The sequence below is a fragment of the Singulisphaera sp. GP187 genome, assembly GCF_900129635.1.
Classification (GTDB): domain Bacteria; phylum Planctomycetota; class Planctomycetia; order Isosphaerales; family Isosphaeraceae; genus Singulisphaera.
The window spans coordinates 3,306,958-3,364,628 of sequence record NZ_FSRB01000001.1 but is presented as its reverse complement, the minus strand read 5'-3'; the positions used below and the strand labels follow the sequence as shown (position 1 = coordinate 3,364,628).

Annotated in this window: 44 protein-coding genes and 1 pseudogene (2 of these 45 only partly in view); 26 read left to right on the top strand and 19 right to left on the bottom strand. The window is 63.4% G+C overall.

The window, feature by feature from the left end; all coding sequences use genetic code 11:
* Together BUS42_RS13165 and BUS42_RS13160 are read right to left on the bottom strand one after the other, a co-directional pair.
* A protein-coding gene (locus BUS42_RS13165; protein WP_254053480.1) for a glycosyltransferase family 39 protein crosses the window boundary here: on the bottom strand, window positions 1-1,427 show its 5' portion. Its footprint begins 556 nt before the window's first position; 1,427 of the gene's 1,983 nt are visible here — the first part of the coding sequence; its start codon is at window positions 1,425-1,427; its stop codon lies off the left edge, out of view.
* Between the two features lie 80 nt (window positions 1,428-1,507).
* On the bottom strand, window positions 1,508-2,287 hold the full coding sequence (locus tag BUS42_RS13160; protein WP_074307305.1) for a phosphopantothenoylcysteine decarboxylase domain-containing protein: 780 nt from the start codon (window positions 2,285-2,287) through the stop codon (window positions 1,508-1,510).
* A gap of 110 nt (window positions 2,288-2,397) precedes the next feature.
* Here BUS42_RS13160 and BUS42_RS13155 point away from each other — a divergent pair, with 110 nt between their 5' ends.
* Together BUS42_RS13155 and BUS42_RS13150 are read left to right on the top strand one after the other, a co-directional pair.
* Window positions 2,398-3,711, top strand: coding sequence for a glucuronate isomerase (locus BUS42_RS13155; protein ID WP_074307304.1), 1,314 nt, complete (start codon window positions 2,398-2,400; stop codon window positions 3,709-3,711).
* 143 nt (window positions 3,712-3,854) lie between these two features.
* Entirely contained in the window at window positions 3,855-5,333 is a 1,479-nt protein-coding gene (locus BUS42_RS13150; RefSeq protein WP_074307303.1) for a hypothetical protein, read from the top strand.
* A gap of 114 nt (window positions 5,334-5,447) precedes the next feature.
* Here the strand turns inward: BUS42_RS13150 and BUS42_RS13145 are convergent, their stop codons facing one another.
* Window positions 5,448-6,227 carry an HpcH/HpaI aldolase family protein gene (locus tag BUS42_RS13145; RefSeq protein ID WP_074307302.1) on the bottom strand — a complete coding sequence of 260 codons (780 nt, stop codon included), beginning with the start codon at window positions 6,225-6,227 and terminating at the stop codon, window positions 5,448-5,450.
* Between the two features lie 310 nt (window positions 6,228-6,537).
* On the opposite strand from BUS42_RS13145, the gene BUS42_RS13140 reads away from it, so the two are divergent.
* Together BUS42_RS13140 and BUS42_RS13130 are read left to right on the top strand one after the other, a co-directional pair.
* A complete protein-coding gene (locus BUS42_RS13140; RefSeq protein ID WP_074307301.1) occupies window positions 6,538-7,500 on the top strand; it encodes a C-terminal binding protein in 963 nt (320 codons plus the stop codon).
* 1,241 nt (window positions 7,501-8,741) lie between these two features.
* Window positions 8,742-9,413: an RNA polymerase sigma factor gene (locus tag BUS42_RS13130; protein ID WP_254053479.1), complete on the top strand. Its 672-nt coding sequence runs from the start codon at window positions 8,742-8,744 to the stop codon at window positions 9,411-9,413.
* A gap of 20 nt (window positions 9,414-9,433) precedes the next feature.
* Here BUS42_RS13130 and BUS42_RS13125 read toward each other — a convergent pair whose 3' ends face one another.
* The gene (locus tag BUS42_RS13125) at window positions 9,434-9,799 is read right to left on the bottom strand and encodes a hypothetical protein (RefSeq protein ID WP_074307299.1); all 366 of its coding nucleotides are present in this window, start codon (window positions 9,797-9,799) and stop codon (window positions 9,434-9,436) included.
* Between the two features lie 694 nt (window positions 9,800-10,493).
* On the opposite strand from BUS42_RS13125, the gene BUS42_RS13120 reads away from it, so the two are divergent.
* Window positions 10,494-11,534: a sulfotransferase domain-containing protein gene (locus BUS42_RS13120; RefSeq protein WP_074311013.1), complete on the top strand. Its 1,041-nt coding sequence runs from the start codon at window positions 10,494-10,496 to the stop codon at window positions 11,532-11,534.
* Between the two features lie 95 nt (window positions 11,535-11,629).
* On the opposite strand, the gene mutS is transcribed toward BUS42_RS13120, so the two are convergent.
* Both mutS and BUS42_RS13110 read right to left on the bottom strand, forming a co-directional pair.
* Window positions 11,630-14,227, bottom strand: coding sequence for a DNA mismatch repair protein MutS (mutS, locus tag BUS42_RS13115; protein WP_074307298.1), 2,598 nt, complete (start codon window positions 14,225-14,227; stop codon window positions 11,630-11,632).
* A 218-nt stretch (window positions 14,228-14,445) separates the two neighbouring features.
* Window positions 14,446-14,805 (bottom strand): STAS domain-containing protein, encoded by a 360-nt coding sequence (locus BUS42_RS13110; protein WP_074307297.1) that lies wholly within the window; start codon window positions 14,803-14,805, stop codon window positions 14,446-14,448.
* Between the two features lie 427 nt (window positions 14,806-15,232).
* Between BUS42_RS13110 and queF the strand changes: the two genes are divergently transcribed.
* Genes queF through BUS42_RS13085 form a run of 5 tightly spaced genes read left to right on the top strand, consistent with a single transcriptional unit; the run spans window position 15,233 to window position 19,935 of the window.
* Window positions 15,233-15,589, top strand: a complete 357-nt coding sequence (gene queF, locus BUS42_RS13105; RefSeq protein ID WP_074307296.1) for a preQ(1) synthase — start codon at window positions 15,233-15,235, stop codon at window positions 15,587-15,589.
* A gap of 54 nt (window positions 15,590-15,643) precedes the next feature.
* The gene (locus tag BUS42_RS13100) at window positions 15,644-16,486 is read left to right on the top strand and encodes an SAM hydrolase/SAM-dependent halogenase family protein (RefSeq protein ID WP_074307295.1); all 843 of its coding nucleotides are present in this window, start codon (window positions 15,644-15,646) and stop codon (window positions 16,484-16,486) included.
* On the top strand, window positions 16,483-17,847 hold the full coding sequence (gene bioA, locus BUS42_RS13095; RefSeq protein ID WP_074307294.1) for an adenosylmethionine--8-amino-7-oxononanoate transaminase: 1,365 nt from the start codon (window positions 16,483-16,485) through the stop codon (window positions 17,845-17,847). Before BUS42_RS13100 ends, bioA begins: the two co-directional genes overlap by 4 nt.
* The gene (gene bioD, locus BUS42_RS13090) at window positions 17,844-18,605 is read left to right on the top strand and encodes a dethiobiotin synthase (RefSeq protein ID WP_074307293.1); all 762 of its coding nucleotides are present in this window, start codon (window positions 17,844-17,846) and stop codon (window positions 18,603-18,605) included. Before bioA ends, bioD begins: the two co-directional genes overlap by 4 nt.
* A gap of 22 nt (window positions 18,606-18,627) precedes the next feature.
* Complete coding sequence (locus tag BUS42_RS13085) at window positions 18,628-19,935, top strand: hypothetical protein (RefSeq protein ID WP_074307292.1); 1,308 nt, start codon at window positions 18,628-18,630, stop codon at window positions 19,933-19,935.
* Window positions 19,936-20,294: 359 nt separating this feature from the next.
* Here BUS42_RS13085 and BUS42_RS13080 read toward each other — a convergent pair whose 3' ends face one another.
* Window positions 20,295-21,293, bottom strand: a complete 999-nt coding sequence (locus tag BUS42_RS13080) for an aldo/keto reductase (RefSeq protein WP_074307291.1) — start codon at window positions 21,291-21,293, stop codon at window positions 20,295-20,297.
* A gap of 474 nt (window positions 21,294-21,767) precedes the next feature.
* The gene (locus tag BUS42_RS13075; protein ID WP_216821032.1) at window positions 21,768-22,376 is read right to left on the bottom strand and encodes an NAD(P)-dependent oxidoreductase; all 609 of its coding nucleotides are present in this window, start codon (window positions 22,374-22,376) and stop codon (window positions 21,768-21,770) included.
* Window positions 22,377-22,481: 105 nt separating this feature from the next.
* Here BUS42_RS13075 and BUS42_RS13070 point away from each other — a divergent pair, with 105 nt between their 5' ends.
* The 6 genes and pseudogenes from BUS42_RS13070 to BUS42_RS13050 all read left to right on the top strand — a co-directional run bounded on the left by BUS42_RS13070 (window position 22,482) and on the right by BUS42_RS13050 (window position 27,594).
* Entirely contained in the window at window positions 22,482-23,090 is a 609-nt protein-coding gene (locus BUS42_RS13070; protein ID WP_216821031.1) for a TetR/AcrR family transcriptional regulator, read from the top strand.
* A gap of 906 nt (window positions 23,091-23,996) precedes the next feature.
* Complete coding sequence (locus BUS42_RS42700) at window positions 23,997-25,058, top strand: hypothetical protein (RefSeq protein WP_143206317.1); 1,062 nt, start codon at window positions 23,997-23,999, stop codon at window positions 25,056-25,058.
* Window positions 25,059-25,129: 71 nt separating this feature from the next.
* Window positions 25,130-25,467, top strand: a pseudogene (locus BUS42_RS13065) (recombinase family protein); the annotation flags it as partial.
* Window positions 25,468-25,566: 99 nt separating this feature from the next.
* Complete coding sequence (locus BUS42_RS13060; RefSeq protein WP_074307290.1) at window positions 25,567-26,352, top strand: DUF1559 family PulG-like putative transporter; 786 nt, start codon at window positions 25,567-25,569, stop codon at window positions 26,350-26,352.
* A gap of 142 nt (window positions 26,353-26,494) precedes the next feature.
* Entirely contained in the window at window positions 26,495-26,755 is a 261-nt protein-coding gene (locus BUS42_RS13055) for a hypothetical protein (protein WP_074307289.1), read from the top strand.
* 185 nt (window positions 26,756-26,940) lie between these two features.
* Window positions 26,941-27,594 carry a hypothetical protein gene (locus tag BUS42_RS13050; RefSeq protein WP_074307288.1) on the top strand — a complete coding sequence of 218 codons (654 nt, stop codon included), beginning with the start codon at window positions 26,941-26,943 and terminating at the stop codon, window positions 27,592-27,594.
* A 112-nt stretch (window positions 27,595-27,706) separates the two neighbouring features.
* Here the strand turns inward: BUS42_RS13050 and BUS42_RS13045 are convergent, their stop codons facing one another.
* The 5 genes from BUS42_RS13045 to BUS42_RS13025 form a co-directional block, all read right to left on the bottom strand.
* On the bottom strand, window positions 27,707-28,213 hold the full coding sequence (locus BUS42_RS13045; protein ID WP_074307287.1) for a hypothetical protein: 507 nt from the start codon (window positions 28,211-28,213) through the stop codon (window positions 27,707-27,709).
* On the bottom strand, window positions 28,210-29,142 hold the full coding sequence (locus BUS42_RS13040; protein WP_074307286.1) for a DUF58 domain-containing protein: 933 nt from the start codon (window positions 29,140-29,142) through the stop codon (window positions 28,210-28,212). The genes BUS42_RS13045 and BUS42_RS13040 overlap by 4 nt, the downstream gene beginning before the upstream one ends.
* Window positions 29,143-29,176: 34 nt before the next feature.
* Window positions 29,177-31,375, bottom strand: coding sequence for an alpha-amylase/4-alpha-glucanotransferase domain-containing protein (locus BUS42_RS13035; protein WP_074307285.1), 2,199 nt, complete (start codon window positions 31,373-31,375; stop codon window positions 29,177-29,179).
* A gap of 160 nt (window positions 31,376-31,535) precedes the next feature.
* A complete protein-coding gene (galT, locus tag BUS42_RS13030) occupies window positions 31,536-32,582 on the bottom strand; it encodes a galactose-1-phosphate uridylyltransferase (RefSeq protein ID WP_074307284.1) in 1,047 nt (348 codons plus the stop codon).
* A gap of 238 nt (window positions 32,583-32,820) precedes the next feature.
* Window positions 32,821-35,010 (bottom strand): glycoside hydrolase family 57 protein, encoded by a 2,190-nt coding sequence (locus tag BUS42_RS13025; protein WP_074307283.1) that lies wholly within the window; start codon window positions 35,008-35,010, stop codon window positions 32,821-32,823.
* Between the two features lie 940 nt (window positions 35,011-35,950).
* On the opposite strand from BUS42_RS13025, the gene BUS42_RS13020 reads away from it, so the two are divergent.
* Window positions 35,951-37,129: an acyltransferase family protein gene (locus tag BUS42_RS13020; RefSeq protein ID WP_254053478.1), complete on the top strand. Its 1,179-nt coding sequence runs from the start codon at window positions 35,951-35,953 to the stop codon at window positions 37,127-37,129.
* 130 nt (window positions 37,130-37,259) lie between these two features.
* On the opposite strand, the gene BUS42_RS13015 is transcribed toward BUS42_RS13020, so the two are convergent.
* From BUS42_RS13015 to BUS42_RS12990, 6 genes are all read right to left on the bottom strand, one after another.
* The gene (locus BUS42_RS13015; RefSeq protein ID WP_254053477.1) at window positions 37,260-37,982 is read right to left on the bottom strand and encodes a Rad52/Rad22 family DNA repair protein; all 723 of its coding nucleotides are present in this window, start codon (window positions 37,980-37,982) and stop codon (window positions 37,260-37,262) included.
* A gap of 187 nt (window positions 37,983-38,169) precedes the next feature.
* The gene (locus BUS42_RS13010) at window positions 38,170-38,448 is read right to left on the bottom strand and encodes a hypothetical protein (RefSeq protein WP_074307281.1); all 279 of its coding nucleotides are present in this window, start codon (window positions 38,446-38,448) and stop codon (window positions 38,170-38,172) included.
* On the bottom strand, window positions 38,411-39,274 hold the full coding sequence (locus tag BUS42_RS13005; RefSeq protein WP_074307280.1) for a hypothetical protein: 864 nt from the start codon (window positions 39,272-39,274) through the stop codon (window positions 38,411-38,413). The genes BUS42_RS13010 and BUS42_RS13005 overlap by 38 nt, the downstream gene beginning before the upstream one ends.
* 304 nt (window positions 39,275-39,578) lie before the next feature.
* On the bottom strand, window positions 39,579-41,291 hold the full coding sequence (gene lnt / locus BUS42_RS13000; RefSeq protein ID WP_074307279.1) for an apolipoprotein N-acyltransferase: 1,713 nt from the start codon (window positions 41,289-41,291) through the stop codon (window positions 39,579-39,581).
* 247 nt (window positions 41,292-41,538) lie between these two features.
* Window positions 41,539-42,783: a molybdopterin molybdotransferase MoeA gene (glp, locus tag BUS42_RS12995; protein ID WP_074307278.1), complete on the bottom strand. Its 1,245-nt coding sequence runs from the start codon at window positions 42,781-42,783 to the stop codon at window positions 41,539-41,541.
* 54 nt (window positions 42,784-42,837) lie between these two features.
* On the bottom strand, window positions 42,838-43,407 hold the full coding sequence (locus tag BUS42_RS12990; protein ID WP_074307277.1) for an anthranilate synthase component II: 570 nt from the start codon (window positions 43,405-43,407) through the stop codon (window positions 42,838-42,840).
* 267 nt (window positions 43,408-43,674) lie between these two features.
* Here BUS42_RS12990 and BUS42_RS12985 point away from each other — a divergent pair, with 267 nt between their 5' ends.
* From BUS42_RS12985 to BUS42_RS12940, 9 genes are all read left to right on the top strand, one after another.
* A complete protein-coding gene (locus BUS42_RS12985; protein WP_074307276.1) occupies window positions 43,675-44,136 on the top strand; it encodes a hypothetical protein in 462 nt (153 codons plus the stop codon).
* 514 nt (window positions 44,137-44,650) lie between these two features.
* Window positions 44,651-45,592 carry an ABC transporter ATP-binding protein gene (locus BUS42_RS12975; RefSeq protein WP_074307274.1) on the top strand — a complete coding sequence of 314 codons (942 nt, stop codon included), beginning with the start codon at window positions 44,651-44,653 and terminating at the stop codon, window positions 45,590-45,592.
* Window positions 45,593-45,863: 271 nt separating this feature from the next.
* Window positions 45,864-48,308, top strand: coding sequence for a hypothetical protein (locus BUS42_RS12970; protein ID WP_074307273.1), 2,445 nt, complete (start codon window positions 45,864-45,866; stop codon window positions 48,306-48,308).
* Window positions 48,305-49,765, top strand: coding sequence for a hypothetical protein (locus tag BUS42_RS12965; RefSeq protein WP_074307272.1), 1,461 nt, complete (start codon window positions 48,305-48,307; stop codon window positions 49,763-49,765). The genes BUS42_RS12970 and BUS42_RS12965 overlap by 4 nt, the downstream gene beginning before the upstream one ends.
* A 294-nt stretch (window positions 49,766-50,059) precedes the next feature.
* Window positions 50,060-50,908, top strand: coding sequence for a menaquinone biosynthesis family protein (locus tag BUS42_RS12960; RefSeq protein WP_074307271.1), 849 nt, complete (start codon window positions 50,060-50,062; stop codon window positions 50,906-50,908).
* Between the two features lie 161 nt (window positions 50,909-51,069).
* Entirely contained in the window at window positions 51,070-53,907 is a 2,838-nt protein-coding gene (gene acnA, locus BUS42_RS12955; RefSeq protein WP_074307270.1) for an aconitate hydratase AcnA, read from the top strand.
* 485 nt (window positions 53,908-54,392) lie between these two features.
* The gene (gene pdhA / locus BUS42_RS12950) at window positions 54,393-55,403 is read left to right on the top strand and encodes a pyruvate dehydrogenase (acetyl-transferring) E1 component subunit alpha (RefSeq protein ID WP_074311007.1); all 1,011 of its coding nucleotides are present in this window, start codon (window positions 54,393-54,395) and stop codon (window positions 55,401-55,403) included.
* 2 nt (window positions 55,404-55,405) lie between these two features.
* Complete coding sequence (locus BUS42_RS12945) at window positions 55,406-56,386, top strand: pyruvate dehydrogenase complex E1 component subunit beta (protein WP_074307269.1); 981 nt, start codon at window positions 55,406-55,408, stop codon at window positions 56,384-56,386.
* Between the two features lie 197 nt (window positions 56,387-56,583).
* A protein-coding gene (locus tag BUS42_RS12940) for a dihydrolipoamide acetyltransferase family protein (protein ID WP_074307268.1) crosses the window boundary here: on the top strand, window positions 56,584-57,671 show its 5' portion. 184 nt of this gene lie beyond the right edge of the window; the window shows 1,088 of its 1,272 coding nt (coding positions 1-1,088); it begins with the start codon at window positions 56,584-56,586; its stop codon lies beyond the right edge, outside the window.

The following is a 57,671-nucleotide window of genomic DNA, read 5'->3' as shown; positions in this document are numbered from 1 at the left end:
ATTTCCGCGTGCCCCCAACGATCAGGGGTCGGATCGACCATGGGCCGCCACGCAAGGGCGGCGGCCGGGAGGACCAGCAGGCAGACTCGCCAACCCAGTCCCCGCCACTGTCGTCGAGCGAGTCGGCGGCCCATGTCGACCGCCCCCGCTGCGCCCAGGAGCGCCAGACCTGGAAACCAAGGGATGCGGTAACGACCCACAACAAAGAAGAGAGCGGTTGTCCCCAGGCCCGCCCCCGTAGAGAGGATCAGGAAGCTCCAGAACGGTGTCCGCTCTTCCCGCCCCAGGCCCAAGCTGAGGGCGGCCAATGGGAGCAACGTGCCGAAGCTGATCACTCCCCAGGACAGGTGGGGGACCGCGACCAGACGGACGAATTCGAAGTCCTGGTTGTCGGGAATCTCGAAGTTGTGCGCCAGCAGGCCGATCTTGGCCGCGAGTAAGCGGAGCGATGCGGCTGGGGCGTCCCACCAACGTTTCAGCCCTTGGTCGAGCCAGAACCGGGAGACGCCCGTGTGGCTCAATCGCCGACCGGAGCGGCGGGTGGCCTCCTCGGCGAAGTCGTCCGCCTCGTGCGCCGGGTTCGCCTCGACGAAAGGGGGGGCCACATAGGTCCCGGTGGCCTCGGGGCCGTTGCCGATGTAGAAGTTGGCCCCCCCTTGCCAGGTGGTCAGGATCAGCTCGGTCGGCCGGGAGACGACGGCATTGACGATGGTGGCAGGCGCGATGGCGAGCGCGAACCCGAGCAGAAAGAGCAGGGCCTTGGCGCGGCGGCGGCCCACGGTCAGGTGGCGAGAGTCCGCCAGCAGCCACCAGATCGCACCCAGAGGGGCGAGGACGAGGGCATTGGCGCGGAGGAGGCTCACGATTCCCCAGGCCAGACCCGAACCGGTCGCTCTCCAAGCCCGGCCAGCCGGATTCGCGGCCCATGCCGTCAAACCAAGCGCGATCGCCGCGCCGAGCGCGGCCAGGCTCTCCTTCTCCAACAGTCCGTCGGTGAAGATCAACGGGCCGCACGCCGCGCAAAGGAGGCCGGCCACCCTCCCTTCAACGGGTCCGAAACCGAGGCGGCCCGCCCCGTATACCGCCAACGGCGTGAGCGCACCGAGACAGGCCAGCGCGACTCGAAGACTTGAGACCTCCGTCCCAACCACCCGCATCAATCCCGCGAGCAAATAAGGGTAGAGAGGGTCCTGGTAGAACGGCCGATCGGGGAGCCATGCCCCGTTGAGAATCGCCTGCGCCCGGGTCCAATAGGCCCCTTCATCCACCCAGGGGAGCCGGCCGAGCGGGTGTGCCACGAAGTCTCGGACAACCGTGCCCCGCAATACCAAACTCAGAAGGACAATCGCCAACGGCCAGCCGATCGCGGCGACGCGGGCCGACTGAGATCGTACGTGTCCCGTCGGCAAGGTCGGGGATTGGCTCATCTGGGGTCGACCTGGAGATGATGGAAATCCGTCTTGGGTTCGGAATCGGAGCTGCGCCTTGGACTGGGAACGAAAGGGATTCAGCCATCGACGGCGTTGCGAACCGATGGGTGTGGTGTCGTGGTTCGCCGTTGCTCGGCCAGCGCGAAGACTCGATCGACCAGCCTGTCCGCGAGCGTGCCGCCGGATTGGAGGGTTTCCGGCGGATGCTCGGGGCGGACGAGGTGGACGGTGTGCTGGCCGTCGCGGAGCGTTTGCAGGTCGTTGGCGACGGTCAGGTCCGCGCGATTGGCCAGGCAGGCGGCCTCGGCTTCTGCGAGCAAGTCGGGCAGGGGGACGCGGGACAGGAGCTTGAAGCCGACGAGGAAGAGGCGAGGGGACCAGTCGCGGACCGATCGGATCACTTTCGGGGTGCGCAAGGCGTGGATGATGATCGACTCGGCCTGAGAGTTGAGCTTGCCCGGAATCGGTCTGGGCTCGAAGTCGGAGACGGCCATCGCCAGGAAGGCGACGTCAATCGATTGGTTGCGGAGGACGCGTTCCAGACTTGCGGCATATTCGGCCACGGTTCCCTCGGCCAAGGGGACCAGGTGGAGCTGATCGGCGACCGAGCGCCACTCGCGCTGGAGCGCGGCGAGCCGCGCCTGCTCCGCCTCGGGGTCGGTCGTGTTGAGATCGAACTGCGCCTGGCGTTTGTAGGGAAGCTGCGCCGCGGGGGTGTGGATGTGCCAGACCGACGCCCCGTGTTTCAGACAGGCCTCGGCGATCATTGCCGAAAACCGGCCCGACGAGACATTGGCAAGGTGGCGGACGTCATCGATCGGTGCGATCGTTCCTCCGCCGGTCACAACCACGTTCATCGGCCCTGACTCTCCTCTCTTGCTGGAAACTCGGACGCTGGCTAGCTTGTTTTGTGGTCAATCGCGATTCGAGTGCGACGATTCTCACCCCGCGCCGAGCTGTTAAAACGATGCCGACAACCTCACCGCACGACCCCAAGGCCCGTGAGCTCTTTGACGAGATGACACGCTGGCCGATCTTCGATCCCCATTCGCATATCGACCCGGCTCGGCCCGCCGCGCGGAACTTCGACGAAGTCTTGGGGTATCACTACTATACCGAACTCGCCCACTCGGCGGGGATGCCCTCTGAGTTCGTCGCGCCGAGTCTCGACCCCGAGACACGGGTCCGGAACCTGGCCGGCTACCTCGATCGGATTGACAACACCGTCCAGTATTCGTGGTTGCTGGAAATTGCCAAGACGTTTCACGACTTCCCCCACGATCGGATCACGCCCCAGAACATCGGCGAACTCTACGACCGCGCCGAGCGCTCGACCAGCAGCAGCGGCGCGGCGTGGGACCATGAGGTCTGGAAGAAATCGCAGCTCGAAGCGGTCTTTCTGACCAACGAATTCGACGATCCGCTCGAAGGCTGGGATCCTCAGAAATACGTCCCTTGCCTACGGACCGACGACCTGGTTCTGAAGCTCCACGAGCCGACGACCGTCGATCGGCTCCGCCGTGCCACGAATGTCGACGTTCAGGATTATGCCACGCTCCGCCAGGCGATCGGCGTTCTCTTCGAACGGTTCGTCAAGCGGGGGGCGCGGGCGTGCGCGATCAGTCTTCCCCCGGACTTTGCCCCCTATCGCGCCACCGCCAAGCGTGCCGTGACCCCTGTCAGACGCGCGCTCCATCAGATGGACCAGCGGCCCGATGAGCACGATGAGGTGAGGCAGGTCGTCTTCTGGACTCTGGCGGAGTTCTGCGCCGAGTTCCGGCTGCCGTTCGACCTGATGATCGGCCCGATCCGCAATGTTTATCCGGCGGGAGTCGCCGGGGGCCGCGACTTGTTCGACCGCCGGGTCAGCCTGCACGGCTACCGCGAGTTGTTCAACCACTTCTCCGGGGTCACGTTCCCGGTCTCGACCCTTTCGCCCGACGCGGGGGGTGAGCTGGTGGCCTACTCCTGGATCTTTCCGAACGTGGTTCCGATGGGGCACTGGTGGTACTCGAACATCCCGGCCTACATCGCCGCCGACCTGCGGGCCCGGCTCCAGGCGGTCCCCAAGGTCAAGCAGGTGGGGTACTACTCCGACGCCTACAAGCTCGAGTTCGTGTTGCCTAAATTCAACATGTTCCGACGCGTTCTGGCCGAGACGCTGGCCGACGACGCTGTTCGGGGCCAGGGATGGTCGATCGATCGGGCCCTCGAGCTCGCCCGATTGATTTTGCTCGAAAACCCGAAGCGAATTTTCGGACGGGCGGGGGCGTTGTCCTGAACGGTTGATTTGACCCGGAGCGGAACGCGGGGAATGATTCCATTAACAAGAAAGGGTGGGCTCGAATGTCGATCGACTCGACGGTATCACCCTTTCTCCAGGGGCCTCCGGCATTAGCGGCAGGCCCTCAAGGAATGGCACCCATGATGCGACCACGCTTCGAATATCGGCTTTCGGCGGCAGTGACTCTGGGCCTCGCCCTGGGCTTGCCGATCTCCGCGACGGCTCAGGTCCCCAGCGGCCCCGGCCTCTCCTCAGGGTCGGGAGCAGGGACGGGGACGGGAACCTCCTCCGCAATCGAGCGGAATCCCACGGGTTCGATCTCAGGGGTGGGTCCCAACCGCCCGGTCGGAGTCGAAGCGGGAGGCCTTGTCCCGTCCACCGGGTACGTGCCTCTGTTGCCTCCCGGCGCCAGCGTTCCGCTCGGCCCGGGGGCGAACGTGACTTTTCCGGACAACGAAGACCTCTTCTCGTTCTCGAGCTTCTCCCAGGAGTCGGGCCGAACCAATCCTCCCAACCTCAGCCAAGTCCAGCCGCGGGAGCTCGAATTTGCACGGTCGATCAGCGATCCGGCCGAGCGCAGCCTGACCCTGAACAAGGTCGCGAGCGTGGCCGTCTTCGGCAACCAACTGCACCTGGCGCATCGGGCCTTGGGCGAAGCGGCGGCCGCCGCGCTGACGATTCCCGACCGTACGGTCCATGACCTTCGGCTCATCGCCGTCATCACGGGGTTGAATAACCTGAGCGAGGCACTGCTTCGCGACGGAAAAATGGATCTGAGCATCCCCGAGTTCAACGACACCGCGTCGCCGCTCCCGAAATCGGCCGACGTCGATCGTGAGACTCTGATCAGTCGAGCCGAGCTCGAGTGGAGTCGTGCCGCTTTCCTGGCGAATCGAATCTACAACCCGACCTACCATACCGAGATGCTCTATCGGGTGGTCGAAACTCAGTCGTTCGGGAGTCAGACGATCGTCAACGAATTCCCTCATTCGGAGGCCAAAGACGACAAGGACGCGGGCAATCCCACCAAGGTTCACCCGCTTGACGCCCATGCCGACCAGATTATGGTCAAGGCGTCCGAGGTCGCCCGGCTGATCAATCGTCCGGTCTGGCGGGATCGGGCCCTGGTGGCGGTGGCGACCGCGGCGGCCCACTCGAAGCAGTATTCCCGCGGTCTCCAGGTCGCCCAGCTCATCCCACAGCCTGAAGTGCGGACCGACGCCTTGGTCAAAATCGCCGAGTCCCAGGCGCGGGGGAATGACCCGGACGGTGCCACCGCGACTTACCACGAGGCTGCGAATGCGGTCTCGTCAATCCCGCTCGACGATCCCCGGGCGATCCTGGCCGGCGTCCTGATCGACAACCTGATCTCGGTCGGTCGGTTCGAGGATGCACGACGACTGGTCGTGTTGTATCCCGACGAGCCGCGACGACTCATCGCCCTCGGTGCCATCGCCGAGTCGCAGGGTTTCCGAGGCGCATCCGAGTCGGCCATCGAATGGATCGGCAAGGAGATTCCCAAGGAGCACCAGCCGGTCCTCTATCGCAAGCTCAGGTTCGGTATCCTCGCGGCGATCGAGCAGAACCGGAGCCGCGACATGTCGAGCCGCGATCGTTGAATTGAACGGCCGTAGTGACTGAAGGGCGAATGGGGCTTGAGCCGGCGGCGATCCGGCTCAAGCCTTTTTCTTTTTTTGCGTTTTTGGGGTCAGGGTGAGCGAAAAAAAATCGTTTCATCGCGTCGGAAAGAACGGTCCATAGCGTTCCTTCGCGGCGCGAATTCCCGCGTGAACCGCGTGGATATCAAAGCCGAGGACGAACATCCGGCAGCCCCAGCCGCGCATTCGCTCGGCGTACTCTCCCCCCCGCGGCACGATTCCCCACGGTTTGCCCGCGTCAGCGCAGGCGCGGGCGATTTTTTCGATGGTCTCGAGACAGCGGGGATGCTCGAATTCGCCGGGCACGCCCAGGACCTGGCTAATATCGGCCGGCCCGACAAAGAGCAGGTCGACGTCCGGGATGGCGGCGATCTCGGCGACCGACGCGATCGCGCTGGCGGTCTCGATCTGAATTCCAACGAACGTCTCGGCGTTGGCGTGGGCGGCATACTCACCGATCGGGGTGAGGCCGAACCGGCCGTCGCGGTTCCCACCGTTCATGCCACGCTCGCCGCGGGGCCAGAATTTGGCCCAGCGAACCGCCTGTTCGGCCTCCTCCGGCGAGCGAACCATGCTGACCATGACTCCCCCCGCGCCGGCTTCCAGCGGCCTCATGATCGAGGCGTAGTCGGTGGCCGGAAGCCGGACGAAGTGGTCCATGCCATAGGCCTTGGCCGCGAGGGTCGCCAGCTCGATCTCCTTCATGCCGATGCCGGCATGCTCGACATCGAGCCAGAGGGCGTCGAAGTCGCCGTGCTCACCGATGATTTCGATCAGCTTGGGGCTGAGCAACTGCCCGACGCCGAACATGCGGACCACTTGCCCCTGGGCAAGGAGTTCTTTGATCCGTCGCATCCGTCACTTCCTTCGCGAGGGTCGATTCTTCACAATCAGGCGGGCCGGGGCCGCGGGCTCTGGGCGATCCTGAGGGGTCGGCTCGCCCCGAATAACCGGGCCCTGACCTTGGGCCGACGGTTGAACCTACCCGGCCGATCGGCCATAACCAAGGGGTTGCTCCCTGGAAAGCGGACGTGCACGCGGGTCAATCTTGGTCTCGAGGGACCTTGAACTCCGCCTCTGGATCCGCAGCGGTTCGCCGCCGTCCCCGATTTTTTTTTGATCTCTCCCTTCGGATCGTTCCGTCACTTGCGAGAGGAAACGGTTGATGTCGTCTGCCTTCAAGGTGGTGATCACTGACTTTCTGGACGAGACTTCGATTGAGGCTCCGATTTTGGGCGACCTCGCCCAGGTCGAGCTGGCCCGCGCCACTGATGAAGCGAGCCTGGCCCGCTTTCTTCCCGGGGCGGACGCGCTGATCACCTATCACGAGATCGCGTTGCTGGGCGAGTCCACGTTTGCGAACGCTCCGCAGTGTAAGTGCATCGTTCGCGCTGGGGTTGGCTACAACAACGTCGACCGGACCGCGGCCGCCCGTCACGGCGTGATCGTGTGCAACGTCCCCGACTACGGCACTGAGGAAGTGGCCGATCACGCGATCATGTTCCTGCTCGCCTTGGCTCGGCAACTCGTTCCATCGCATGAGGCGATCCGCGCGGGGGGCTGGGACTATCGGACCGTGTTGGGGACGCCTCGCCTGCGTGGCAAGACGCTCGGCCTGGTTGGCTGCGGCCGGATCGGCACCGCGACCGCCCTGCGCGCCAAGGCGTTTGGCCTGGACGTTCTGTTCTATGACCCGCTCGTGCCCCAAGGCGTCGACAAGGCGCTCGGGATCCGCCGGGCCCACCGGCTGGAGGAGCTGCTGGAACAGAGCGATTACGTGAGCCTCCACTGCTATCTGGACGCGACGACCCATCACTTGATCGACGCCCGGGCGTTGGCCTCGTTGCGGCCCGGAGCGCTCCTGATCAACACCGCGAGGGGGCCGGTCGTCGACCAGGTCGCGCTCCTGGAGGCACTCGAATCCGGCCAGCTCGGGGGGGCCGGCATCGACGTCGTCGAACGCGAGCCGCTCGACGACGAGCGGCTGCGACACCACCCCCGCGTGCTCCTCACACCGCACTCGGCGTTCTACAGCGTCGAGGGTTTTGTCGAATTACGGACCAAAGCGGCCGAGGAAGTCCGCCGCGTGCTGCTCGGTGAACCTGTCCGCAACTCAGTCTCTCTATGAGGGTTAGAGCACTCGGACGACGTGTTCATGCCTGTTCGGGAAAAATTTCGACACTGATTTTGATTTTGCGCGAACATCCCTGGCCGCTATGATGTCTAAGACCGCATGCTGGGGGAGCGACTCTCATCAGGTCGCTCCCTTAGGATCCATCGACCGCCGGGCGTGTTGCCCGGCGGATATGAGAAATCGGGAGCTCTGACGGACCTTCAGGACTCGTCAAAAGACAGGGACGGATCGAACGTCCCGCACTCGCGATGGCCGCCCTCTCCCGGGACGGCCCGCACGGCGACCAGACTGGTCGCCTCACTTCAACAGCCCGCCGTTTGAAGGCGGATGTGAGGGTCTCGCCATGTTGAACCGCACGAACCGGACGCAGTCGGCCAATCTGAATGGGCTGAACCTCGGCACGCGGTCGCTCGCCGTCACGGCGAACATCAACACCGGCGATCTCCAGACCCTGCGCACCCGCCACGTCCATCGTGTCGTTATGCGCGACGGAATGCACGGATCTCTACCTTCCTCGATTTCCCTTTCGAGAGGCGAGATTCCGGTAATTCCAGGCTCACGCCCCGTACCGTCGTGGCTCGTACAGAGTCGCTCGGTCAGGCCGTGGGGCGAGTTCGCCGCCGAGATGTTTACCCGGGCCGACAGGACGTGTCGGCAGGGTGATTCCGTGGCCTTCTCCCTCGAACGGGTTCTGGATCAACCAGGACCGGACCGTTCGAAACGCGATTGCAAGCCGGTGACAACCTCAACCGGTAAGCGATCGAAGGTGGAGAAGCGTTCCGGATTGACCTCGGCTCGAGCTGCCCTTGCGACCGGCGCCGCGATACTCGCGGCATCGGGAGGGTGAGCGCCAACCTCCGGCTCATTATCGTTGGAACGCCTTCGAACGCTTGCGACAGTGTCGGTCGCCGGTTTCGAGGAGTCACTCCAGCCCACTGAGTTGGCGGTCGGCTTCGTGCGGACGACCCATGTTGCCCCCTCGCAACGGGTACCGCGCCCCAGCCGTCTCCGTCGGCCGCCGTGTGTAGGCGAGCGACACCCTAGCCGTCCCGCCCTTGGTGCGCGTATCGCGCCCCCAGGTTCCGGGGAATCACGGCCGAGTGTTCGCCCCTCCGCCCGTCGACGCCTGATTCGTGGACTGCGGTGGTCGATCGTAGCGTAAAAAAAGGCCCTTGACCGTACGCGGCTTAGCTACGATCGCCCCTGGACCCCAGAGGAATGGGGAGCGATCAAACGTGCTGGCGACTTTGCAGAATCTCACGGTCCGGGATGAACCTTGGACCGATCTGGCGATACTGGTTCGGCGCGCCCAAGAGGGCGACCGCGCCGCATTTGGCGAACTGGTCGAACAGTTCCAGCGCACCGTCCACGCAATCTGCCTGCGGCGGCTGGGCAATCCGAGCGAGGCGCTCGAGTTGACTCAGGAAGTCTTCCTCCACGTCCTGCGGCGGCTCGACCAGCTCCGTGAGCCCGAGCGGTTCGCCGGCTGGCTGCGGCAGGTCGCGGTCCGGATGGCGATCAACCGCGCCACCCGGCGCAGCGTGCCGCCGAGCGTGGAAACCAGCGTGCTCGAAGGCGCCGGCGAACAGCGCGAGGCTCCCCTCGACGAACTGATCAGCCGTGAACGGGCTCATCGGCTCTGGGAGGCCCTCGACCGGCTCAAGGCCATCGATCGCGAGGCGTTGGTGGCGTTCTACATCCACGGCCAATCGTTGATCGAGATCGCGGAGCAACTCGCGGTGCCGATCGGGACCATCAAGCGGCGGTTGCACACCGCCCGGAAGCGACTGAAGGCCGAGCTCCAAGCGAGCGTCGCCGACGCCGAGGAGTGGGGCGATCAATCCGGCGACGATGAGGAAGCGGCCGCCCTGGTCGGCTCACGGACCGAGGAATCAACTCTCTGGTGATTCGACACTCGGGGCGAACATCAAGTTCGCCCCGAGGGGGTCGATCGCCGGTGATACGTCTCGAGCTCACGCGAGTATCGCGCCACCCGGAGCTTGAGGAGTCCGAAATCAAACCAGGCCAGGGTCACGACCGGCAGCAGCAACACTCCCGCCAAGACCACCCCGACGTCGGGGCGCCGGAAAGCCGTGAATAAGGCGATGAAGATGAGTGCCAATCCCGCCGGCACCGCGGTGAGCATCCAGGTGACGCGCCGGTACTTCGCCACCTGTTGCTCGATCGGCTCGACCCCCAGCCGAATTCTCCCGAGCTTGCGCCGCCAGTAACGCTCGCGTGCCTGCCACTCCGCCTCGGTGGTTGATCGATGTTCGGGGATATTCGCTTCCATCGCAAAATCTCTTTTGTGGATGGACAGGAGCCCACCATTGAAAATAAAAACAACAACACGAAACATGATCTCTTGAATGATGGTTTGTGGCCACCTTACCAAGAGAATTCGGATCCATTCTTTCCGTCTCGCGGGGGAGGCACGGCCCCCCTTGCTTTCTCCTGGCGGCAGAGCACAAGGGAGCGAGGCGCCCCCGGCAAGGGAGGGGGGACAAAGTTCGTGGGTAGGTTGCTCCCGACCCTTGCCTTTGAATTGTAAGCGAAGCCGCGCGATGTGCCTACGAACCCCTGTTTTTGTCGCCCGGGCGGGGGGGCCGAGAGATCCCAAGATGGCGATTGTTGGGAATCTTTGGTTGAGGGGGCTTGGGTGATTTGACGATAGAAAGTATAACCCTTAAGGTTCTAGGAGATTCGGTGAGCGGGCCCGGACATTCGTCTCTATCTCCCGAGACGAGTTTCGAGGTCGGTCTTTACCGGTTTCTCACCTCAATCTGCGCCGACCAAGATCGGGCTCCGGCTTCGGCCGTGAGACGCCGCCCCCGGTTTTGTTCACGCGATCCTGAGCGACGTTGCTGATCGGGACGAGCTTCCCGGGGTTCGGTTTGCGCGCCCCAACTCGGTCCGAGCAGAATGGCTCAGGAAGGGACTGGCTCGAGATCAGTCACGACCCCCTGGATCAACTCGGGAGAGGCGGCATGTCCGAGGACGATAAGACGTGTGAGCACGTCACCGATCCGGCTCAGCAGAGCGAAGGCACGGCGATGCTTCGTCTGGCCCTGGTGAGTACCCCCCGTTCGGGCAATACCTGGACCCGTGAGCTGCTGGGATCGCTCTACGAGCTCGAGCAGATCCCGGTTCATCATCCGGAAGAGATCGATTGGGAGAATCTTCCCAGGCGCTGTGTGATCCAGATCCACTGGTATCCGAAAGACGAGTTTCTCGACTCGCTCCAACGCTACGGAGTGCGGGTTGCGGTGCTGGCCCGGCATCCGCTCGACGTTTTGATGTCATGGTTGAACTATGTTTATTATGTTCACCAAGAGGGGTATTGCCCCGGTGGGGGAGAATGCCTCGACTGCGCGATCGTGGGGGTCCATCCCCGGAGCGCTGCGTTTTTGGAATGGACCCGATCCGAATACGCCCGCTGTTTCTTGTTCCATAGCCCGGCATGGTGGAATCGGCCGGATGTCCTGCGGATTCGCTACGAGGATCTCGTTGCCGACGCCCAGGGTGCTCTGGAGCGGCTCGTCCCTGAGATTGGCGACCCGCCGCGAAAATCGATCGCTGAGGTGGTCGACGCCAACGCGATCGGCCGCAAGAAGCCGGGGCAAGAGGTCTGGCACTTCCACTACTGGCAGGGTCAGCCCGGTCTCTGGCGGAGTCTGATCCCGGCGGCCGAAGCCCGCGCGATCGCGCAATCGATTCCCGAGCCGTTTGAGACGCTGGGCTATCCATGCGACCCGGACGAGCAGCTCGAACCGATTGCGGCCGATCGCAACTGGAACCGCCTCCAGCTTGACTCGACCCGCGAGCACCTGCGATTGGAGCGGTCGAAGCACCGCAAGACCATCAAGGACCTGCTGGAAGCGAGCCAGAACCTGGAGCGGATCCAGGTTGAGCTCGAGGCGAAGAGCCAAGAGGTCGTCCCGGTCGAGACGGTCCCGCTCGTGCTCGCCCGACGCTTGAAACGGGTGGCCCAGCGCGTCTGTGGGATCAGCTCGGAGAGCGGGGCCTGAGACGAGGCATCCGCCCAGGGGCCATCGCTGCTGGATATGCTTTTGCGAGCGTCTCGACCAGTGCATGAAACGCCCTGGTCGAGACGAGATTACGCTCAGGCCAGTTCGCGGAGTCGTTTGACGAACTCCACGGCCGCTTCCGGCGACAGGCTGGCCGGGTCGACTTTGCGAAGCTCTTCGAGCAACGGGTCGGGCAGGGCGGCGAAGAGGCTGCCGGTCAGGGCTCGGCCTGACTTCACCTTGCGGATCGGGCCGGCCGGCGGGCCGGGGTCGGGGCCGTGCTGCTTCTCGAGGAAAGCGAGGATCTCGCGGGAACGCTCGAGCACCGGGGTGGGCACGCCGGCCAGGCGGGCGACGTGGATTCCGTAGCTCTGGTCGGCGCCTCCGGGGACGATCCGGTGGAGGAAGACGATCTCCCCTTCGCTCTCGCGGACCGCGACGTTCGCGTTGCGGAGCCTTGGTTTGGTCTTTTCAAGCTCGACGAGCTCGTGATAGTGGGTGGCGAACAGGGTGCGGCATCCCACCACGTCGTGCAGGTGCTCGGTGATCGCCCAGGCCAGGGAGATGCCGTCGAAGGTGCTGGTGCCGCGGCCGATCTCGTCGAGGATCACCAGGCTGTTTGCCGTGGCATTGTTGAGGATGTTGGCGGTCTCGGTCATCTCGACCATGAACGTGCTCTGCCCCCGGCTGAGCTCGTCTGTGGCGCCGACGCGGGCGAAGAGGCGGTCGACGACCCCGATCCGGGCGCGTCGGGCCGGGACGAAACTGCCGATCTGCGCCAGGATCGTGAGCAGGGCCACCTGGCGGATGAAGGTGCTCTTACCCGCCATGTTCGGCCCGGTGATCAAGACGATCGTGCCGTCTTTGGGGCTGAGCCGGGTGTCGTTCGGGACGAAGTCGCCCGGCGGCATTAGAACGTCGAGCACCGGGTGGCGACCCACCTCGATTTCGAGGGCCGGCTCGGCCACCATTTCGGGGCGACAGTAACCGTGCCGCGCGGCCAGCTCGGCGAGTGCGGAGAGCACGTCGACCTGGGCCAGGACGGCCCCCGCCTGGATTAGCCTGGGCGCCTCGGCCGCAACCCGGTCACGAAGGGTCGTAAAGAGTTCATATTCGAGTTCGTTTGCCCGATCCTCGGCGCGGAGGACCTTGTCTTCGTACTCCTTGAGCTCGGGAGTGATGTAGCGCTCGGCGTTCTTGACCGTCTGCTTGCGGATGAAGTCGGGGGGGACCTTCGAACCTTGCGCGTGGCTAATCTCGATATAATAGCCAAAGACTTTGTTGAACCCAACCTTGAGGTTCGCGATCCCGGTCCGGCGGACCTGCTCGGACTGGAACCGGGCGATCCATGACTTCCCGCCCCGGGCGATCTCGCGGAGTTCGTCGAGGTCGGGGTGGTAGCCCTCGCGGATCAGGCCCCCTTCCTTGATCGTGAGCGGTGGGTCGTCGACCAGGGCGGCCTCGATCGCGGCCCGGACTTCCGGGCAGAGCTCGAGCGCGGCCTCGAGCTGGTTGAGCCGCTTCGAGATGCGGGCGGTCAGCCGCGCCCGGATCTTGGGGAGGAGGGCGAGGGTCCGGGCCAGGGCGCCCAGGTCGCGTGGGGTGGCGCGGCCGGTTCCGACCCGCGCTGAGAGTCGCTCGAGGTCGTAGGCCTGGCCGAGGGAGGCGCGCAGGTCGCTCCGCAGCAGCGAGTCGCCGAGCAGTTCGCCGACCGCCTCGTGACGCTCGGCGATCGGTTCGAGGTGGGTCAAGGGGGAGGTGAGCCAGTCGGCCAGCAGCCGGGCCCCCATGGGCGTGCTGCTCCGGTCGATGACCTGGAGGAGCGAGCCGTCGCGCTTGCCGTCCCGCAAGGTCCGGGTTAGCTCGAGGCTCCGGCGGGTCATTTCGTCGAGTGCCAGGACATCGGCCCGGCGATAGGGCGTCAACCGCGTCAGGTGTCCGAGCGAAGACTTCTGGGTATCGCGGAGATAGGCGACCAAGGCTCCGGCGGCGGCGGCCTCGGGGGCCTGGTCGTCGATGCCGAACCCGGCCAGGGTCGTGATGCCGAAGTGCTCGTTGAGGGTGTTCCGCGCTTGCTCCAGCACGAAATCCCACGAGGGCCGCGCGGTGATCGTCGGTCCCAGGTGGGTTCGCAAGGTGCGGACCCAAGGCGCGTCGAGGCTGGTCTCCGAGATCAAGGTCTCGGCCGGGTTGAGCCGGGCCATCTCGTCGGTCAGTTCGGTCCGCGAGACGCCGGTGAGCGAGAACCGGCCGGTCGAGAGCTCCACCCAGGCCAGGCCGAGCTTGCCCGCGGACTCGACGACGGCCGCCAGGTAGTTGGCGCTCTTCGGATCAAGTAACGCCTCGTCGGTCAGGGTGCCCGGTGTTACCACCCGGACCACCTCGCGCTTGACGAGGCCCTTGGCCTGTTTCGGGTCTTCAACCTGCTCGCAAACCGCCGCGCGCTGACCGGCCTGGACGAGCTTGGCCAGGTACGACTCCAGGGCGGGGTGAGGGAAGCCCGCCATCGGGACGGCGTTCGGCCCCTTGTCGCGTGCGGTCAGGGCGAGGCCGAGCAGGGGGGCGGCCCGCTCGGCATCCTCACCGAACATCTCGTAGAAGTCGCCCATGCGGAACAGCAAGATTGCATCGGGATCGCGAGCCTTGAGCTCGCGATACTGCTGCATCATCGGCGTGAGAGTCGGATCACTCATGACGTGAGGCTGTCGACACCAGTGAGGAGGGAAGGAGTACGGGTTGGCTCTTTTTTTTTCGATCCCGCACGCGAGGAACACGAACGGCCGGGTCGGCCGCCGTTTGGCCAACGGGCCCACGACGGCGGCCGACCCGGCCGCTCATTCATTTTTTTGGTTCAGTCACGCGACGACGCGACGAATCCAGAAAGGGTCTGGCCGGCCGCGTCGTCGAGATTTTAATATTTGTCGAGTGCCGACTGTTCTTCGGGGTAAATCTCAAAAACCTGGTCGAGACGGGTGATTCGGAAGACCTCGAGAAGGTCGGGGTGGATGCAGCAGAGCTTGAGCTTGCCCTTGACCGCGCCCACCTTCTTCTTGAGATTGATCAGCTTGCCCAGCGCGGCGCTCGAGAGATACTGAACGTTGCCGAAGTTGAGCAAGAGCTGCTTGTGTCCCTCGTCTTCGACCAAGCTGTAGAGCTGGTCACCCACTTCCTGAATGTTCTCTTCGGTGACGATCTTGGTGTCGACGAAACTGACCACCGTGACCCCGTCGATGTTTTCCAGGCGAAGGTGACGACGAGAGGCTTGCGACATCGGGCAGACTCCTGATCCAGGATCGGAACCGCACTCCACCAGGCCGAGGTGGGTCTACTCTTCAAAAGGCCGGTCCCGCAGGCGGGCCGCTCGGGGGTAAGACCGGATCACAACCGGCCGGACGACCGAGGCAGGATCCGAGGCATCTCATAACACTTACCACAATATGGCGCGGAATCAAGAGAGCACCTATTCGGGACGCCCCCCGTTCTGTCGCTTTTTTCCCACCATCCCCGATTGTTGGCGCCATTGGACGTCGCAACGCTACGGTCCGCACGGGGGGGACGCCGACCTCTTTTTGGAAATGATCCTCGCTCCAACCCGCGCCGGCTTGCACGGTTTCCGTTACAATCGTGGCTGGCGAGCCGGGAAGTCGCGGGGTTCTGTTTCTCCGCCGACTTTGACCGGCTCAGCGAGGAGTCGACTGATGGCGACCTTGGAGTCGTTCCCGAATCAATTTCCCGATCGCGAATACGAGATCGAGATCACTTGCCCCGAGTTCACGGCGGTCTGCCCGATTACGGGCCAACCCGACTTTGGCACGATCATTGTTACCTATGTCCCCGCCGCGACGTGCATTGAACTCAAAAGCTTGAAACTGTACCTTTTCAGCTTCCGCAACCGGGGAATCTTCTACGAGCATTCCATCAACACGATGCTCGATGACCTGGTCGCTGCGTGTCAACCGCGCCGGATGCGCGTGGTCGGCAACTTCACGCCCCGTGGGGGGATCTCGTCGCGGATCACCGCCCAATACGAGGCACAATCGCCCTCCAAGGCGTAGTGTCTTTTGCGGAGCGAAGGCGAGGGTGGGTGAACCCGGAGAGGCAACCTTGCGATGCAACCAGCAATCCTGACGCTGACGACCGATTTCGGAAGCGAGGGAGTGTACGTGGCGGCGGTCAAGGGAGTGATCCTGGGATTGGCCTACCACACGCAATTCGTCGACGTGACCCACACCATCTCGCCGCAGAACATCCTTGAGGGGGCGTTCGTCCTCTCGGGGCTGATCGACGTCTTTCCGAAGGGGACGGTGCATCTGGCCGTGGTCGACCCCGGGGTCGGAACCGACCGCCGCCTGATCGTTGCCTTGGTGGCCGACCACTGGTTCGTGCTTCCCGACAACGGCCTGCTGAGCGCGGTGACGCGCGATCGTCAGCCGAGCGGGGTCTGGGAAATCGCCAACCCGGCGTTTCGCCGGGTCCCCGTCTCGTCGACCTTTCACGGGCGCGACATCCTGGCGCCGGCCGCCGCGCACCTCCTGGTCGGTGGCGACCCCGCCGAGCTCGGCCCCGTGCGCACGAAATTCATCACGCTCCGCAACTTCGAGGCGGTCGAGCACGAGACCGGTTTCGTCGGTGAAGTGATCCTCCGCGATTCGTTCGGCAACCTGATCACGAACATCGAGGCGAAGCGGCTCGGCGACTTGTCCCGGAAGGACTGGACGATCGAAGTGGCCGGAGCCCGGATCGAAGGACTGGGGCGCACCTATGCCGACGAGAGCCCCGGCACTCTGGTGGCCCTCCCCGGGAGTTCGGGCTGGATCGAGATCTCGATTGTCAATGGCGACGCCGGACGGCATCTGACGGCGGGGCCTGGCACCACCGTCTGGATGAAGCATCAATCCAAAGTTACCACGCCCGGCGAGGCGCTCCGCCGCGGCCAACCAATCAGCGAATGATGACCCCTGAAACACTCCGACATTGGGATCGTGACCACCTCTGGCATCCGTTCACCGCGCTGACCGATTGGGAGGCGGCGGAACCGCTGGTCATCGACCGCGCCGAAGGGGTCTACCTGTTCGACGTCCAGGGCCGGCGCTATCTCGACGGCGTCAGCTCGCTCTGGTGCAACGTCCACGGGCACCGCCACCCGACCCTCGACGCCGCGCTTCGCGACCAGATCGACAAGGTCGCCCATACGACGCTCCTGGGTCTCAGCCACCCCACGGCCATCGAGCTGGCGCGTCGGCTGGCCGAGATTACGCCCGAGGGCCTGACCCGGGTCTTCTTCTCCGACGACGGCGCGACGGCCGTGGAAGTCGCCCTCAAGATGGCGTTCCAATACTGGCGCCAAAAGCCCGAGCCCGAGCCGAAGCGAACGCGATTCGTGGCGCTTGGCGGCGCTTACCACGGGGACACGCTCGGCGACGTGAGCGTGGGCGGGGTCGATCGGTTCCACGCGATGTTCGGCCCCTTGCTCTTCCCCAGCCTGCGGGTCCCCAGTCCGCATTGCTATCGCTGCCCGCTCGAACTGCAACAACCGAGCTGCGCACTCGCCTGCCTGAACGCGGTCGACCGGGTTCTGGCCGAGCATCCCGGCGAGGTCGCCGCGATCGTGGTCGAGCCGCTGGTGCAGGGCGCCGCGGGGATGATCGTCCACCCCGACGGATACTTGCGCGGACTCCGAGAACTGAGCCGGGCCCATGGCACGCTCCTGATCGCCGACGAAGTGGCGGTCGGCTTCGGCCGGACCGGAACCCTCTTCGCCTGCGAGCAGGAGCAGGTCAGCCCCGACATCCTCTGTCTGGCGAAGGGGTTGACCGGTGGTTACCTCCCGCTGGCGGCGACGCTCACGACCGAGGCGATCTACTCGGCCTTCCGGGGGACCTACGCCGAGGGGAAGACGTTCTACCACGGTCATACCTACGGCGGGAATCCGCTCGGGGCGGCCGTGGCCCTGGCCTGCCTGCGTGTCTTTGAAGAGGAACAGACTCTCGTCAACCTGGTGCCCAAGGTCGACCGGCTGGCGGACCGGCTGGCGGCGTTCCGCGAACTTCCCCACGTGGGCGATGCCCGCCAGCGTGGTTTGATCGCGGGCATTGAGCTGGTCGCCGACAAACCGTCGAAGACCGCTTATCCGTGGACCGAGCAGGTCGGCACTCGCGTCTGCATGAGAGCACGCGACTTCGGTCTGCTCGTTCGTCCACTGGGGGATGTTCTCGTCATCATGCCTCCCCTGACGATTAGCCTGGAGCAAATCGACGAGATGCTCGACATTCTGATCCAGTGCGTGACCGAGATTACGGAGGGTTTGGCGTGAGGGTGCTTCCCGGACTCTTCGTCGTCGGCACCGACACCGGCGTGGGCAAGACGCGGGTGGCCGCCGCGATTGCACGGATCCTGACCGGGCAAGGCCGTCGCGTCGGGGTTCTCAAGCCCGTGGCGACGGGCGCCGTGCGGCGGGGCGATGGCTGGGAGTGCGAGGACGGCGACGCCTTGATCCGCGCGGTCGGCGGCGCGATCCCGCTCGAACGCGTGGTGCCGCTCGTGTTCGAGGAACCGTTGGCCCCGTCCGTGGCGGCCCGGCGCCTGGGAACTCCCCTTGCGTCTGACACGGTGGTTCAAACGGTGCGTGAAGCCCTCGATTGGTGGTCCGAGCGAGCCGACGTCATGGTGGTCGAGGGGGTGGGTGGGTTGCTCGCCCCGTTGGCGGAGCGGATGACCGTGGTCGACCTGGCCGAAGCGCTCGACTATCCGCTCCTGATCGTGGCTCGGAGGGGGCTGGGGACCTTGAACCACACGCTGATGACGGTCGAGTGTGCGCAACGCCGCGGCCTTCGCGTGGCCGGGATCGTGCTCAACCGCGCTGAACCGGGGGGTGCGGTCGACGACCTCGCGGAAGCGACCAATGCCGAGGAACTCGCGCGATACGTCGGCGCGATCGGCATCCTCGGCGAGCTCGCCTTCGAACCTGACGAGGAATCATTTGCAATCGCCCTCGCAAGCATGGAGTGGTATGATCGATTCGAAAGGCCAAGACATCGGGCTCTGATCGCTGAGGGGGCGACTCCCCGTTGAGGCGTTTTGAGGAGAGCGAGCGATGAGCAGTGAGACCCATGATCCCGCGCTCGGCGCGCCCCGGTCTGACGCCTCCCCCCCCGGGCCGCTCGGCTCGGGAGATTCGCTGGCGATCGAGCGAGGGAATGACCCCGCGATCGCGCTACCTCCCTACTCGAGCAGCAGTGGCGATGAGCTCAACGCGCTGCTGGCCGAATCGATCACCCAGCCCGCGCCCGACCCCTTCCTCGGAGCCTTCACGACGGAGCCGGAGAAGCGTCCCGCCGCTGAGGCGGAGTCGCCCGCTGATCCTGCCGCGCCAAGCGCTCCCACCCCCTCCTCGTCCTCGACGCCATCCGAAGCGTCGTTGGCCGTGGAATCGGAGTCCCCCCGCCTCGATCCCGAGCTTCTCGAGTTCCCTCCGGACCTCGATGCGCCGAAGGACGAGGAGACCTCGACGGAACCCGACCCTGCCGGATCGTTCGATGCGCTCTCGGCGCTCGCGTCCCTCACCGATCCGACTCCGGCCGAGCCCGCACTGGAGTTCCCGGCCCCACTGACGACCGAGGCCGTCGAGCCATTCCTCGCGAAGGCGAAGGTCGGCGATTCCGAACCGGACGATGAAGAGGAAGAGGAAGAAGACGGCGAGCTTCCCCACCGTGGGAGGTCGTGGCCGACCCTCTTGCTGTTCAGTTATGCCAGCGCGGTGACGCTCGGCCTGCTCTGGGTCCTCTTTAGCGGCCGCAAGCTGCGCGAAGGGGAGGAGCCGGACCTCTTCCCGGCAAGCGAGAACCGGCTTGATCCCGGCCGACGTGCCGACCAGTCGCGCAAGTGGGTCCCGCCGCAGCCCATCGCCGCGGACCACCTGGCCACGTTGGGCCAACTGATCCGAATCGGGTCACTGGAGGTCACACCCCTGGAGATTGCGTCGGGATCGGTCGAACTGGAACAGGCTTTCAACGAGCGCGCACACCGCCGTGGTGGATCCGGGGTCCTCAAACTCAAGCTCAAACTCAAGAACATCTCCACGGATGCGATCTTTGTACCGCTTGACGAAGCGTTCATCCGCGACCGCGACCGCGGAGGGCCGGATAGTTTCATCGAAACGGCCAAGGGCGGACCGATCGCGATGTATCCTCTGGCGGTCGAGAGCGAGTGGTCGATTCGCGGTCAATCGTTCAAAGAGCTCCAACCTGGCGAGGCCGTCGAAGCCCTGCTCGTCAGTGCGCCGGAAGCCTCCGACCACCTGTCCCCTCCGATGACCTGGCGCGTCCGGCTCCGGACCGGGATCGACCGGACCGATACGCTCGGTGTTCGTTTCCGTCCGGAAGAGATTCGCCCAGGCTCGTGAGTGAAGTCAGTTCACTTCGCCTAAACCGATCGTGCGAACATTTGAATGTTCCCACAGTCGAGACAACGTCGTGCGCGGAGACTGCTGCCAAACCGAAAAGCTTTTTGCAAAAGAGAAGCCTCGTCGGGAATAAAGTTGATCCCCTGGGCGCGGAGAATGCCCCAGGAGTAGGAACGGCCGCCGCAGGTCGGACAAGGGAGTTCGTTTCTCTTTCTCGTCTCTTCTGAGATCATTGATTTGCCTCTGAAGCGGTTCGTTTCCGAATGGCGTACGGCCCATTAGGATCGAGCCAACCGCTCTGAACGGGCCTGGAAGTCGCTCGCATCGAGCCCAGGCCTATGGCGTTCCAGGGACCGACCTTACCGTCCGGCCCAGCGGGCGACCTCCGGTGTATACCGATCACCCGCCGCCGTACCAGGCGCGAACGCGGTGTTCAGTCGGGCCAATTCCTCGGGGCTCAGGTCCAGCTCCACGGCGATGCGATTCTCATTGAGGTGGGTCCGCCGCTTCATGCCCGGAATGGGGATGACGCGCTCGCCTCGGGAAAGGACCCAGGCGAGGGCGACCTGAGCGGTGGTCTTGCCATGGCCTCTGGCGATCTCCTCCAGAGGCTGGAGGAGGGCGACGTTGCGGGCCAGGTTTTCCGCGGTGAACCGAGGGTTGTTCGCCCGCCAGTCGTCGGCTGCGATCCGTTCTCGGCCCGTTACCGCCCCGGTCAAGAAGCCGCGTCCGAGGGGGCTGAAGGGCACGAAGGCGATGCCCAACTGTTCGCAGGCCGGCATCACTGTCGTTTCCGGCTCACGGGTCCAGAGGGAATACTCCGACTGGAGGGCGGTGATCGGGTGGACGGCGTGGGCGCGGCGCAGCGTGGCCTCGGAGACCTCCGAGAGGCCGAGGAACCGAACCTTACCGGCGGCGACCAGTTCGGCCATGCCACCGATCGACTCCTCGACTGGGACGTCGGGGTCAACCCGATGGAGGTAGTAGAGGTCGATGACGTCGATTTGCAGTCGTGCCAGGCTCGCCTCACAGGCCGAGCGGATGCGGTCGGGACGTCCATCGACACCGACGGCTGTCTTACCGTCCGGACCCACTCGCTTGACCCACCCCGTCTTGGTTGCCAGGATGTAATCGTTGCGGCGGCCCGCCAGGGCCCGTCCAACCAGCAATTCATTGTGGCCATCGTCGCCGTAGGAGTCGGCGGTATCGATGAGGTTCACGCCGGTGTCGAGAGCGTGACGCAAGGTCGCCGCGGCCTCGCCTTCGTCCGCCGGGCCGTAAGAGCCGGACATCCCCCAGCAGCCGAGACCGATCGCCGAGACTTCTACGCCGCGCACGCCCAGTTCTCTTCGTTTCATGGCGAGCTCCGATCGTGAACGGTTATCGTTAGACTGAGGTCCGCGTTCCAGGCCCATCGCAATCCCGAGCCGGGAATCCGCTTGAACCCTCGAAGCCGAAGTCCACCGCCCTTGGCGACTCAATGACGGGCCTCAAACAAGTTCGGCCTGCCTGATTATCCGAGCCTCGGTCGTAAATGCAATCAAGAGCTCGAACTCGACGCGAGCATGTTTCCGAACACTTCAGTCACTTCGGAAACGACCCCCCAGGTGCTCCCAGCCCCTCCGCTCCGGCCGGTCAACTCGACTTGAAACGTAAAGCTTTGCCGAACTCATCATGCTGAGAGCTGACGAAGTCGAGCGTGGCCGAGAACGCGTTGGCGCCGGCGGTCACGAGTGTGATAAGGAGACAAGCGGTGGACATCGGACCCTCGAACCGTCGCTCCGTTGCATGGATTGGTAATGTCGAGGGTTGGCTTGGTGACGCAGGTCAAATTAATCCGCAACTCCGACGATCTGGTGAAGATGCGCGGGGGTCTCCGCCTCCTGGATCATGAAATCCGCCACGTCTGCGCGCGAGATCACGTGACCGGGCAGTTCGCCGTCGGCAATTCGGTAGCCGCGAGTGAGCGCGCCATTGGTCAGACGTGGCGGCCGTACGATCGTCCAGGCCAACTCATCTTTCATGATTTCCCGCTCCATGGCCGCCATGTCCGGCGCCATGAACCGGAACAGGGTGGGTTTGAGGAGTGCTCCCAGGATCCCAATCTTTCGAAAGAGAAAGGCCGCCGAGACAATTTGGACGCGCCGGACTCCGCACTCCTCCATGGCCGAGGCCAAGGTGCGGCCGAAGTCGCGACGCAGCGTGGTGGTTCGGATCGTCGTGGGTCCAAACGCAGAGAGCACGGCATCATGTTCGGCCAGGGATCGAGCCATGGCGCCGACGTTGAACAAATCGCCACGCACCAAGTTGAGTTGCTTGTGCGGCGCGATCTTGTGAGGCGACCGGACGTACGCGGTCAACTCGTGACCACGCTCGAGGCCGATCCGCACCAGATGCTGGCCGATTCCACCCGTGGCACCGATAATGAACAGACGCATCATTCTCCCCCGGTTAAACTCGTGATTCACCCGGTTGTTACGCCATCCTGCGGCAATCCCTGGAATCGATACGCTACGGTATCGTAGCTGTCGAAAGTGGTCAGGTCAATGACAAAGAACGAACCCAGTGAAGCGATGGCGGACGATGGGGACAGTCGGGTCCAGCGGTCGAGGAAGACCGTGTTGGCCGCGACCCTTCAATTGCTGGCCGAGGCAGGGTTCAGCGGTGTGAGTGTTGATGAAGTCTCCAGGCGTTCGGGGGTTGCCAAGACGACCATCTATCGGCATTGGCCTTCGCGCGCGGCGTTGCTGCTCGAGGCCTGCTCGAATTTGGGGGCCAAGTCGCAGGTCCCCGACACCGGAACTTTGAAGGGGGACCTGACGGCCGTGGTCACGCAGTTCGCGGGCCGGTTGCGCTCGGACCGCTGGGCGACCATCCTGCCCTCCGTGATTGACGCCGCGGAGCGAGATCCCGAATTGGCGGAGGTCCACACCCGCCTCCATGCCGGCTTCATGGCGCCCTTATACACCATCATCGCGCGTGCCCAGGAGCGAGGCGAGTTGTCAGGCGACTGCGATCCCTCCACACTGGTCGCATCGGTCGTGGGACCGCTCTACTATCGACGCTGGTTCGACCGCCAGCCATTGGACGAGACATTCGTGAAAAGCATTGTCGACAATGTCCTCGACCGACCCACTCGACCAGGTCAAAGCTGAGGTGTTCGAAATCTGGTGGGTGTAACTACCCACTCCGGCGCTCTGGCTATCGCCGAAAATGATTAATCAGCAGTAGTTAGGGATTTTCATGATGGCGGATGGGGCTCGAAATCGCCCTCACGACGCGGTATATTTACGATTGTTAATCATGTCCAAGTGTGTGCCACATCGAAGCGAGTTTGCATCCATGTTCGCTCGCGTCGCCACTGCTGTCAAGCGTTCGCCATTGCCCGCCCCCGAACAGCGAGGGATCGAGGTCAGGACGAAGGCCGGGACAGACCGTCATCGAGGGGGCAGGGGAGTGCGGTCCGTCCTGGAATGGCCTTTATGTTCGGTTGCGACTTTTGTACCATCCGGCGCATCCAGCTCAGCCATTGCGATCCCTATGGATTGGAGAGGTCCGTTGTGAGAACGCTGGACGCCGAGTCTATGGGATTCCAGACGACGAGCCGGTCGCTCTCTCGTCGCTCCCTGGTGGGAGCATCGGCCAACTTTCTACCCCCGCATCGAGCAGTCACGAGCCTCAGCCTTCTCCGCTTTGGTTGCTCGCCGCGACGGGTACCAATCGAAAAAGATTCGGCCCTAGCGGCTTAGCGAGAAGTCGTTTAATTAGCTTGGGCCAGTACGGATCTCGGAATGAGGACCCTGGTCTCTTGACTCCGGGGAGCTTATCTTGAACAGTCATCAATACGATGAATTTCTGGAACGTTATGTTGGCAAATTTCTTGATTCTACACATGATGTCTTGCTTGTGAGAAGGGCGATACATTGTAAATCTCAGGCTTAGTTCATTTAGCGAACGCCGGATGAGCAACAAGTCGTTCAAGATTAATCGTCCGTCCAACAGTATACGGAACTCCAAGCACAATCGCCTTTTATTTAACCGGATCCAAGGTGTTTGCTTATATGCGCTCTCATGAAATTCTGATGCCTTTCGTCGGTTTCGTTGTCGTGCTGTCCGGGGTGATCCAACCCGGTACAGCTTTCGCGGATGACGATCTTAAGTCACAGTTGATAGATGTCTTAACTTCACAATGGTCGTCACGAGAACCAGTTGAATTTACCGAGATCGACGTCATAAAAAGTGAGGCTAGTGGGGTTACAACTGGTTCCGTAACATGCGAATTTCAGATCGCGTTTGACCTCAAAGGCCGGTTTAGCTTTAAATCTTTTAGTGATTTTGGGACTCAAAAACATCAAATGGATTTACACCTTGTCGAAGACGGCAGATATCAATACAAAATCGATTATTTTAAATATGATCAAAAATCGATACTTGTCAACTCTGTTCGTTTCCGCAAACAAGCCAGTACCGTTAATCACTACGACGCCAACAATATGACCGCCTTGCTATGGCTCCTGATTCCCGGAGGGCGGCCACCTTATCTCCATGTCATTGAGTCAACATCGATTCGGCGTGAGGCTGGCCCGGATTATCCTCAACCGCTCGTGGTTGTAGAATCATCGCATCGGGGCGGCCCTATCGAAATCTATCTGGATCCTGGATTGCGTTATGCGATTCGCAAGGTGAAAACAAAAAACGGCGCGTTTTTGTGGGAAGTCTCGGACTTTAAACAGCTCGATGGCTACTGGTTCCCATTCCACGGCAAGTCCGAGGTACGATTAAAGAGTGGTCCTACAGAAACGCTGTCACAAACACACTTCACGGTGACCGACGCCGCAATTAACAAGCCCCTACGGTATTCGTCGTTCTCTCCCCCAGAGCTTACAGAAGGAGCCGTGAGGGTAGATGGAACAAGTGGACAGACTCGACTTCAGGGTGACATTGCGTATCGTAGGTTACTCCAAAAAGAATTCGAGGCAAGACGCTTAAGTCAAGCGAATAGTAAGACATCGACAAAACCAAGAGTTCAAAGCAGCCGACCTCTTGTTAGGATGCAAGGGATATTGGCTATTTTGTCCTGCTCTATTATTGTCATCGCCGTTCGGCTCCGTAAGAGAGCATAGAAGATGCCATGCCTTTTGCATATCCAAACCAACCGGTGATCATCTCATGCTTGGTAGCTGTTCACGACCCGACCGGGCACGGTGCGACGATTGACACGACGATGGCGGGCGGGAAGCTGGTTTCGGGTTCTTCGCGGCATTGGCGGAGTTTGAGCGTGAGCTGATCGTGGAGCGGACGCGCGCGGGGATGGCGGCGGCGCGAGCCCGTGGCAGGAACGGCGGCTGCCCTTACCAGATGACGGCGGCGAAGCTGCGGCTGGCGGTGGCGTCGATGGGAAAGCCGGAGACGAAGGTGGGTGAGCTGTGTGCGGAGTTGGGGATCACCCGGCAGACACTTTATCGCCACGTCAGCCCGGACGGGACGATCCGGCAGGATGGCCGCAAGCTGCTACAGACCAAACGGACATGATCCCGGAATGAAGAGCCGCACGGATCAGACACACAAACAGCCGCGACGCATCCGGTCGATGCGGTGCGATGAGCCGACCCACTCTTCGGGGATCCCACCATGCGACTGCCCCGGTTGACAAGTCGTCAAGTGATGACCTACGGGTCTGTCGCTGTTTGCCTGCTGGGCCTCATGACCTGGCTAATCGGGGCCATCGGCCGTGCGAGGGAGGGAGCCCGTTCCGCCCAATGCGTCGGCAATCTCCAACAACTCGGCCTTGCCCTGCTCAACTACGAATCGGCCTACGGTTCCCTGCCGCCCGCCTACGTCGCCGATGCCCGCGGCAAGCCTTTGTATAGCTGGCGCGTGATCTTGATGGCCTATCTGGAGAGAGAGGATGGGTGGAACGATCGCCAGCTCACGACGAAGTTCCGGTTCGACGAAGCCTGGGATAGCCCGAGCAATCGCAAGCTCCACGCCATGCGGCCGCCGAACTTCTTCTGCCCGAGCCATCTGGAGAGCGCGGAGAGAGGATTCACGAGCTTCGTCGCCGTGGTCGGATCGAGGACCCTCTTTCCCGCTCATGGCGAGGTGAGACATCTGGCCGAGGTCCGCGATGATCCGAAGACGACCTTGATGCTCGTGGAGTCCGAGAACTCCTCGATCCACTGGATGGAGCCGCGGGACCTGGCCTGGGATCGGATGAGCTTTCAGGTCAATGATCGATCCAAGCCGAGTATTTCGAGTGAGCATCGAATCGGATCATACCCCGGGCCGCACGTCCTCACGGCGGATGATGGCATCGCGACTCTGTCGGACGAGATGCCTCCGGCTTACATCAAGGCACTGCTCATGATCGACGACGGCGCGAAGGCCACCCTTCGGCAAGGCCCTTGGCGGAAGTAAGTCTCTACCGCGAAGCGGTTTAGTCCAATGCCACTTATTTCCCGCTAACCCCGCGGTAGTGTACGAGCGGATAACTCAGGGTTGGTGTTGGACAAAATGTCAGGGGCGATCCGAGGATATCGGCCGTCGAGGAGCGAAGACCATGAAACGGGTTCGGCTGAGCACGCTCCTGCTTCTGGTGATCATCGTCGCCCTGATCATGACCTTGGCGATGCAAGGCCGCAGGGCCGGGCAACGCGAGGCAGAACTGGACGCGAAAATCAAGAAATTGGAAGATTATCATGATATGCTCGGATGGCATGAGGCGAACGAAGACAGGATTCGTCAGCATCGACCCATTCAAGGCGTTGAGGGACATCCGGCCATCGAGCCGATGGAAATCATCGAGAGGGGGAAGCGATAGGAAATCCCCCGGTGTCAGTTCAGGTTTCGGACCAGAGAAATCTGAACTGAATCGGGTTTCTTCCCGGCGTAACGAGGAGTCACGGATCTGCCGCTGGCACAAGGCCACCGGGGAGTTTCCCTCGCGGCGGCCGAGGCTGAATTCGAGTTAGGCCCCCGGGTCGGGTTGGGCGGGAGGTATCGACGATGCTCACCGAGCAAGAAGTACGCGAGATGTCAGCACGCTGTAAGTGGACGGTCCTGCTCGCGATGGCTTGCGCGATCGGGGCGGTGTTTCTCTACCTCGTCGGTGTGGGTTACTTCCGCGAGTCTCTGACCTCGTTGGCCGAGAACTTGTTCGGTGATACGGCCCGCGACCTCACTCCGATCTCCTTGATCCTCCCCGCGTTCGCCATCTTCCTCCTCCCGAGTTGCCTCGCGGCCCAATACGCCGGTCGCTTCAAGACGGCGTGTCCATCGTGCAATCAGGATATCTCGTGCCGGTCCGACCGAGTGATCGCTACGCGGTGCTGCCCCGCGTGCGGCGAGCGAATCCTCGAGGGCGGGCGGACTCACTCCGCTGCCGTCTACAATCGCTATCTGACACTTCGGTCGCGTCATTTTCTCAAGTATTGGTTCTGGGCTTGGCCCGCTTTCGGCGGATTGGTCATGATGTGGCAGTTGTTCAACCGGTCGGCGTTCCAGCAATGTCCGCATTGTTTGTGGACCGCTCCATTGATTGGCACGGCCGCGGCCGGATGGGCGTGGCTCCGCACCTTGGAACGTCGTTACATCCCGCAATTGCTGGCATCAGTCGTTCTCCTCGGTCTCGGAGTTGCCTCGTTTTGGCGGGATTTTTAGACGATGACGGCCTCCAAGGTCCCACTGCGGGAACGGTGAAAAACAGTTGCAGTAGAATTAAGATCCCCATCGGCGATTTAAATTGCCGTTATTTTTTGTTGTTTGACAGGTCTTACGAGGCGGGCACATTAGTTGTCGGGGTAAAGTTTGCGATAATGTCGATCAGTTCTCGGAGCTCGGAGTCAGCCAGGGGCGAGGCGGGAAGTTCGAGCGCGTCGGCGAACTTGGTCCGATCGGCGTCGGCCAGGAAGGTGAGAAGTTGCGCTGCGTGCTCGGGACCGATCGCATTGATCAAGCTGGGATCGTTGGCGAGCTCCTCGGTGGTCTTGGCCAGCCAGGAGGCGCCGAAGGTTTCCGCCATCGATTCGCGGATCGAGCGCGACCAGGCGATCATTCGCTCCCGCGGTGAGTCGGCACCCTCCACCGGGACGATGGGGGGTGGGTTCGTGGCCGGTGTCGCACGCTTTCGGCGCCGGCGTCTCCTGACAAGGAATGCCGAGACGAGGAAAGCGAACGCCAACACCACCGCGATTTCGAACCAAGGCGGCGATTCGGCCAGGGGATCGGGTCCGAGGTTGGGGCGAGGGGGGGTGTAGACGGTCTTGGCTTCGGGGTTCACGACTCGCCCCGCCGGTTTGCCCGGCCCGTGAAGAACTGAATCAAGGGGCCGATGGGGTCGTCGGTGGTGGAGATCTCGTAGCCGGTCAGGCCGGCTGCCGAGCACCAACGACGGTGATCGGCCCGGCGCTTTTCGGCGGCCTCGGCGTAGGCGGCGCGAACGCGGGCCGAGCTTGTGTCGATGATCCGCCGGGTGCCGAGCTCGGCGTCTTCGAGAGCGACCAGGCCGGCGCTCGGCAGCGTCTCCTCGCGCGGATCGACCAACCGCAGCGCGACTACTTCGTGCCGTCGCGAGGCCTGCCGCCAGATGCCGACCGGCTCCGGGGTGAGGAAGTCGCTGAGAACGACGATGAACGCCCGCCGCGCTGACCGACGGAGCCGCGAGAGGCCGACCGCGAGGGAGGTCCGCCGCGAGCTGGCCGGGGTCGCGACCAGAGCGCGGACCACGCGGGCGAGGTGTCGGGTGCCGCCACCGGGAGGGAGCTCCGCCTCGATGCGGTCGCTCACCAGGGCCAGGCCCACCCGATCGCCGTTCTGGATGGCCGCGGTTGCCAGCAGGGCGGCGGCCTGCGACGCTCGGTCGGCCTTGGTTTTTCCGTCGGGACCGAACCGGAGGCTGGCCGAAACATCGACGAGGAGCCAGAGAACCAGCGATCGCTCTTCAACGAACCGCCGGACGTAGGGCCGCCCTTGCCGCGCGGTGACGTTCCAGTCGAGATGACGGACATCGTCGCCCGGCTCGTACGCTCGCAACTCGGCGAACGTGAGCCCGATCCCCGGCCGCGCTCCGTGATAGGCCCCGGAGAGCATCGAGACCGCGCCCGGGCGGACCCGAAACCGCAGCCGACGCGATTGCCGAACGATCGCCGCCGCGTCCAGTGACGACGATCGGGACGGTTCCGGTTTCTTGGTGCCAAAGGGCCAGATCATGGCTCGTCGAGTCGCGTCAAGGACAGGGACATGGTCATGGGGTCACGGTCACTCGGGAACGAACGACCTCGGGAACGAGCGACGCCTTGCCGTTCGCTTGGGCTTCGTCGAACGTCCAGCGGATCCGGACCTCCCAGCGTCGCGACTCGTCGCCCCGCACGAACCAGTGAGGGATCACCGCCGAACTCTGGTAGACCCCTTCGAAACCCCCCTCACTCTGGCTGACCGTCTCGATCGGGAAGCACCAGAGGCCTGCCGGGTTCGACCACTGGAGCTGAACCGAGAGGTCGAGCCATTCGTCCACCAACTCCAGCGCGTCGGTTCGGGCCAGGTCGAGCCGCGTGTCGAGCATCCCGAGCCGGCCGCCCGCCCCGTCGCGGAAGTAGCGGTCACCGGCGCGGCCGGCCATCGCCGCGAAGTTCATCTCGACGGCGAAGTGGAGTGTGGTGTCGAGCGGAAGCTCCTCCAGGACGTAGTGAACCTCAAGGCTCGAGGAGTCTGCGCTCAGCTCGATCGTCTTGCGGATCTGGATCCGGTGCCCCTCCGCCCAGCCGGGACGGTCCATGATCAGGGCGACACGATCGGCGGTCCGTTGGACGCGGGAGTGGTAAGCACCCACGAGGAAGTCCCCTTGCTCGACGTCCTGGCATTCCACCAGTTCCTGGAGCGTGACGTCCTTCGCGTAGAAATGATCGACGAGGCCCTTGCGAGGATGCCGGTCGTAGACCAAGAGCCGGTCGAGTCCCTCCTGCTTCATCACGAGCCGGTCACTGATGATCGCCGGCCCGTCGTAATGGCCGGTGCCGGACTGCGCGGCGGCGGCAATCACCCCGTGGTAGGCCTCGGGGCGGCGGTCGAGCGTGGCCAGCAAGTTGGTCAGCACGCGCCGGTCGTCGAGCTCGTAGATGTGTCCCCCCGTCGCGGGGCGGACGTAGGCGACGAGCCGGTCGTTCTCGAGGCGAACCTCCTGCCGAGCGTCGAGGTTGAAGTCGGCCACATCGAGCGAAACGCGCGGGCCTGCCTTGCCCTCGGCGTCATCCAAGGCGTTGTGAGACGCGATCAGGCTACGATAGATCGCGTTCCGGAGGTGGGGGAGGTAGAGCCCGCCGAACGCGCCGTGCCAGTACGGGCAGTTGCACTGGCCTCGGTAGAGCTCTTGCCGCGCCACGTCGAGATAGTCGGGATCGACGGCCGGGTTCGCCTCGGCGAGGGCGAGCCGGCGCGACAGCTCGAGCATCCGGGCGTACATCTCGTCGCTCTCGGAATAACGCGCTTTGAAGTTTCGCCAGTTACCCCCCGCGCGGAGGAACGGCTTGAGCCGTTCGGTGCCCGGATCGTTCGCGGTCTGGCGGATCGACTCCTGGTAGGCGGTCAACCGGGACGCGGGCAGGGCCCACTCGGTCATCTCGCGGTAGGAGCTGTCGGGCAAGTAGATTTTGCCCAAGGGGAGCGTCTCGTCGACGGCCCGCGCCAGGGTTGTCGGCTCGATCCAATCGCGGTTGCCGGCGATCATGTCGCAGAACCGGCGGAGCCAGCCGCGGGTGTAGACGTGGTCATGGGTGTCAGGCCAGGAGCCGAACTTTTCGCCGTCATCGGCGAAGACGACGGTCGAGCCGGGGTGATGGTCGGCCAGATGCCGGAGGAATTCGTAGGTGGCGTGCGGCTCCTGGAACGGGATCGTGTAGCGGAGCCGCTCCGCGCCTGGAAAGACCTTGAGGAGCCGGCCTTCGTCTTCCGTGAGGTAATAGCCGAAGAGTTCTGACTCGCTCAGCCCGGCGCGCTGGAAGTGGAAGTCGTCGAGAATCGTGTACTCGATGCCCGCCTCGGCCAGGGCGAGGACGAGGTGCTGTTCCCAGACGCGCTCCGGCATCCAGATGCCGCGAATGGTGGCGCCGAGGAGGTCGTTCAGGTAGCTCGAATAGGCGCGGATCTGCCCCACCCGGTCGCGGTGGGGGATCATGGTCATGATCGGTTCGTAGAAGCCGCCGCCGAGGATCTCGACCCGACCGGTTTCCACCAACGCGCGAACCCGGGCGATGTACTCGGGCTTGCGCTCGGCCAGCCACTCCAGGAGCGGCCCCGAGGTATGCAACGCGAACGGGATTTCGGGGTAGCCTTCCAGAACGTCCAGGAACGGCAGGTAGCTATCGCGGTAGGCTCCCTCGAAGACGCCGTCGAAATTGCCCACGGGCTGGTGGTTGTGCAAGGCGAGGATCAGGCGGACAGCGGACATGGGAAGCCCTCTTGGCAGTCAGCGGCCGTGTGTGGCGAGCGATTCCATCCTCGCAGAAGCCTCCCCCGATCGCCAATCCCGATTGTCGGGACCGCCGATCGATTCCGGAGGCCGATTGGCGACAATTGAGAAGGGGGCCGGTTTGGCCCCTTTCGACCCCTCAAGCAAGGCCGGTCCCCAGATTCATCAGGGGCGTCGGCGTTTGGGGATACTCGGTCTCGCGCAGGAAGGCGGCTGCGTCTTCGGGGGGAACCGGGTTGATGTAGAAGCCCGATCCCCACTCGAACCCGGCGACCTTGGAGAGCCGGGGGATGATCTCGATGTGCCAGTGGTAATGAGGCAGTTCTTGGTGGTCGAACGGCGAGGTATGGATGATGTAGTTGTAGGCGGGGTTGTCCAACGCCAGCTCGAGCTTGCCGAGGACCTGCCGCAGCACGGTCGCGAGGTCGTCGACCCCTTGCTTCGGGATGTTCTCGAAGTGGCTCGAATGGGTCTTGGGGACGATCCAGGTCTCAAACGGGAAGCGGCTCGCGTACGGGCAAAAGGCGGTGAAGTGCGAGGTGTCGAGCACGATCCGCTTCTCGGTGGAGAGCTCTTGTTGGACCATGTCGCAGTAGATACAACGCCCACGGTAGTTGAAGAACTCGAGGGAGCCGGTCATCTCCTCCCAGACCGAGATCGGCACGATCGGGGTGACGATCAACTGGCTGTGAGTGTGCTCCAGGCTGGCGCCCGCGGCCGATCCCACGTTCTTAAAGAGCATGCCGTGGACCAGCCGCGAATCCTTTTTGAGGTCGACCAGCCGATCGCGGTAGACCCAAAGGATCTCGCGAACGTTCTCTTCGGGGAGCTCGGGGAGACTGATGTGGTGTTGAGGACTCTCGATGATGACCTCGTGGGCGCCGACGCCCGCCATCTTGTCGTAGATCCCCTCACCACGCTTGTTCAGGTTCCCCTCGATCTTCAACGCGGGGAACTTGTTGGGGACGACCCGGATCCGCCAACCGGGCCCATTGGGCCGGGTCCCACGTTCGCGATAGGCGACGATCTCGGGCGGTGTCTTGTCCTCGTTGCCTTCGCAGAACGGGCAGAAGCTCGCCTCGGCCTGCAACTGCGCCTCGCCACTGAAGTCGTGAGGTCGCTTTGCCCGCTCGTGCGCGATGATCACCCAGCGACCGACGATCGGATCCTTACGCAGTTCGGGCATTTTGAGCCTCCTCTCACTAGACGTTGAGCAATCCTGGGGAGCTTCGAGCGTGGGGGCGCTGGTGTCTTGTAGGGTGGGCACGGCCCACCAAGCCTTTTGACTTCTCGAAGGCGAAACCTGGTGGGCCGTGCCCACCCTACAAGAGTCAGCCCGGGTTTTCACGCATGCGATCCGAGGTTCATCCGGCAAGCCTTTGGATCTTGGCCGGGCTGGGCGAGGTTCGCCATCCGGTGGGACCTCAGACTTGCCACAAAATACGTTCGAAGTCGGGAGTCGGGACGGACAACTCGAAGATGCCCTCGCGTGGTGCTCGATCGAGGCTCGACTCGCCTTCGATCAACTCGACGTAGAACCGAATCGGGTCGTCGGCGCGAAGTCCGAGGCGACCGAACGGGACGGCCAACTCGAGGATCTTGCCGGTCGCGGCCTCCACGGTCGTTCCGTTGCTGGAGGGCTGGCCGGCGTGGTTGATCCGGGCCGTCGGCCTGGGGAGCGATGGATTCTCGACCACGATCTCCCACTCGGCCGGATCGACAAACCCGACGCGAAGCTGGCTCACCTCGGCCAGTCGCTCGCTGGCGGGGCCGCCATCGGTATCGACCCGGATCAGGAGCCGATCGGCGCTGAACCCGAACCAGATGGTGTGAAGCGGTCCGCGCGTGACGAGGGCCATCGTCCCCCGCTCATTGCCGCAAAGGTAGCGAGCGGCATTGATCCACTCGAAGTAGGACGAGCGGCCGTCGACCTTCACGTTGAGGAAGCTGGTGGGCTGATCGTGGATCGGCCGGTGGCTCACCGCCTGGGAGATCGGCGTGAACAGGCTGCCGGGAGGGTCTTGGGCCAGCAAGGTATAGACGTTCCGCAGGTGCTTGCGGAACAGGTGATCGAACAGGGCGTCGAGAGCGCTCGAGTGATCGTCGCCGTACCACCAGAACCAGTCGGAGCCTTCGGCGATGTAGATTTCGTCCCAGGCCCGCGCCAGGATCTCGGAGCCGTGTCGGCCGGTCTCGACCTCGCGGACGAGGAACTCCCGGGTGGCATGGAGGGCGTCCCAGGCGCGGTTGTCCTCGGGGTGGCCGATCCAGATCGCGAAGTTGTGGCTGATCCAGCTCCCCGAGAAGAGCCGAGGGAGCGAGTCGGCCGGAGGGTGGGCGCGGAGGAACTCGCCCACGGTCACCGGCTTGACCCGGGAGTCACGGGCCGCGCTCTGATAGAGCGAGCGGAGGAACGAGACGCCGCCGTCGGGGTAGTACTCCCAGCAGTTTTCGCCGTCGAGAATCACGGGGACGAGGGTGGCCGGATTCTGGCGGCAAGCGTCACCGATTGCGTGGAGCTTGCCGAGGAAGTCGCTGGCGGCGGCCGGGCCGGGACTACGTTGATAGTGGAATCCGACCTGGTCGGACATCGAGTGGTCGCGGAAGACGATGCCGAGCTCGCTCCCTTGCTCGGCCACCTTCCAGGCGCGGTAGAGGAGTTCGGGGTGGCGGACGTGGCCGCGGCTATCGCGGCCGACCTTGCCGTGGGTCGAGGCGCCGAGGATTTCTTCGTCGGTGGCGATCCACTCGATGCCGTGGCGTTCCAGCAGCGGAATCATCGCCTGACAGACCGACCCCTCGCTCGGCCACATCCCGCGGGGCCGCTCGCCGAAATGCTTCTGGTGGCTCTCGACGGCCCGTTTCACGTGAACCTCGGCGTCGTCGAGGTAGCCGTCGCGATAGCCGGGCAGGTTCACGTCGGGCATGGCCTCGCGGGCCAGCCGCTTGTCGAAGAGCAGGGGGATGATCGGGTGGTAAAAGGGGGTCGTGGTGAGCTCGACCTGACCGCGGTCGGCGAGCTTGCGGTGGAGTGGAATGATCTGTGCGAGGAGTTCACGCTGTTTGTCCAGCAGCCACTGCTTGTCGTCCTCGGTGTAGCGTCTGCCCTTGGCCTTGAACTCGGCGAGCTCGGGGTCTTTCTCGAACAGGATCGGGTGCATCCAGCTCAGGTTCGACCAGACTTGCAGGTCGCGGAGGTCGCGTTCGCGGAACCGGGGGAGCGCCTGCTCGGCGGAATCGACCCCGAGTCCGCGCTGGTGGTAGAGTTCGTTGTAGCGCGGGTGCGGGCGGATCATGGCGTCGGCATGAGCCATGAAGAAGTTGTCGAGCAGGTAGAGCGCATCGTCATGGTCCATCCCGTCGGCCGGAAGCCGCGAGACGCGAAGGTGCTTGTCGGTCGCGCCCTGCACGTAGGCTTCAACCTGCACGAGTAAGCTCGGGACCAGATTGATCGTGCAGCGAAACTCGGGCACTTCCTCAAGGTGAAGCGCCATGCCCAGATAGTCTTTCGTGCCGTGGAGTCGGACCCAGGGCATCGGGTTTTCACCGGCGACGTCGTCAGGATAGTAAGGCTGGTGTTGGTGCCACATCAGGGCCAGGGAGACGGTAGGCATGACGCGTCCTTAAATTACTTCTGACTGAGGTCGAACGACGAAAACCCGATCAGGCCGGCGCGATCCTCCGACCTCTGCCGGGGTTCATCGCTCGGGATCGAGCTTCCTCCCTGGGCGTCTCAGCATTCTCGTTGGAAATTCTCATTGTCATGCGTCGTTGAAAATGAGCCACGGCATCGCGAACAAATCGGGTGGTTCGGGCGACAATGCGACAGGCGATCGAATGGTCCGGATTCGACCCCAACCTTGAGGGTTTCGGCCGGAGTCCTCGGAGCGGATCGAGAGCCGAACCTTGCCTTGGCTCACCCAAGGGATCGAGGGGAAATGGGCATCAAGGACCGATTCACTTCGTTGAAGCTTGACCCGTCTTAATCAGGCCGTCGATCCAATCCAGGTCGCCGTGACTCCGTTCTCCCCGGGTCGACCGTTCCGGCATCGTCACTCCATTGGTCATCGGCCACTTCGACCGTTAGAACCCAATCTTTTTGACGGACGAGCCTGTCATCATACTCCAGACAAAGAAATTTTGGAGTGTTCGGGGCATGATGTCAAATGGAGGGGGGGGAGGCCTCGGCAGACTTCGCCCCTTGATAAGAATGCCGGTCCGCTCGGTCGATGCCCAAACGGGGGGATCGCCTTGAGTACGAGCCCGAGTCCGACTGGCCCAACCGACGAAATTGAGCCGGTGCCTTTTTCGAATCAGGCGGGCGTTTGCCGCCAATTCCAACCGGCGCGGCGCCACGACCAGAACAAAAATCACGCTCTGACGTAAGTCGCAACCTGTTCGTGGTTTGCGGTGACTTAGTGAACGTGTGAACGGGCGTTGGTGTTGGCAGAATGTGGAAGGAGCGAAAGAAGGGGCGTCCGGCAGATCGAGTTCATTCCATGAATGTGTTCACATTACCCACACACTACGACTGTCATCGTCACATTTTTTTACTTGAATGTCGCCGAAGCTCTTAGTAGGGTTAAGCCACTTCAACTCGGCAGGGACGCACCAAGAGAGTGGTACGGAGGCCCCCCTATGCGCAGAATCACGGAGCTAGACGCGATTCGCGGGCTCGCGGCGATGTCGGTGATGATCTACCATCTGAAACCGCAGGCGTTCGCTCTCCATGGGGTCCGTGTCGACCTCTTCTTCATCCTATCCGGCTATCTCCTAACATCGATCATTCTTAAAAAAGGAGATGGGGTTGGCTTTCTGTTCACCTTCTCGGTGCGGCGTTGGCTACGAATTTGGCCGATTTATTATATTGCGGTCATCCTTTTGATCTTGGTGAATCCTTGGCTTCCCAAGTCGTTCCCGATGGATGGACTCCCTTACTACTTGACTTTTACGCAGAACATCACGCGATATTGGTCGGACGCGATTCCGGCATTCAGTTGGTATTTTGAACATACCTGGAGCCTCGCGCTTGAAGAGCAGTTTTTCTTCTTCTGGCCGATCATGGTGCTCCTCCTGGGCCGGCGTCGGCTCATCCCCGTATCCGTGGCGCTTGTTGTCATGTCCGTGATCATGCGAAGCGTTGGATTTCATTGGTGGCTGCTCCTGGCACGCTGCGATGGATTTGCGTTCGGGTCGATGTTGGCCGTGATCTTTATCGAGCGTGAGCAGGTGGAGCGGCATCGAGACAAGATCCAACTCGGCCTGAGCCTCACCTGTTTATTCGCAGTTGCCTGTGCGGCGACGACAACCGCCACCACGCTTGGAATGAATTTCGGTGAGATGTCGTTATTGCCCTCACTCATGATCCTCTCGTGGAACTTGCTTTACTTCAGTCTCATCGGGCTCGTCATCCTCAATACGGGCCATCCCAGCCTTCGTATTTTACGTGATAGTCGCCTGGGTTATCTCGGGAAGGTCAGTTACGGGATTTACCTGTTCCATTCATTCGTCTTCATTCTGATCTGGGCGCTCGCCCGGCATCTGAATTTGGGCGAACCACTTTGGCTGGATGTCGTTAAAGTGGGAGTGACCATCGCTGTCGCGTCGGTCTCCTGGCATTGGATCGAACAACCGATCGCGAATCTGAAAGAACGGTTCCGCTACGGTGGGCCGACCCCGAGACCGCTTGCTCAGTCCCTCAACGCTTCGCGGTTCAGTGGAATCAGGGCCTGACCGCGGCCGCGACTTGTCCCGCAACGAAAATACCCCGGCGGCCGCGGATGCGGCGACCGGGGTATTCGACCAGAGTCCACCCACTCGATCCCACTGGCAAGTGGGGCGAGTCCGAGAATCGACTCTTGGCTCAGTTGGCAAGGGCTTCTTCGTAGGCCTCGGACGACGTTGCGTGGATCGACTGGAGCTTCCGGCACGCCTCCCCATGGGCCAGCGTCACCTGTTCGGCGTCCCAGTCCACCATTCTGCCCGGAAATTCTTGCAGCTTCGCCCAACTGTTGAGGTACTTCAAAAGCCCGACCGAGTAGCGCTGTTCCTGGTCCTTCGTCCATGCGAAGAGCGCCTTGCCCGTGCGGGGTGGCCCGCCATTGCCGCCATGAGCGGTGGCAGTGGCCGTCGCTGACCGAGCCGGTGACGGCGCCGGCTGCGGTTGCGGCTCGGGGGCAGGAACGGCCTGCTCGATTCCGGGTGTCCGCTCTTGCACGAAGGCGGGAACGCCGTCACGGTACAGGTAACGGGCCACTCCGAACTTGACGGCGGCCCGCTTGAATCCGTCGGAGTAGCCCGACTTGTCGTCGTCGCCCGAGTCGGCCATTCCGGCGTAACCGCCGGCGTCCGACTTGGTCAAGGTCGACCCATCGGGCAGCCGGATGGTCAACTCGCACATGACGCTGTTTTCACCCGGCACGTAACGATCCCACCAGTTCTCGGGGCCGAGCACGGTGTCGAGTCGATTCATCACGGTTCGCGCCGTGATGTAGTGGAGCTGGCGGCCGCTCTGCGAGCGGAGCTTGAGTTCGTGGGAATCGAAGGGTGCGGCGAGGGCCGCAAATAAGTCGGGATGCTGAGTCATGGCTGACGCCCCCCGGAGGATCGGGCGGGCGCGATTTCAATCGCCCCGCCGCCCTCGACTGGTATCAAACACCGGGTGCAAGGACGACGCCTCGGGAGTCAAACACCGAAACGCCGTCGCCCGATCGATCCCGGTGACGCACGCGGGTTCGATCGGACAACGGCATTCTATTCGATCGCCGTTCAGTTTACAAGCGTACACTGAACGAATGTTCGGAATTTTCGGAGAGCGCGACCAGGGTGGTGTTTGCGGGCTGGGTGAACAGGGCCGCGGCCTTGGTCGTGAATTCGTAGCGTTGGAGGATCAGGACGAGCAGGAGGCATCCGAGGACCATGGCCCCGAGGGCGACGCCTAGCAGGGCAACGAAGATGTCGCTTCGCGGGGACTGGACAAAGACGCCAGGGCGACCGGCAGCTCGGGCTCCCCCGCTAGCTCCGCGGGCCGCTGCGGAACGTGGACGAGACAATGTCGCCCTCCTTTATCTTTTTGCCTTGGACGGTTCCCGGTGCGACCACCACGCCCACGGCACGGTCCGGGTCGACGGAAACGATGCGCACCTTGCCGAGATACTCAGACTTCGGCTTCAGCCTCCAGAGGAACAGCTCGTGGCCCACGACCAGGCCGTCGTCCGATCCGATCGTCAATTCGACCCGATTGCTCTGGTCGACCCGAGCGACCTCGCCGTGGACGGCGGGGGGGCTTTCCAGCCCCTTGACCTGGGTGATGTCGTCCGAAAGGCCATGTTGCCGCAGCAACGACGAGAACTTGGCCGAGGTCTCGCGGAGCACGTCGGCATTGTTCTTGGCGACGTCACGTTCGCGAGTGAGGATCCGGATCTGGTCGTTCAATTCCGCTTGCTTGAGCTTGAAGTCGTTGGCCTGCTTTTCGACCTCCAGCTTCTGTTCGCGAAGTCGTTGCGCTTCGTTGCGGCTATGCTCGGCCTCTTCGAGCGCGCTCTTGGCGTTGGTCTGGGCGGTGGCGACTTCGCCACGGGCCGCCGTGGCCTCGCCGCGAATCGTCTCGATGTCCGCCGTGAGCTGAGCAATCGTGTTGTCCAGCCGCTTGACCGCCTCTTTGTGCTCGGTTTGGGCCTTCGCAAAGTCGCCTTCAAGAGTCTTGACGGCCGTGGTTGCGTCCGAGTTTTTCTTCTGAAGTTCGGCAACCTGGGCCTTGGCCTTCGTGGTCGCTTCCTTCCAGTTCGTGGCGGTGGTGAAGACCACCGTCGAGATGCCGAGGAACATCAGCGAGAAGGCCATGATGACGATCACGAGGATCTTGCCGACGAACGTCATGGTCCCATCCTAAGCAGGTCTTGGAGAAGACGGTCGGCCGTGTACCCCTTGCGTCGTGCCGCCACGAGTCAAGCGCGGGGAAGGGGACAGAGACCGTGCGGGTCCGGGAAGTGGAGTCCGGCCAATAGGTGCAACCCGGATAGGTCGTACCATTGACATTTCTTTGTTTATTTTACAGGGCCGAGTCCGGGGCCGGCAAGAATCATTGCGGAACGATTCTTCTCTCCGCTCCCCGGTTTCGAACACGACTAAACTTACCCGATGAATCCGGGTCTGACAAGCAAGGAGGCTTGGTGAATTTGGGTTAGGCGGATCGGCGGGACCGGACCGTTTGCAAAAGCCAGGCCGGGATCAACCCGAGGGTGAGGGTGAGGCAGGCGATTCCGAGCCAGTCGCCCCACTCTGAGTAGAGGGCGACCCGGTCGTCGAGCGGCACGGTGACGGAGAGAACGTCCTCCGTGATCTTCGGCAACGCGGCGATCACCCGACCATTGCCGTCCACCAGCGCCGACACTCCGGTATTGACCGCACGCGCCAGCGGCACCCGGTTCTCGATCGCGCGAAACACGCTGATCGCGAGATGGATATCGTGTTCGGAGGATCCCCGGAACCAACCGTCGTTGGAAATGTTGAGCACGAAGTCGGGCTGCTTGGTTCCTTGCCCTTGGAAGAACCGGCGCACGAGGTGGGGGATGGTGTCTTCAAAGCAGATGGCCGTGGCAAACCGGAACCGGCCGAGTTCGAACCAGGCCGGCTTCGTACCGAATGAGAGGATCGGGATCGAGGCGTCTCGGTAGGGAGTCAAGACGGTCAGCCAGGGGAAGAGGTTGACGAGCGGGATATACTCGCCAAACGGGACGAGATGGATCTTGGCGTAGCGCTGAATCGCCTTGATTTTCGGCTCATACAGGATCGCCGCATTGAGCTTGGCAAAGCCGGACGCCTGGAAATCGTAGAGCGTGCTCCCCACGAGCATGGGGACCCGGATCTGATCGGTCCAGCTCTGGAGTCGGAATTCGGAATCGCGCTCCCAGTCGCTCCAGAACTCCCGGCCCCTCTTCGGGTCCAGCCCCCTCGCTTGGCGCTCAAAGCCCGAATCGCTGAGCTGGGAATCACGGACGACATAGGGTAAGGGGTAGGCGGTTTCGGGCCAGACGATGAGGTCAAGCCGTTTGTTCTCCCGGAGTGCTCGCTCCACCAGCGTCCGGTACGTCTCAAGAATTTGGTAGGGGTCGCCGGAAGTCTTCCGTGACTGCTCGAGGTTCGACTGGAGTAGGGCGAGCCTCGGGCCGTCCTGGAATCGGGCGGTCGCGATCCGAAACGTCCCGTATCCGGCCGTGGCTCCGAGTGCGCCCAGAACGATCAGGGCGCGAACGAGCTGAGGCCGGGCGAGCCGGTCGCCCCGCGGCGTCGACTCGAGGAGCGGCACCGTGCGGAGATCGACCAGCCAGGCGTTCACCAGGGCAATGAGCACGCTCACGCCCAGCGCCCCGGTCATGTCCGCGATCTGGATCAAGGGGAGCGCGCGGTGCTGGGTATGGGCCAGATAGTACCAAGGAAATCCGGTGAGGATGTGGGCGCGGACGAACTCGAGCCCCACCCAGATCAGCGGGGCCGCCACCATCAGCGGGATCCTGAGTCGGAGCACGGACAGTCGCGCCAGGAGCAGAAACCCAGGCCACCAGACCGAAAGTGCCAGCGCCATCACCATCCAGGCCAGCCAGGCGTCACTGTCCGTCAGTCGGACCCACTGGATCGAGAGGACCCAGAACAGCATTCCTCCGGTCCAGGCGCCGAAGTAGATTGAACGGCGCGACCGCTGACTTTTGATCAGCAGGAACAAGGGGACGAGCGCCCCCCAGGCCAGCCAACTCCAGTCGGTCGGTAAGAACGAAAACCAGAGGAGCATCGCCGAGAAGAATGCGAGCACGACGGGGTGGCGATCCGACGAGGACGACAGCGTCGACGAGTCGACGGTCTTCGGATTTGCCGCCGTGGGTGCTTCGGTCGTCGACATTGGATCGTTCCCCCCTAGAGCGAAGGCCGTGGAAGGCTCGCCGTTCCCTCTGGCCGGTTGGTTGCGGCTCGCCTTCGCCCTTCTGAGGACAGATTCGCTCGCCAGGCTTGGACATTACCGCCCGAGCCTGAGTTGGTTTGGTGGTCGACCACGGGCGAACTTTTGCTTTTGGTTTCGAAGGCGAAAGGGAACCGGGTTCACTCGCCTCGGCGGAGGATCGGGCGCAAGGCGATCGTGCCGGCGGATGCTAACCCAAGTGGAGGAACTCGACAACCTCGCCCGCCTGGTAGTGCCGATCGCCCGCCGCGAACACCGCGAAACCGTCGGCCTGGGCGACCGTCCTCAGGTCGGCCGAGCCAGCCCAATCGAGCGGTTCGATCGCCGCCTCGGCGGCCGCGGACTCCGCCGACAACCGAGCCGGAAAATAAGTGGGTCGATCGCTCGAGTGAACAAACGCTCGAGCCAGCCGTCGTCGGCTCATCAGCGGTAGGCTTTCCGCTCGCTGGGACGCAAGGGCCAGGAGCGCGGGGCGAACGAAGAGCAGAAATCCGACGATCCCGCTGACCGGGTTCCCAGGAAGGCCGAAGACGAGTGCTCCCGGGGCGTCGCCGCGCGGAGGTCCGACGCCGAACCAGAGTGGTTTGCCGGGTTTGACCCGGACCTTGTGGAACACACGAGTGACGCCGAGGCTCGCGAGCGCCTCGGGGACCAGGTCGCGGTTACCGGCCGAGACCCCTCCCGTGATCGTCAGGACATCGAAATTCAGTCCGCGCTCCAGCAGCGAGCGAAGGCCCGCCGGTTCATCAGGCGCGATGGGGAACGTGCGGACCTCGGCCCCCGTCGCCCCCGTCAGCGCCTGCAGCATCACCGCGTTGGAATTGCGGATCTGCCCCGGCCCCGGGACGACGTCCGGCTCGACCAGCTCGTCGCCCGTTGGCACGATCGCGACGCGAGGACGAGGGAACACGAGAACCTTCGCCCGGCCGACGGAGGCGAGCAGCCCGAGCTTAGGCGCATTGAGCGGCTCTCCCTTCCGGAGCACGACGTCGCCGGCCCGCATCTCCCGACCGCGTAGCAGGCGGTTCTGCCCGGGCCGGACGAGTCCGCCCTCAAGCAGGACATCGGCACCGTCCCGTCGCGTCTTCTCCACCATGATGACCGCGTCCGCGTCCGGGGGCAGAGGGGCCCCGGTCATGATCGCGGCCGCCTCGCCGGGGGCGAGCGCTCGGGTCGGAGTCCGGCCGGCGACGATTTCCTCGCCGACCGCGAGCCGGCACTCACCGGCGACCAGGTCACTCGCGCGCACCGCATAACCGTCGACCAGGGCCTTGTCGAACGGGGGAAGGTCGAGGTCGGCCGTCACGTCTTCGGCGAGCACGCACCCGAGCGCTTCGGCGAGCACGCAAGGCCGAGGTTTGAGGTGGGCGGCCCGTTCGCGGATCGCGTGGAGCGCTTCGTCGACGGTGAGCAGGCGATCGATTTCGGTCCCCATTTTGCGGGTCACTCGGCGAAGGTCAAGTCGGGGCGGAGCCAGGATCCCACGGATTCAACGGCTAATGAAGTTCCTGAGCAGTTGCGTTCCATCCTGGGTCAGGAAGCTCTCGGGATGGTACTGCACGCCTTCCATCGGGTACGTCTTGTGGCGGACCCCCATGATCTCCCCAGCATCGGTCCAGGCGACGACCTCGAGCGACTCGGGGACGGTGTCGGGCTGGATCAGCAGGCTGTGATAGCGCGTGGCCTGGAACGGGTTCGGCAGTCCCAGGTAGACGCCTTTGCCGTCGTGGTGGATCAGGGACGTCTTGCCGTGCATGATCCGTTCGGCCCGCACGACCTTGGCTCCGAGGGTGTGGCCGATGCATTGGTGGCCGAGGCAGACGCCGAGCAACGGGATCGTGGGCGCGAACCGTTCGACCACGGCGTTGGAGATCCCGGCTTCGAGGGGCGTGCAAGGACCGGGTGAGATGATGATATGGGTCGGCCGTTTCGCCTCGATCTCATCGAGCGTGATCTGGTCGTTGCGGACGACGAGCAGGTCCAGGCTGGGGTCGATCTCCCCCAGGCGCTGAACGAGGTTGTAGGTGAACGAGTCGTAGTTGTCGATCAGGACAATCATGCCGGATCCAACGAAGCGGCGGCGGCCGACGACCGGGAGGACGCCCTCACGGCACGACCGTCATCCTAGGATCGTAACGGGTTTCCGGCGGATTCGGAAGGGAAACCAGTGGGGAAAACCCGTCTCGAGGCCCGTGGCGCGTGTAGAGTTTCTACGGCTGAGCCTAGGGCGAGGGCGGGGCGATCGGCTGCGCGCCGCGATGCTCGGGTATTTTGACCGATCCGCGGGCATTGGGCTCGCCCCGGTCGGGCACGGAGGTGGAAGATCATGTCCACGATCGTCACGTTGACACTGGCCTTGGCGATGAGTTCGACCGGCGGACACTTCTCCGGCGGGGGGCGGATCCTGCCGCCGCAGCCAGGGTTGGGGGCGGGCTTCCCCAACGGCAACCCGGATGGCTACGGTTATATCGACTACGGGACTTATTTGCCTCTGGGGGCGGACCGAACCGCCGACTGGTATTTCCAGCGTCAGTTCGCGGTTCCTCCCAATCAGATGTTCCTGCCAACCTACTACAATGCCTATGTAACGCGTGGTCAGCGCTTTATCCCCTACTCGGGCTGTGGGGGATGCCACCCCTTGGGCGGTCCGCCGATCGCGTCGGCCAATACCCCGCTCCATCCCTACCAACTGACGATCGGGTCGGGTCCGCGCGTTCCGGTGCCGAGCTTCACCGGGCGGGTCGAAGCGCCTCCGGTCAACTCCGGCGGCACCGGCCTGACTCCCTGAGCCTCAACGACGAGCGCGCTCGAATCCCAAGGGGGGCTTACCCCACGGATGACCCGGTTCTCGGAACGGAATATCATTCGGCGTGCGTCTCGCCTCGAATGGCTCGGGAAAAGGCTCGTTCTGTCCGACCTGTCGCGTGAGGAAAACATCCGTAGCCCCTTCTTGCCAAACGACCTTCGAGTTCCTTACGATGGCGGCTCATGGTTTCGGCCCGGAATTTTTCGGGCTGAAACCTTCGCTTTTCGGGGGCGCGGGAGAAAGGCGAAAATTCTGAAAAAACGCCTGACCCTGTGAACCGTTTCGAATTGGACAGCGTAGCGTCCAATATGGCTGACCCATCCACGAAGGGGACAGCGCTTCGTGGTCTCGCGGTTTTTCGACTTATCAATTTGTTTTTTTGACGTTTACGACCGCGGACCGCATGGTCACCTTCGGCCGTCGATCGGTTTTGACTCGCCGGACTCGCTCTTCCTGATTCCTTTTTTCCTGTCTTTAATCACAAGGCGCCCGCGTGATGAGCCGTGATGTCATCATCGAGACACGGAATCTGACCAAGGTCTATCGCGACTTCTGGGGACGCCCCAAGGTTCAGGCGCTCAAGGCGCTCGACCTGCAAGTCCATCAGGGCGAGATCTTCGGTCTGCTTGGGCCCAACGGATCGGGCAAGACGACGACGATGAAGTTGCTCCTGGGTCTGCTCTTCCCCACCGAAGGGGAAGCGTTGATCTTCAACGAGCCGACGACGAACGTCGCCAAGAACGAACGGATCGGCTACCTCCCCGAGGAGTCGTATCTCTACAAGTTCTTGAACGCCGAGGAGACGCTTCACTTCTACGGGCGACTCTTCAAGATCTCGGCCGCCGAGCGGACCAAGCGGGTGGGCCGGCTGATTGACATGGTTGGCTTGAACTCCGCCAAGCATCGCCAACTCCGCGAGTACTCCAAGGGCATGCAGCGGCGGATCGGGCTCGCTCAGGCCCTGATCAACAACCCCGAACTGATCTTGCTCGACGAGCCGACCTCGGGCCTGGACCCGATCGGCACGGCGGAGATCAAGGAGTTGATCCGCGACCTGCGGGCTCAGGGGAAGACGATCGTTCTCTCGGGCCACTTGCTGGCCGACATGCAGGATATCTGCGACCGAATCGCGATCCTCCATCGCGGCGAGCTCAAAGAGCTGGGCAAGGTTGCCGACCTGTTGACGGTTCAGGACGTGACCCAGATCAAGACGAAGGATCTGCCCGAGGCGGCCCTGCACGAGATTCGCGACGTGATCGCACGCCACGGCGGCGAACTCCTGGCGGTGGATCATCCGACCACCACCCTCGAAGAGCTCTTCCTGCGCATTGTCCGTGAGAGCGACCTGCACCCGGGCCGGCGCCGCGTGGCCGAGCCGCCCACCCGGAGCGGTTCCTCCTCGCCCGACGAACTCGCCGGGTCGTCCTCCAAGCCCTGATCGCCATCCGTTCTCGATTCCCAACGGTTGGCGTCCGATTCCCTCGACCGGTACATGCGGCTCGACTCTTGCTCGACTTTTGGATCAACACTCGATCGAACCACTCAAGGGATCGAGCCGGCCGAAAAAATTAAGGGAAGACGCTCCAGCGCGGCTGGCGGCGTGACCCGTCACCGTTCGGCCGGCGACCCCTGATTCCATTCTTCGCAAGATACCTCATCCCCGGCTCGGCCTCGGATATTGCCCCGGCGCCCCAGGAGCTTTTCCAACGATGTCCCTGCTCTTATCACTTCCTGTGCTTTGGTCGCAGGTGCTCCTTCCGGGGGTTCCGGAGGGGTGGCGGGCGGTCATGCTCTGGCTGCTCCTCCTCGGCGAACCCGCCTTTACACAGCCCGGCCTGCTTGGCGGACTGATCACCTGGATCAAGATCATCAGCCTGTTCTGTCTGCTCGGCTGGGTGGTCTCCTGGGTCTCGATCGCGCTCAAGGAACGGACCGCCGCGCGCGGAAATTGGCTCGATATCGTCGCCGTGGTGGCCTTGATCGGCTGCGTGGCCGCGATGGTCTTCCATGTGATGCAGTCCACCGGACGGATCACCCAGGTTTACAAGGTCGGCCCGATTTCCGTCGTGACGCTGCTGGCGATCATTTGCGGGGTCGTGATCTTCCTCTGGGTTGAGACCACCCTTTGGAAGACGATCGGCAAGCTCGGACGCGGGGGGGATCTCGCGGTGCTCGCCGGTGTCCACGTCGCCCTGCTCCTGGGGCTGGGCGTGGGCCTGATCCTTCAGCGGGCGAGCCTGAGCATGCCGGCCATGGAGGGGCAGGCCACGGCGACCTGGCAAGAGGGGATCAGCTACGGCGCCCGCCTGAGCGCCACGTACATGGGCTATGTGGTCCTGCTTCGGGTGATCGCCATCGTTTTTCGTGAGGTCATCGCGGTTCGCTTTCGCCGGCTCTATTCGATCGCACTGATCACGGTCACCGAGTCGAACCGGAGGATGTGGGCGCCTTATGTCGTGATCACGGTCTTCCTGGTGGTCCTGGCGTTCACCCACTGGTTCCTCACGCCGCCACGGCCCGCCGAGATGGGGCGCCTGTTCGTCGGCACACTCTCGCTGCTCTGCTCGTTGCTGCTGACGGTGATGGTCACGCTCTTGACCCCGCTGAGCTTGCCGACCGACATCCAGCAGCAGACGATCTACACGGTCGTCTCCAAGCCGGTACGTCGGATCGAGCTGATCTGGGGCCGGATGATCGGATTCATGGCGATCGTCACGGTCCTCGTGCTCATCTTCGGCGGAATCAGCCTGCTCTATCTCAAACGAACGGTCGGTGGGACGATCGCGGCGACGGAAGCCCGCGCGGTCAAGGAAGCGAAGCGCAAGAATTTCGCTCAGGCGAACCACCTGAAGGAAGAGGCGAATCAGCTTCGCACCCGAATGTCGGCCCGCGAGCCGGTTTTGGGCTCGCTCACGTTCCTTGACTCGAAAGGGGCTCCTCACCTTCAGGGGATCGACGTCGGGCAGGAGCAAACCCGGCGAAGTCACATCGAAGGGGCCACCCCCGCCAGCGCGATCTGGCAGTACGGCGTGCTTCGCGACCCCTATGACGCCCAATTGGTCCTCGATCGCCGAATCCCGGTCGATCGCCTGCTCAAGTCCGACTCGATCGAGGCCTGGCTCGATCGCGGGGAGCTTTTGAAGACCCAGATCATCGTGGCCGAGCAGTCGCAGGCGTCGGGTAAACTGTCCCCCGCGGAGGCACAACGGCTCACCACGTCCTTGGCCCGCGATCGCGATGAGCTCAAGAACGTTGAGAGCGCCTACGCCAAGATGAAGGCCGAGGCCGACGACCTCCAGAACCGGGCTCGGACCGCCGAAAAGGCGGGGCAAGCCACCGAGGCCGAGTCGCTCCGGAAGCAGGCCTTGGATTTGCATTCGCTGCCGGTCCCGGTCGAGATGACGTTCAACGTCTACCGGACCACGAAGGGGCGGATTGGCGACCCGGTCCTGGCCGAAATGGTGGTCACGAACCCCCACTCGAGCCAGAAGCCGATCGTCAAAATCTTCCCGATCCGGGAATACTACACCAACGTTGAATACCTGCCGCCCGAGATCCTGGCGGGTTCGCGGGGCGATCTGCGGGTCGAGATCCGCTGCCTGAGCCCGACTCAATACCTGGGCATGGCCGAGAGTGACCTGTTCATCCGGGCCACTGCCGGGCAGTTTGGGCCCAACTATATGAAGGGTCTGTTCGGGATCTGGCTCCAGGCGATGGTCCTGACGGCGATCGGTGTGTTTGCCGGCACGTTCCTGAGCTGGCCGGTGGCGCTTCTGACGACGATCGCGTTCTTCGTGGCCGGCCAGGTCGCGTTCGCCTTCCTCGTCGACCTGAGCCGGCAGAGCCTGCTGGGTGGCGGGCCGTTTGAATCGCTGATCCGCCTGCTGACCCACGATAATCAAATGTCGGAGCTGGCCCCGACCCTGGCGGTGGTGACGGCCAAGACGTTCGACTCAATCGTCATGCCGGTCATGTCGCGTCTGGTCTACATCGTTCCCAACTTCGCCGCGCTCGACGTCAGCAACACCGTGGCCGACGGCTTCGAGGTCCGCTGGTCGCTGCTGGCGGCGAACCTGCTGCTGGCCCTGGCTTATGCCTTGCCCTTCTCCATCGCCGGATATTTCATCCTGAAGAACCGGGAGGTCGCCGCATGAGGTCCAACCTGAGTCGCAAGATTATTTACGGCCTGATCATCGTCGCCATCCTTGGCGCGATGATCCCGTACACCGACTGGCTCAAGGGAGTCAAGAAGAACAAGGACCTCGGCGAGGCGGCAATCGGCCAGGTCGATACCGGCAGCTTCATGCTCAAGCTTGCCTTGCTCGGCGGAGCGCGCGGCATCGCGGCCAACGTCCTCTGGACCCGTGCCGAGGAACTCAAGCGCGAGCACGACTGGGATCGGATGAAGGCGACGATCGACCTGATCACGAAGCTCCAGCCCCACTTCTTGTCGGTCTGGACCTTCCAAGGGTGGAACCTCGCCTACAACGTGTCGGTCGAGTGGGATGCTCCCGAAGACAAGTATGACTGGATCAAGAAGGGCATTCAGTTCCTTGAAGACGGCGTCAAGAAGAATAGCCGCTCGCCCGACCTGATCTGGGACACCGCCTGGACCTACTACCACAAGCTCGGCTTTGCCGACGAGAGCATCATTCTTCGCCGCCTCTTCCGCGACGATGACGATGAGGACTTCAAGAAGTACATCGACTACTCCGACCCGCAGCAGCCCTTGATCGTCGGCAACGACAACTTCAAGCTCGGCTTCGGCTGGTTCAGTCGCGCCGTCGCCCTGGTGGATGAGGGAGCGTCCCGACTCCAAGCAGGAACCCGCGACGTCGAACTCGTCGACCCGTCTCCCCAGCGCAAAGGTCGCCCCGGCGACCTCGCGTTCCGCTCGATGCCCGCCCACGCCCAGACGCGGTATGCCGCCGGCCTGGAGAAGGCGAGCATCCTGGACATCCCCGCCACCTTCGGCGAGGTCGCCAAGAACGAGTGGGCCAAGGCGCTCATCGAGTGGGAGAAGTTCGGCACTTATACGTTCATGACGCCGAATCAGACCAAGGATAAGACCGGCAAGCTGGTCGACGAACCGGTTCAGATCGACGATATCTTCCAGCCCAAGAAGTACGCCGAGATCTCCGAGAACGCGCGATACTGGACGAACCGCTGGGCCGACCAGATGAACTACCCTTACTGGAAAGACCGCTCGATGGCCGAAATGACCAACGAGGGCGTCCAGGCCCGCCAGCTCTTTTACGAGGGAACGATCGCTTACAAGAAAGGCGATCCCGAACTGGCGGCCAAGAAATTCCGCGAAGGTCTGGACGTCTGGGAGTTGCTCTTGAAAGAGCACCCCCAATACCAGAGCGACAAATTCAACGAGAAGGACACGGGCCTGATCGTCAAGCGCTACGTCCGGTCGCTCAAGCAGCTTGGCGAACCTGAGCCTGAAGTCTTCCCGTTTAAGGCACTCCTCCAGGCCGCCGAGCAGGATACGTCGGTCGATCCGTTCGACGCCAACGAAATGCTTGGCCCAGCCTCCGATGGCTCGAAGGAGAGCCGAACGGGCGGAGCGACCGCCGCCCCCGCCTCCGCCCCCTCGCCGAAGTGAAGCCTCGGCGCTCCCCTCGTCCTTGCTCCCGCAATCGGGAGCAAGGATTCGTGGGAGGGTTGCTACAATGGGTCGCGGGGAAACCCGCGACCTTCTGATGGGTGAACGGCCGATGCCCTATCGTGGGGCTCGGCCTTCCCTTTTTTTTTCTTTCTTCCAGACTCTGGACGGACCGCCTCCAGGCGATCGACCGGCGGGAGTCTTCGGTTTTCACGGCCGGCCTCGAGGGTGAATCCCAATCACCGACCCAGAGCCGATCGTTGAACTCCACTCACAGGGAAAGCAGCCACCGCTATGAACCTCGACGCCGGCCGCACGATTCGGGTAGGACACAGCCCCGACTCGGATGACGCGTTCATGTTTTATGCACTGACTCAGGACAAGCTCGATACCGAAGGGCTGCACTTCGTCCACCAGCTCGAAGACATCGAGACCCTGAACCGACGCGCCTTGAACGGTGAGCTCGAAGTTTCTGCCGTGAGCATTCACGCGTTCGCGCATCTGGCCGATCGCTACGCCCTGCTGGCGTCGGGTTCGAGCATGGGGGACCGCTACGGCCCGACCGTGATCACCCGCGAGCCGGCCACCCTCGACGACCTCCGCACCAAGACGATCGCGATCCCAGGGCGGCTGACCACAGCCTACCTGACGCTCCAGCTCCTGCTCGGCAAGGACGTCGCGGTCACGGTCATGCCGTTCGACCAGATCCTGCCGGCCGTGGCCGAGGGCCGGGTCGACGCCGGCTTGATCATTCACGAAGGCCAGCTCTATTACGGCGATCGCGGACTCCACAAGGTGGTCGACCTGGGGCAGTGGTGGTTCGAGGAGACCGGCCTGCCCCTTCCCCTCGGAGGCAACGTCGTTCGGAAAGACCTGGGTGACGAGCTCGTCGTGACGATTGCCAGGCTCCTCAAGGAGAGCATCGTTTACGCCCTCGAGCATCGCCCGGAGGCCCTCGAGTACGCCCTTCAGTACGCACGCGATCTCGACCCGGCCCTGGCCGACCGGTTCGTCGGGATGTACGTCAATGACTGGACCGTCGACTACGGACCGAAGGGCCGTGAGGCCGTTCGCACCTTGCTCGCGCGCGCGGCCGAGGCGGGGCTGATTCCGGCCGGGCTCGACGTCCAGTTCGTGGGCTGATTGGACGGGGAGGGGCCCCTTGACCGCCTGAGTCGAGGGGCCGCCAGCGTCAGGTTGAAACCGGCTCTCCGTAACGAGATGATAGAAAAAAGAGAAGAGGGTGGTCGCGATGTCCCCCGCGCGGCCACCGTTGAGAACTTCGGACCAAGGTTGAATTCAAGATGCCCAACAGCTTCAATTCTCTCACCACGTTCAAGGTGGATGACCACTCGTTCCGGATGTACAAGCTCGGCGCCCTCAAGGCGGCCGGTCTTGATGTGTCACACCTGCCTTTCTCTTTGAAGATCCTCCTGGAAAACCTTCTACGCAACGAAGACGGCACCACGGTCACCGCGGAAGACATCGAGTCGTTGGCGAAGTGGGATCCCAAGGCGATCCCGTCCCGCGAGATCGCGTTCCGGCCGAGCCGCGTTCTACTCCAAGATTTCACCGGCGTCCCGGCCGTCGTCGACCTCGCCGCGATGCGCGACGCCATGAAGCGCATGGGGGGCGATCCCAGGAAGATCAACCCGCTCCAGCCCGTGGAACTCGTCATCGACCACTCGGTGCAAGTCGACGAGGCCGGAACCCCTCGCGCGTTCCTGACCAACGCCGAGCTCGAATTCCAGCGGAACCGTGAGCGGTACGCGTTCCTCCGCTGGGGTCAGAATGGGTTCAAGAACTTCCGCGTGGTTCCCCCCGACACCGGCATCGTCCACCAGGTCAACGTCGAGTACCTCGCTCGCGTCGTCTTCAGCTCCGACGACGTCGACAATACCGAGACGGCCGGCGCAGCGCTCACCTATCCCGACACGCTGGTCGGTACCGACTCGCACACTACCATGATCAACGGCCTGGGCGTCCTTGGCTGGGGCGTCGGCGGGATCGAGGCCGAGGCGGCGATGCTCGGCCAGCCGGTTTCGATGCTCGTGCCCCAGGTCATCGGCTTCAAGTTCACCGGGACGCTCCCCGAAGGGGCGACCGCGACCGACCTCGTCCTGACCGTGACCGAGATGCTCCGCCGCAAGGGGGTGGTCGGCAAGTTCGTGGAATACTACGGCGCTGGCCTGGCCAATCTGCCTCTGGCCGACCGGGCGACCATCGCCAACATGGCCCCCGAGTACGGGGCGACCTGCGGGATCTTCCCGGTCGACGCCGAGACGCTCCGCTACCTCGAGCTCTCCGGCCGTCCCGCTCCGCTCATCCGGCTCGTCGAGACTTACTGTCGGGAACAAGGGCTCTTCCACGAGCCGGGGACTCCCGAGGCGGTCTACTCCGATACGCTCGAGCTCGACCTCTCGACCGTCGAACCCAGCCTGGCCGGTCCCAAGCGCCCGCAGGACCGCGTGCCCTTGCGGTCCGCGAAGGCCGGTTGGCAGACCGCGCTCAACCAGATGCTCGAGAGTCGGCCCGCCTCGTCCAAGGCCAAGGCCGGCGCTTCGCTGAGCCCCGAACACAAGAGTGAGACCCGGCTCGAAGGTGAAGGCGGGGGCGGCACCGCGGTCGGCGTCGAGGACCCGACGGCCCCGGCGGCGGCGTACAGTCCGCTCCGCTCGGGCTACATCACGAACGGCTCGGTCGTGATCGCGGCGATCACGAGTTGCACGAATACGTCGAATCCGTCAGTCATGGTAGCGGCCGGTCTGCTTGCCAAGAAGGCCGTCGAACGGCATCTTTCGACCAAGCCATGGGTCAAGGCGAGCCTCGCTCCCGGTTCCAAGGTCGTGACCGACTACCTTCACGACGCCGGGCTCGACGTCTACCTCGATAAACTCCGGTTCAACCTCGTCGGCTACGGCTGCACGACCTGCATCGGCAACTCGGGGCCGCTCTCGCTGGAAATCTCCAAGGCGATCCATGACGATGACCTCGTCACGGCGGCCGTCCTGTCGGGTAACCGCAACTTCGAGGGGCGGATCAACTCGGAAGTCCGCGCCAACTATCTCGCCTCTCCCCCCTTGGTCGTGGCCTACGCCCTGGCCGGCACGATGGACATCGACCTGGCGACCGAGCCGCTCGGCGATGACCAGCACGGCAAGCCGGTCTACCTGAAGGATATCTGGCCGACCCAACGCGAGGTCCAGGACACGATCCTCAAGTCGGTCCGCTCCGAGATGTTCCGCAAGCAGTACGGCGAGGTCTTCCAGGGCGACGCGCAGTGGAACTCGCTGCCGATTCCCCAAGGGGACCTTTACGAGTGGGACGACAACTCCACCTACGTTAAGAATCCCCCTTACTTCGTCGGCATGCCCGACCAGCCGGCCCCGATCACCGAGATCAAGGGCGCACGGGCGTTGGCCGTGCTCGGCGATAGCATCACGACCGACCACATCTCGCCGGCCGGCTCGATCAAGGTGCAGAGCCCGGCGGGGAAGTACCTGATGGAGCACGGCGTGCACGTCGCCGACTTCAACTCGTACGGCTCGCGACGCGGCAACCACGAGGTCATGGTCCGCGGGACGTTCGCCAACGTCCGCCTGAAGAACAAGCTCGCGCCCGGGACTGAAGGGGGCTTCACCCGCTACCTGCCCGATGGCGACGTGACCTCGATCTTCGAAGCGTCGGAACGTTACGAGGCCGCGGGCGTTCCCTTGGTCATCCTGGCGGGCAAGGAGTACGGCTCAGGGTCGTCGCGCGACTGGGCGGCCAAGGGGCCGAAGCTGCTCGGGGTCCGGGTCGTGATCGCCGAGAGCTACGAGCGGATCCATCGCTCGAACCTGGTCGGCATGGGCATTCTCCCGCTTCAATTCGGCGCGGGGGACAACGTGGAGAGTCTCGGCCTGACCGGGGAAGAGATCTTCGCGATCGAGGGGCTCGCCGAGGGAATCGCCAACGGCTTTGCCAATGGTCGCGAGGTGAAAGTCGTGGCGCAACGGGCCGACGGCCAAACCCACCACTTCACCGCCACGGTCCGGATCGACACGCCCCAAGAGATCCGCTACTATGAACACGGCGGGATCCTCCCTTACGTGCTCCGACAGTTGCTGTCGGGCCGCGAGGAAGTTCCGGCCGCGAGCTGAACCTGATCGTGGGTCGCTCCCTGATTGCAGGGAGCGATTTCGCTTGGTTGAGCCTTCGCCGACTTGGCCCGGCCGAAAAAGTCGGGTCTCGTCGGAGCGGGAATCGCACGCTCGAGAGAGGGACTCGACCTCACTTAACCTGAAGGTCGATCCTCCTTTAAGGCGCAATCCCTTCCGACCCCCCCGAAAGTTTTCCGGCCCTGCCTGGAACAAAATACCGCCTTTTAGGTAAGATGATTCGGTCGAAGTCTTTCTAGCGATCCACCTCTCCGCGGACAGTTGAGAGGGCACGGATGTTCGCAGTGCTCGCCAGGTTGGTCAAGGAGGCGGCGCTTCGTGGTTGGCGAGCCGCGCCCCCAACCACGGGGTGGTCCCCAAACCCCCTCGATCCCGGCGTCGAGTCGATACCGCCTCGCGTTGCCACGCCGATTCGCGATGTTCCACGGCAACCGCCCGGCCTCCGATCCAATCAGGAGTCGTACGACATGTCCCAGTTGCAGACCGAAACCAAGCCCGTGGTCAGCCGAAACCAGGCGCTTGGTTGGCTGCGGCAGATGATGACGATCCGCCGGTTCGAGGAACGGGCGGAGATGATGTACCAGAGGCAGAAGATCGGTGGCTTCTTCCACCAATACAGCGGCCAGGAGCCGGTGGCCGTCGGTTCGATCGGGGTGCTCCGCGAGGATGATTACATCATCACCGCGTACCGCGATCACGGCCATGCCCTGGCGCGCGGGATGACGGCCAACGCGGCGATGGCCGAATTGCTCGGCAAGGCCACGGGCTGCTCACGCGGCAAGGGCGGCTCGATGCACTTCTTCGACGCCGAGAAGGGCTTCATGGGCGGCCACGCGATCGTCGGCAGCCACGTCCCGCTGGCCGCCGGGTTTGCCTTCGCGGCCCAGTATCGGGGCACCGATCAGGTGGCCCTTTGCTACTTTGGCGACGGTGCCATCAATCAAGGGGCCTTCCACGAAGCGCTCAACATGGCCGCCATGTGGAAGCTCCCCGTCATCTATATCGTCGAGAACAACGGCTACGCGATGGGGACGTCGCTGGAGCGCTCGTCGGCGGTAACCGACCTGACGATCCGGGGCGGAACCGCTTACGGGATCCCCGGGATCTCGATCAACGGCAACGACATCGAGTTGATGGCCAAGACCACCCTCAATGCCGTCAACCGCGCCCGGGCGGGCGAGGGGCCGACGTTCATCGACGCGCAGACCTACCGTTATAAAGGCCACTCGATTAGCGACCCGGCCAAGTATCGGCTCAAAGAAGAACTCGACGAGGCCCACCGCAACGATCCGATTCTCGTCTACCAGGCCGTGCTCAAGGATCGCGGCTGGATCGACGACGAGACGATCGAGCGGTTCGCCGAGGAAATCAAGCACGAGATCGAGGCGAGCATCGAGTTCGCCGAGCAGAGTGAAGAGCCGACGGCCGACGCGCTGTATCAGGACGTGACCGTGGCCCCGTTCATCCCTCAGGAGTGACCATGTCCGTTCTTGCCTATCGCGAAGCCCTGAACCAGGCGATGACCGAGGAAATGGAGCGGGACGACCGCGTCTTCCTGATGGGAGAAGAGGTCGCCCAGTACGACGGTGCGTACAAGGTCAGCCAGGGCATGCTCAAGAAGTTCGGGGCCCGCCGGATTGTGGACGCGCCGATCTCGGAGGGGGGGTTCTCCGGGATCGGGATCGGGGCCGCGATGGTCGGTCTCCGGCCGATCATCGAGTTCATGACGTTCAGCTTCAGCCTGGTGGCGATCGACCAGATCGTCAACAACGCCGCCAACATGCGCTACATGAGCGGTGGCCAGTTCGCCGTGCCGATCGTGTTCCGCGGGAGCTCGGGCATGGCCGGCTGCCTGGCGGCCACCCACTCGCACCGGCTCGAGGCCTGGTACGCCCAGGTCCCCGGGCTCACCGTGATCTTGCCGGCCACTCCCGCCGACGCCAAGGGGCTGCTCAAGAGTGCGATCCGGTCGGACGACCCGGTCGTCTTCATCGAGCATGAAAACCTCTACGGCGACAAGGGAGAGGTGCCCGACGGCGAGCACTTGGTCCCGATCGGGAAGGCCGATATCAAGCGTCCGGGCTCGGACGTGACCTTGATCACCTATTCCCGGTCGCTCAAGACGACCCTCGCGGCCGCCGAGAAGCTGGCCGAGGACGGGATCGACGCCGAAGTGATCGACCTTCGGACGATCCGCCCGCTCGACATGGACACGCTGCTCGGCTCGGTCCTCAAGACCCACCGCGCCGTGATCGTCGAGGAAGATTGGCCCTACTGCGGCCTGGGTGCGGGAATTTCCGACCGGATCATGCAGGTCGCCTTCGACGAATTGGACGCCCCGATCCGCCGCGTCTTCACGAAAGACGCACCCATCCCCTACAACCGAGCGCTCGAAGCGTCGATGCTGCCAACGGTTGCGCGGATCGTGGATTCGGTGAACGACGTGCTCTACAAGAAGTGACTCGACCGGTTCTCGGCCGCCCATCGCGGCCGAGAACTCGGCCCCTCCTTGAACCGCACCCCATAATACGACTATTGCGGCGGGCCTGTTTCACCAAGCAGGCCCGAGCCGTATCGATCCAAATCTGGGGCGAAGCGATCGATCTCGCCCATTGACTCTAGGAATGCGACGACGGCGACAGCCGGGGAGATCATCCTGTGCCCATCGAAGTGACGATGCCCAAGCTCAGCCCCACGATGGAGAGCGGGGTCCTCAGCCAGTGGCTGGTCAAGGTCGGCGACCAGGTCAAAGAAGGTGATCTTCTGGCCGACATCGAGACCGACAAGGCCACCATGCCGATGAAGGCGTTCGACGACGGGATCGTCGCACACCTCGACTACGCCGTCGGCGACGAGATTCAGCTCGGCGATCGGGTCCTGGTCCTCGCCCGCAAGGGAGAAGACGCCAAGCAGGTCGCGGCGGGCCTGGTGGGCAAGAAGGCCGCCGGTGCTGCCTCCAAGCCCCAACCCGCGACGAATGGCGCGGGCAGCAATGGCCAGGACGCGCACGAAGCGACCGAGGCCGTGACCGTGGCGGCTCAGGGCAGCGCAAGCCAAGGCGGCCGGATCAAGTCGAGTCCGCTGGCGCGGAAGATCGCGGCGGCCTCGCAGGTCGACCTCGGGAGCGTTCCCGGGAGCGGACCCGGCGGCCGGGTGGTTCGGAATGACGTGGAGCTCTTCCTCAAGTCACGTGGTTCAGCCGCCTCGCCCACGGCGCGGTTGGCCGCACCGACCCAGACGCACGCCGCCGAGCGGATTCCTCACACGAGGATGCGCAAGACGATCGCCCAGCGCATGGTCGAGGCCAAAAAGGTCGCTCCCGAAATTCACGTGACCGTGGATATCCGGGCCGACGCCCTCGTGGCGGTCCGCGAGCAATTGAACAAGCAGCTCGCTCCCGAGAAGATCAAGCTCTCTCTGGGCGACTTCGTCACCAAGGGGGTCGCCCTGGCCCTCCGCCGTCACCCCGGCGTCAACGCCTCGTACGAGCCCGACGCGATCGTCCGCCACGGCGAGGTCAACGTTGGGATCGCCGTCGCGCTCGATGGGGGCCTGATCGTTCCCGTGCTTCGCAATGCCGACACGCTCGGTCTCCGCGAAGTCCGGCTCGGTAGCGACGCACTCGTGCAGGCAGCTCGGAGCAACAAGCTCTCACCCGAGCAGATGAGTGGCGGGACGTTCACGATCAGCAACCTCGGGATGTATGGCGTCCGTCAGTTCGACGCCATCTTGAATCTTCCCGAAGT

Coding starts and splice junctions, on each gene's coding strand:
- BUS42_RS13040 (WP_074307286.1), bottom strand. CDS start 29,142: ATGATCTGGCCCTTTGGCACCAAGAAACCGGAACCGTCCCGATCGTCG.
- BUS42_RS12975 (WP_074307274.1), top strand. CDS start 44,651: ATGAGCCGTGATGTCATCATCGAGACACGGAATCTGACCAAGGTCTAT.
- BUS42_RS13160 (WP_074307305.1), bottom strand. CDS start 2,287: ATGAACGTGGTTGTGACCGGCGGAGGAACGATCGCACCGATCGATGAC.
- mutS (WP_074307298.1), bottom strand. CDS start 14,227: ATGAGTGATCCGACTCTCACGCCGATGATGCAGCAGTATCGCGAGCTC.
- glp (WP_074307278.1), bottom strand. CDS start 42,783: ATGGGGACCGAAATCGATCGCCTGCTCACCGTCGACGAAGCGCTCCAC.
- BUS42_RS13155 (WP_074307304.1), top strand. CDS start 2,398: ATGCCGACAACCTCACCGCACGACCCCAAGGCCCGTGAGCTCTTTGAC.
- BUS42_RS13110 (WP_074307297.1), bottom strand. CDS start 14,805: ATGTCGCAAGCCTCTCGTCGTCACCTTCGCCTGGAAAACATCGACGGG.
- BUS42_RS13125 (WP_074307299.1), bottom strand. CDS start 9,799: ATGGAAGCGAATATCCCCGAACATCGATCAACCACCGAGGCGGAGTGG.
- BUS42_RS13120 (WP_074311013.1), top strand. CDS start 10,494: ATGTCCGAGGACGATAAGACGTGTGAGCACGTCACCGATCCGGCTCAG.
- pdhA (WP_074311007.1), top strand. CDS start 54,393: ATGTCCCAGTTGCAGACCGAAACCAAGCCCGTGGTCAGCCGAAACCAG.
- BUS42_RS13080 (WP_074307291.1), bottom strand. CDS start 21,293: ATGAAACGAAGAGAACTGGGCGTGCGCGGCGTAGAAGTCTCGGCGATC.
- BUS42_RS12985 (WP_074307276.1), top strand. CDS start 43,675: ATGTCCACGATCGTCACGTTGACACTGGCCTTGGCGATGAGTTCGACC.
- galT (WP_074307284.1), bottom strand. CDS start 32,582: ATGCCCGAACTGCGTAAGGATCCGATCGTCGGTCGCTGGGTGATCATC.
- acnA (WP_074307270.1), top strand. CDS start 51,070: ATGCCCAACAGCTTCAATTCTCTCACCACGTTCAAGGTGGATGACCAC.
- BUS42_RS13085 (WP_074307292.1), top strand. CDS start 18,628: ATGAGCAGTGAGACCCATGATCCCGCGCTCGGCGCGCCCCGGTCTGAC.
- BUS42_RS13015 (WP_254053477.1), bottom strand. CDS start 37,982: ATGACTCAGCATCCCGACTTATTTGCGGCCCTCGCCGCACCCTTCGAT.
- BUS42_RS13035 (WP_074307285.1), bottom strand. CDS start 31,375: ATGTCCGCTGTCCGCCTGATCCTCGCCTTGCACAACCACCAGCCCGTG.
- BUS42_RS13005 (WP_074307280.1), bottom strand. CDS start 39,274: ATGACGTTCGTCGGCAAGATCCTCGTGATCGTCATCATGGCCTTCTCG.
- BUS42_RS13070 (WP_216821031.1), top strand. CDS start 22,482: ATGACAAAGAACGAACCCAGTGAAGCGATGGCGGACGATGGGGACAGT.
- bioA (WP_074307294.1), top strand. CDS start 16,483: ATGATGACCCCTGAAACACTCCGACATTGGGATCGTGACCACCTCTGG.
- BUS42_RS13150 (WP_074307303.1), top strand. CDS start 3,855: ATGATGCGACCACGCTTCGAATATCGGCTTTCGGCGGCAGTGACTCTG.
- BUS42_RS13025 (WP_074307283.1), bottom strand. CDS start 35,010: ATGCCTACCGTCTCCCTGGCCCTGATGTGGCACCAACACCAGCCTTAC.
- BUS42_RS12990 (WP_074307277.1), bottom strand. CDS start 43,407: ATGATTGTCCTGATCGACAACTACGACTCGTTCACCTACAACCTCGTT.
- BUS42_RS12965 (WP_074307272.1), top strand. CDS start 48,305: ATGAGGTCCAACCTGAGTCGCAAGATTATTTACGGCCTGATCATCGTC.
- BUS42_RS13100 (WP_074307295.1), top strand. CDS start 15,644: ATGCAACCAGCAATCCTGACGCTGACGACCGATTTCGGAAGCGAGGGA.
- BUS42_RS13060 (WP_074307290.1), top strand. CDS start 25,567: ATGCGACTGCCCCGGTTGACAAGTCGTCAAGTGATGACCTACGGGTCT.
- BUS42_RS13050 (WP_074307288.1), top strand. CDS start 26,941: ATGCTCACCGAGCAAGAAGTACGCGAGATGTCAGCACGCTGTAAGTGG.
- BUS42_RS12960 (WP_074307271.1), top strand. CDS start 50,060: ATGAACCTCGACGCCGGCCGCACGATTCGGGTAGGACACAGCCCCGAC.
- BUS42_RS42700 (WP_143206317.1), top strand. CDS start 23,997: ATGCGCTCTCATGAAATTCTGATGCCTTTCGTCGGTTTCGTTGTCGTG.
- BUS42_RS12970 (WP_074307273.1), top strand. CDS start 45,864: ATGTCCCTGCTCTTATCACTTCCTGTGCTTTGGTCGCAGGTGCTCCTT.
- BUS42_RS12945 (WP_074307269.1), top strand. CDS start 55,406: ATGTCCGTTCTTGCCTATCGCGAAGCCCTGAACCAGGCGATGACCGAG.
- lnt (WP_074307279.1), bottom strand. CDS start 41,291: ATGTCGACGACCGAAGCACCCACGGCGGCAAATCCGAAGACCGTCGAC.
- BUS42_RS13055 (WP_074307289.1), top strand. CDS start 26,495: ATGAAACGGGTTCGGCTGAGCACGCTCCTGCTTCTGGTGATCATCGTC.
- BUS42_RS13140 (WP_074307301.1), top strand. CDS start 6,538: ATGTCGTCTGCCTTCAAGGTGGTGATCACTGACTTTCTGGACGAGACT.
- queF (WP_074307296.1), top strand. CDS start 15,233: ATGGCGACCTTGGAGTCGTTCCCGAATCAATTTCCCGATCGCGAATAC.
- BUS42_RS13145 (WP_074307302.1), bottom strand. CDS start 6,227: ATGCGACGGATCAAAGAACTCCTTGCCCAGGGGCAAGTGGTCCGCATG.
- BUS42_RS13075 (WP_216821032.1), bottom strand. CDS start 22,376: ATGATGCGTCTGTTCATTATCGGTGCCACGGGTGGAATCGGCCAGCAT.